Source organism: Rothia sp. HMSC065C12 (genome assembly GCF_001812085.1).
Lineage (GTDB): Bacteria > Actinomycetota > Actinomycetes > Actinomycetales > Micrococcaceae > Rothia > Rothia mucilaginosa.
In genome coordinates this window covers 80802-125588 of sequence record NZ_KV807679.1, presented here as the reverse complement: position 1 = coordinate 125588, position 44787 = coordinate 80802, and the positions used below count along the sequence as shown (strand labels likewise).

At 59.4% G+C, this 44787-nt stretch carries 40 protein-coding genes and 1 pseudogene; 25 read left to right on the top strand and 16 right to left on the bottom strand.

Annotated elements, in window-relative coordinates:
• The 3 genes from HMPREF2836_RS06540 to HMPREF2836_RS06530 form a co-directional block, all read right to left on the bottom strand.
• A partial coding sequence (locus HMPREF2836_RS06540; protein WP_246822839.1) for an alpha-amylase family glycosyl hydrolase occupies positions 1–536 on the bottom strand: 536 nt, incomplete at its 3' end.
• A 129-nt stretch (positions 537–665) separates the two neighbouring features.
• Entirely contained in the window at positions 666–2480 is a 1815-nt protein-coding gene (locus HMPREF2836_RS06535) for a glycoside hydrolase family 13 protein (RefSeq protein WP_070629910.1), read from the bottom strand.
• Between the two features lie 71 nt (positions 2481–2551).
• On the bottom strand, positions 2552–3430 hold the full coding sequence (locus tag HMPREF2836_RS06530) for an endonuclease/exonuclease/phosphatase family protein (protein WP_070629909.1): 879 nt from the start codon (positions 3428–3430) through the stop codon (positions 2552–2554).
• A 418-nt stretch (positions 3431–3848) separates the two neighbouring features.
• Between HMPREF2836_RS06530 and HMPREF2836_RS06525 the strand changes: the two genes are divergently transcribed.
• The 5 genes from HMPREF2836_RS06525 to HMPREF2836_RS06505 all read left to right on the top strand — a co-directional run bounded on the left by HMPREF2836_RS06525 (position 3849) and on the right by HMPREF2836_RS06505 (position 11487).
• On the top strand, positions 3849–5486 hold the full coding sequence (locus tag HMPREF2836_RS06525) for an alpha-glucoside-specific PTS transporter subunit IIBC (protein ID WP_070616172.1): 1638 nt from the start codon (positions 3849–3851) through the stop codon (positions 5484–5486).
• Positions 5487–5731: 245 nt separating this feature from the next.
• Complete coding sequence (locus HMPREF2836_RS06520) at positions 5732–6550, top strand: MurR/RpiR family transcriptional regulator (protein WP_049353335.1); 819 nt, start codon at positions 5732–5734, stop codon at positions 6548–6550.
• An 87-nt stretch (positions 6551–6637) separates the two neighbouring features.
• Complete coding sequence (locus HMPREF2836_RS06515; RefSeq protein ID WP_005508442.1) at positions 6638–7096, top strand: hypothetical protein; 459 nt, start codon at positions 6638–6640, stop codon at positions 7094–7096.
• A gap of 94 nt (positions 7097–7190) precedes the next feature.
• Positions 7191–11192 (top strand): DEAD/DEAH box helicase, encoded by a 4002-nt coding sequence (locus HMPREF2836_RS06510; RefSeq protein ID WP_070629908.1) that lies wholly within the window; start codon positions 7191–7193, stop codon positions 11190–11192.
• Positions 11185–11487, top strand: a complete 303-nt coding sequence (locus tag HMPREF2836_RS06505) for a hypothetical protein (protein WP_141744676.1) — start codon at positions 11185–11187, stop codon at positions 11485–11487. Before HMPREF2836_RS06510 ends, HMPREF2836_RS06505 begins: the two co-directional genes overlap by 8 nt.
• 92 nt (positions 11488–11579) lie before the next feature.
• Here HMPREF2836_RS06505 and HMPREF2836_RS06500 read toward each other — a convergent pair whose 3' ends face one another.
• Positions 11580–11765 (bottom strand): FmdB family zinc ribbon protein, encoded by a 186-nt coding sequence (locus HMPREF2836_RS06500; protein WP_005508445.1) that lies wholly within the window; start codon positions 11763–11765, stop codon positions 11580–11582.
• Positions 11766–11995: 230 nt separating this feature from the next.
• Positions 11996–12664, bottom strand: coding sequence for a 5-formyltetrahydrofolate cyclo-ligase (locus HMPREF2836_RS06495; RefSeq protein WP_239665124.1), 669 nt, complete (start codon positions 12662–12664; stop codon positions 11996–11998).
• 339 nt (positions 12665–13003) lie between these two features.
• Here HMPREF2836_RS06495 and galU point away from each other — a divergent pair, with 339 nt between their 5' ends.
• The 7 genes from galU to HMPREF2836_RS06460 all read left to right on the top strand — a co-directional run bounded on the left by galU (position 13004) and on the right by HMPREF2836_RS06460 (position 21007).
• Positions 13004–13912: a UTP--glucose-1-phosphate uridylyltransferase GalU gene (gene galU, locus HMPREF2836_RS06490; protein WP_005508447.1), complete on the top strand. Its 909-nt coding sequence runs from the start codon at positions 13004–13006 to the stop codon at positions 13910–13912.
• Between the two features lie 321 nt (positions 13913–14233).
• Entirely contained in the window at positions 14234–15853 is a 1620-nt protein-coding gene (locus HMPREF2836_RS06485; protein ID WP_070629907.1) for a hypothetical protein, read from the top strand.
• Positions 15854–16275: 422 nt separating this feature from the next.
• A complete protein-coding gene (locus HMPREF2836_RS06480; protein ID WP_049341824.1) occupies positions 16276–16776 on the top strand; it encodes a DedA family protein in 501 nt (166 codons plus the stop codon).
• 96 nt (positions 16777–16872) lie between these two features.
• The gene (locus tag HMPREF2836_RS06475) at positions 16873–18057 is read left to right on the top strand and encodes a LysR substrate-binding domain-containing protein (RefSeq protein ID WP_141752123.1); all 1185 of its coding nucleotides are present in this window, start codon (positions 16873–16875) and stop codon (positions 18055–18057) included.
• Between the two features lie 26 nt (positions 18058–18083).
• Positions 18084–18593, top strand: coding sequence for an NUDIX domain-containing protein (locus HMPREF2836_RS06470; RefSeq protein ID WP_012903109.1), 510 nt, complete (start codon positions 18084–18086; stop codon positions 18591–18593).
• On the top strand, positions 18593–19777 hold the full coding sequence (locus HMPREF2836_RS06465) for a glycine betaine ABC transporter substrate-binding protein (protein ID WP_070629906.1): 1185 nt from the start codon (positions 18593–18595) through the stop codon (positions 19775–19777). The genes HMPREF2836_RS06470 and HMPREF2836_RS06465 overlap by 1 nt, the downstream gene beginning before the upstream one ends.
• Positions 19778–19783: 6 nt before the next feature.
• Positions 19784–21007 (top strand): pyridoxal phosphate-dependent aminotransferase, encoded by a 1224-nt coding sequence (locus tag HMPREF2836_RS06460; RefSeq protein ID WP_070629905.1) that lies wholly within the window; start codon positions 19784–19786, stop codon positions 21005–21007.
• Between the two features lie 121 nt (positions 21008–21128).
• On the opposite strand, the gene HMPREF2836_RS06455 is transcribed toward HMPREF2836_RS06460, so the two are convergent.
• Together HMPREF2836_RS06455 and xseA are read right to left on the bottom strand one after the other, a co-directional pair.
• Positions 21129–21386 (bottom strand): exodeoxyribonuclease VII small subunit, encoded by a 258-nt coding sequence (locus tag HMPREF2836_RS06455; protein ID WP_049327598.1) that lies wholly within the window; start codon positions 21384–21386, stop codon positions 21129–21131.
• A 52-nt stretch (positions 21387–21438) separates the two neighbouring features.
• Positions 21439–22740 (bottom strand): exodeoxyribonuclease VII large subunit, encoded by a 1302-nt coding sequence (xseA, locus tag HMPREF2836_RS06450; protein ID WP_070629904.1) that lies wholly within the window; start codon positions 22738–22740, stop codon positions 21439–21441.
• 155 nt (positions 22741–22895) lie between these two features.
• Between xseA and HMPREF2836_RS06445 the strand changes: the two genes are divergently transcribed.
• The 9 genes and pseudogenes from HMPREF2836_RS06445 (at position 22896) to HMPREF2836_RS06405 (ending at position 33825) form a co-directional block, all read left to right on the top strand.
• Positions 22896–24104: a dehydrogenase gene (locus HMPREF2836_RS06445; protein WP_070629903.1), complete on the top strand. Its 1209-nt coding sequence runs from the start codon at positions 22896–22898 to the stop codon at positions 24102–24104.
• Between the two features lie 27 nt (positions 24105–24131).
• Positions 24132–25217, top strand: coding sequence for a 4-hydroxy-3-methylbut-2-enyl diphosphate reductase (locus tag HMPREF2836_RS06440; RefSeq protein ID WP_049349333.1), 1086 nt, complete (start codon positions 24132–24134; stop codon positions 25215–25217).
• Positions 25218–25663: 446 nt separating this feature from the next.
• Positions 25664–26617, top strand: coding sequence for an ABC transporter ATP-binding protein (locus tag HMPREF2836_RS06435; RefSeq protein WP_070629902.1), 954 nt, complete (start codon positions 25664–25666; stop codon positions 26615–26617).
• Positions 26618–26672: 55 nt separating this feature from the next.
• The gene (locus tag HMPREF2836_RS06430; RefSeq protein ID WP_070604098.1) at positions 26673–27431 is read left to right on the top strand and encodes an ABC transporter permease; all 759 of its coding nucleotides are present in this window, start codon (positions 26673–26675) and stop codon (positions 27429–27431) included.
• 162 nt (positions 27432–27593) lie between these two features.
• Complete coding sequence (locus tag HMPREF2836_RS06425; protein ID WP_070629901.1) at positions 27594–28862, top strand: sensor histidine kinase; 1269 nt, start codon at positions 27594–27596, stop codon at positions 28860–28862.
• A gap of 140 nt (positions 28863–29002) precedes the next feature.
• Positions 29003–29635, top strand: coding sequence for a response regulator transcription factor (locus tag HMPREF2836_RS06420; protein ID WP_049346956.1), 633 nt, complete (start codon positions 29003–29005; stop codon positions 29633–29635).
• 297 nt (positions 29636–29932) lie between these two features.
• Positions 29933–31018: a redox-regulated ATPase YchF gene (gene ychF / locus HMPREF2836_RS06415; protein WP_005505132.1), complete on the top strand. Its 1086-nt coding sequence runs from the start codon at positions 29933–29935 to the stop codon at positions 31016–31018.
• Between the two features lie 188 nt (positions 31019–31206).
• A pseudogene (locus tag HMPREF2836_RS06410) lies at positions 31207–32636 on the top strand (HEPN domain-containing protein).
• A 43-nt stretch (positions 32637–32679) separates the two neighbouring features.
• The gene (locus tag HMPREF2836_RS06405; protein ID WP_246822837.1) at positions 32680–33825 is read left to right on the top strand and encodes a hypothetical protein; all 1146 of its coding nucleotides are present in this window, start codon (positions 32680–32682) and stop codon (positions 33823–33825) included.
• Positions 33826–34006: 181 nt separating this feature from the next.
• On the opposite strand, the gene HMPREF2836_RS06400 is transcribed toward HMPREF2836_RS06405, so the two are convergent.
• Positions 34007–34219 carry a TOBE domain-containing protein gene (locus tag HMPREF2836_RS06400; RefSeq protein ID WP_044150246.1) on the bottom strand — a complete coding sequence of 71 codons (213 nt, stop codon included), beginning with the start codon at positions 34217–34219 and terminating at the stop codon, positions 34007–34009.
• A gap of 354 nt (positions 34220–34573) precedes the next feature.
• Between HMPREF2836_RS06400 and HMPREF2836_RS06395 the strand changes: the two genes are divergently transcribed.
• Positions 34574–34942, top strand: a complete 369-nt coding sequence (locus HMPREF2836_RS06395; RefSeq protein ID WP_070629899.1) for a zinc ribbon domain-containing protein YjdM — start codon at positions 34574–34576, stop codon at positions 34940–34942.
• A 150-nt stretch (positions 34943–35092) separates the two neighbouring features.
• On the opposite strand, the gene HMPREF2836_RS06390 is transcribed toward HMPREF2836_RS06395, so the two are convergent.
• From HMPREF2836_RS06390 to HMPREF2836_RS06375, 4 genes are all read right to left on the bottom strand, one after another.
• On the bottom strand, positions 35093–35350 hold the full coding sequence (locus HMPREF2836_RS06390; RefSeq protein ID WP_044150247.1) for a GlsB/YeaQ/YmgE family stress response membrane protein: 258 nt from the start codon (positions 35348–35350) through the stop codon (positions 35093–35095).
• 199 nt (positions 35351–35549) lie between these two features.
• Entirely contained in the window at positions 35550–35942 is a 393-nt protein-coding gene (locus HMPREF2836_RS06385; protein WP_005508469.1) for a DoxX family protein, read from the bottom strand.
• Between the two features lie 453 nt (positions 35943–36395).
• Entirely contained in the window at positions 36396–37181 is a 786-nt protein-coding gene (locus tag HMPREF2836_RS06380) for an LppP/LprE family lipoprotein (RefSeq protein ID WP_049354195.1), read from the bottom strand.
• A 204-nt stretch (positions 37182–37385) separates the two neighbouring features.
• A complete protein-coding gene (locus tag HMPREF2836_RS06375; protein ID WP_168163659.1) occupies positions 37386–38309 on the bottom strand; it encodes a hypothetical protein in 924 nt (307 codons plus the stop codon).
• 132 nt (positions 38310–38441) lie between these two features.
• Between HMPREF2836_RS06375 and tpx the strand changes: the two genes are divergently transcribed.
• Positions 38442–38942 (top strand): thiol peroxidase, encoded by a 501-nt coding sequence (tpx, locus tag HMPREF2836_RS06370; RefSeq protein ID WP_049346965.1) that lies wholly within the window; start codon positions 38442–38444, stop codon positions 38940–38942.
• 195 nt (positions 38943–39137) lie between these two features.
• Here the strand turns inward: tpx and HMPREF2836_RS06365 are convergent, their stop codons facing one another.
• From HMPREF2836_RS06365 to HMPREF2836_RS06355, 3 genes are all read right to left on the bottom strand, one after another.
• The gene (locus HMPREF2836_RS06365; protein WP_070629897.1) at positions 39138–40103 is read right to left on the bottom strand and encodes an AzlC family ABC transporter permease; all 966 of its coding nucleotides are present in this window, start codon (positions 40101–40103) and stop codon (positions 39138–39140) included.
• Positions 40104–40111: 8 nt separating this feature from the next.
• The gene (locus HMPREF2836_RS06360) at positions 40112–40447 is read right to left on the bottom strand and encodes a branched-chain amino acid transporter permease (RefSeq protein WP_049346968.1); all 336 of its coding nucleotides are present in this window, start codon (positions 40445–40447) and stop codon (positions 40112–40114) included.
• 529 nt (positions 40448–40976) lie between these two features.
• Entirely contained in the window at positions 40977–41768 is a 792-nt protein-coding gene (locus HMPREF2836_RS06355) for an AzlC family ABC transporter permease (RefSeq protein WP_070629896.1), read from the bottom strand.
• Positions 41769–41990: 222 nt separating this feature from the next.
• Between HMPREF2836_RS06355 and HMPREF2836_RS06350 the strand changes: the two genes are divergently transcribed.
• Together HMPREF2836_RS06350 and HMPREF2836_RS06345 are read left to right on the top strand one after the other, a co-directional pair.
• The gene (locus HMPREF2836_RS06350; protein WP_210394340.1) at positions 41991–42503 is read left to right on the top strand and encodes an OsmC family protein; all 513 of its coding nucleotides are present in this window, start codon (positions 41991–41993) and stop codon (positions 42501–42503) included.
• A gap of 310 nt (positions 42504–42813) precedes the next feature.
• On the top strand, positions 42814–44307 hold the full coding sequence (locus HMPREF2836_RS06345) for an amino acid permease (RefSeq protein WP_070629895.1): 1494 nt from the start codon (positions 42814–42816) through the stop codon (positions 44305–44307).
• A gap of 138 nt (positions 44308–44445) precedes the next feature.
• Here the strand turns inward: HMPREF2836_RS06345 and HMPREF2836_RS09320 are convergent.
• On the bottom strand, positions 44446–44787 hold a 342-nt coding region (locus HMPREF2836_RS09320), incomplete at its 5' end, for an LPXTG cell wall anchor domain-containing protein (RefSeq protein ID WP_168163658.1).

The following is a 44787-nucleotide window of genomic DNA, read 5'->3' as shown; positions in this document are numbered from 1 at the left end:
TGCAGGTAGAACTGGCCGGTCGCCTCGTCCCACTCCCACGCCGGGCCGCCGAACTCGGACGCCCAGTTGTTCGGAGGAATCGGGTTGCCGTCCTCGTCGAAGCCCTTCGGGTCCTTCCAAATGTAGTAGTCGCGGTAGGGGTTGTCCTTAGAGGAGCGGGACTCCTTGAACCAGGGGTGCTCATCGGAGGTGTGGTTTGCGACCAGGTCCATCAGGATCTTGATGCCGTGCTTGTGAGCGGTTTCAAGCATCTCGTCGAAGTCTTCCATGGTGCCGAAGTCACTCATAATCGCGAAGTAGTCAGAGATGTCGTAGCCGTTGTCCACGTTCGGCGAGTCGAACACGGGGGAGAGCCAGATGACGTTGATGCCCAGCTTAGCCAGGTAGGGCAGCTTCTCGGTGATGCCCTTCAGATCACCGATACCGTCGCCGTTAGCGTCGTTGAAGGAGCGGGGGTACACCTGGTACACCACGGCTTCCTTCCACCACTGGCGGCCTTCGTAGGAGGGAACCTCGTATGCCTCGGAGTTGCTCATAATTGCCTTTCTATACCGGCCATCCAGCCGAAAAGAGGAACAAATTTTGTCTGTGATTGAAGTATAGGGCGAAGAGGGACCGGAATGTCTGTATCTGGTCCCCCTTCGCACAGTATGAGTGGGGTACGACTACTTGGCGTTACCGAAGAGGTAAACCTTCGCCTCGTAGGGGCGCAACAGGGTGCCCTCGTCGGTGAACTCGCGGTTCTCATCGCGGTAGTTCGAGCTGATCAGCTTCGGGGCGTTCTCGATTGCCTTCAGCTCAGTCGGGGAGAGCGCCTGCGAGTTGGTTAGCACCACCGAATCCAGGTTGCCGCCCGCGTAGTTCAGCTGAACGGTGTCATCGGTGAAGTTCGCGACGACCAGCAGGGCGCGCTCGCCGGTTGCGGCGGCGTCCTCGTCGGAGTTCACGCGCAGGTAGGCGTAAACCTGGTCATCCTCTTCATCCAGCAGGCGGTACTCGCCGGTCAGGATGATCGGGTGCTCGCGGCGCAGGCTAATCAGGTCGCGGTAGTGGTAGAACACCGAATCCTGGTCAGCGAGCTCTGCCTCCGCGTTGATTTCGGTGTAGCGCGGGTTCAGCTTCAGCCACGGGGCGCCGGAGGTGAAGCCTGCGTTTTCGCCAGCGGTCCACTGCATGGGGGTGCGGGCATTGTCGCGACCGGAGGCGCTGATGTAGCGCAGCATGTCCTCAGCGGAGACGCGGCCCGACTCTTCAACGTACTTGCGCCAGGAGTCGTGAATCTCCAGGTCGTTGTAGTCCTTCACATCGTCGAAGAAGACGTTGGTCATGCCCAGCTCTTCACCCTGGTAGATGTAGGGGGTGCCCTGCATCAGGTGTAGCACGGTGCCGAGCATCTTGGCGCTGACGGTGCGGTACTCGGGGGAGTCGTTACCGAAGCGGGAGACGGTGCGCGGCTGGTCGTGGTTGTTCCAGTACAGGGAGTTCCAGCCGCGGCCGTGCAGGCCCTCCTGCCAGTGGGTGAGGACCTTCTTGAGGTCAACCAGGTTGAAGCGGCGGTCGGACCACTTGCCGGTCACGCCACCTTCGGAGGCGTCTACATCCATGTGCTCGAACTGGAACACCATCTGCAGCTCGTTGCGGTCGAAACCGGTGTAGAGTGCGGCGTCGTCCACGGTCACGCAGGGGGTTTCGCCCACGGTCATGACCGGGTACTTGCTCAAGACCTCGCGGTTCATCTCCTGCAGGAATTCGTGCACGCGCGGGCCGTTCGCTGCGACAGCCAGGGAGTTGTCGAGACCGCCAGCGAGGACTGCCGGGTCCTCGGGGAAGGAGAGGTCCTTAGAAATTAGGTTGATGACGTCCATGCGGAAGCCGTCCACGCCCTTGTCCAGCCAGAAGCGCATGATGTCGTAGACCTCTTCGCGGACCTTCGGGTTCTCCCAGTTCAGGTCGGGCTGCTTGACGGAGAAGTAGTGCAGGTAGAACTGGCCGGTCGCCTCGTCCCATTCCCACACGGAGGGGCTGAAGCAGGAAATCCAGTTGTTCGGCGGAATCGGCTTGCCGTCCTCGTCGAAGCCCTTGGGGTCGCGCCAGATGTAGTAGTCGCGGTAGGGATTGTCCTTGGAGGAGCGTGCCTGCTTGAACCATTCGTGCTCGTCGGAGCTATGGTTGACGACCAGGTCCATCATGAGCTTGATGCCGTGCTTGTGCGCGGTTTCGAGCAGCTCATCGAAGTCTTCCATGGTGCCGAACTCGGCCATGATGGCGCGGTAGTCGGAGATGTCGTAGCCGTTGTCATCGTTCGGGGAAGCGTAGATGGGGGAGAGCCACAGCACCTGAATACCGAGCTTGGCGAGGTACGGAATCTTCTCGGTAATGCCGGGCAGATCGCCGATGCCGTCGCCGTTGGAATCGTTGAAGGAGCGGGGGTAAATCTGATAGACCACCGGTTCCTGCCACCACTGGGTCTGGGTCGTCATTGTTCTTCCTTCCCTTGGTACGGATGAGTGTTGTGCGGGGCCGCCCTATAGGCGGCTAAAGTCTGATGCCCTTAGCGCTGGGTGGTGACGGGCGTAAGGAGGCTCTGGGGTGCCCAGCTGGAGGGGTCAATTTCCAGGAGTAGACCGCTGTGGTCGGAGATGGCTTCGGGGGAGTTGTCGCGGAAGACTACCGCGTGCGAGTTCACCGTGAGCAGTCGGTCAGCGAACACGAAGTCAATGCGCTTGGCGTCCGTGCTACCTTCCCAGCCGGCGATTTCGCGGTGGACGGTGTTTTCGCCGTCGGTGTGCTCCGCCAGTGAGCGGGTATCAACCATACCGCTGGAGGTGACCAGCGCGTAGCCTTCATCGCTCAGATGCGCGGCGGAGTTAAAGTCGCCGCCGAGCAGTACGGGTGCGGTGAGGGCACATTCTGCCAGGGCCTGTGAGAGGCGGGTGTATTCCTGCGCGAAGAGGGGCTCGCCGTCGAAGTCCCACCAGGACATGTGGGTGGTTGCGCACCAGAAGGTACCCGTCTCAGTTTCGATGAGCGCCGCCTGCGCTACACGGCGCTGCACCTGGTGGTAGCCGTACTCGGGAGACATATCGATGGGCTTGATGCCGCGAATCGGCAGGCGCGAGAGAATCGCTACGCATTCGTCGTAGCGGTCCCAACCGATGTGGGCTTCGGTGAGGGTCCACTCGTAGGTTGCGCCCATTTCGTTGAGTGCCTGCACGAGCAGCAGGGCGTAGTTGTCTTCGTGGACCGGCACGCCTGCGCCGCCACGGTAGTTGAGGGGCTCCTTCACCACGGGGGTGGAGGTGAGCTGGTTGACTTCCTGCAACGCAATGACATCCACCTGCTGTTCAATGATGAACTTTGCGAGGGTGCGGATTTTGGCAATTTGGTGGATTTCGCACCAGCTGTGCGTGTTGAGGGTGAGGAAGCGCATGTATTAAGTCCGGGGTATGTGTGAGGTTGAAGAATGATATGCACACCGCGCATTGAGGCGGCGAGTGTTTTTATGCACTCTGACCTATGGGTGCACTGTTTATGCTATCGATTCTGTGCGCTAGGTAATAGGGAAAAAGTCTCATCTGCAGCAAGTATTTTTAACCAGTGCCGGGAGATGTTTCAGGTTCTGAAAAACTCTTTCAAAACTTCTGCTTTTGGTATCTGCGGGTAGGTATGACCTGGCATTATTGTTTTGTCTAAAACACATTCGGCATTTAGCGCACGCAGGATATGTGGCACCCGTCTCATATACTTTCGTTTGGAGGTATAAAGATACGGTGTGACCATCGCAGGCTGGCAATGATCGCCAACCCCTGCGTCCGCTCACTCGACAACCCGAAAGGGCGTATAGCCTCATGATGGAAAAAGTACAGAGGTTCGGCTCTGCCATGCTGGCACCCGTTCTTCTCTTCGCATTCGCTGGCCTCGCGGTCGGTATTGCGATCATTGCACAGAACGGCGAACTGATTCCCCTCGCTGCTGATAAGGAAAGCGCGTGGAACCACTTCTGGTCTGTTTGGGAGTCCGGCGCATGGACCGTCTTCAACCAGATGGAACTGCTCTTCGTGATCGGTCTGCCCATTGCACTGGCAAAGACCGCTAACGCACGTGCAGTGATGGAAGCTGCAATGGTCTACCTGACCTTCAACTACTTCGTCGGCACCATGCTCAAGGTATGGGGCAAGGGCGGCACCGGTTTCTTCGACCTGGACTACACCACCGACATCTCTGAGAGCGCGGCAGGTACCGGTCTGAAGATGATCGCCGGTATCAAGACCATGGACACCGGTATCTTCGGTGCCATCATCATCTCCGCAATCGTGGTGTGGGCACACAACCGCTGGTTCGACAAGAAGCTGCCCGACTTCCTCGGTATCTTCCAGGGTTCCCAGTACGTCTACGGCGTCTGCTTCTTCCTGATGATGCCCGTGGCATTCCTGTTCTCCTGGCTGTGGCCCTACGCTCAGCACGGCATCTCCTCCCTGCAGGGCTTCTTCATCGCATCCGGCGCACTCGGCGTGTGGGTTTACACCTTCCTCGAGCGCTTCCTGATTCCGACCGGTCTGCACCACTTCATCTACTCCCCGTTCGTCTTCGGTAACGTTGTTACCCCGAACGGTATCGCTAAGGACTGGCCGAGCCACCTGACCGAGTTCGCAAAGAGCGACAAGCCCCTGAAGGAACTGTTCCCCGGCGGCGGCTTCGCACTGCACGGTAACTCCAAGGTCTTCGCACCCATCGGTATCGCAGCGGCGTTCTACACCACTGCTCGTCCCGAGAAGCGCAAGGAAGTTCTCGCTCTGCTGATCCCCGTCAGCCTCACCGCAATCCTGATCGGTATCACCGAGCCCCTCGAGTTCACCTTCCTGTTCCTGGCACCCCCGCTGTTCCTGGTTCACGCAATCCTGGCAGCAACCATGGCTGCAATCATGTACCAGCTGGGTCTGGTTGGTTACATGGGTGGCGGTCTGCTCGACTTCCTCTTCCAGAACTGGATCCCGCTGTGGGCAAACCACTCCGGCACCTACCTCATGCAGATCGGTGTGGGCCTGTGCTTCACCGTTATCTACTTCCTGGTCTTCCGCTTCATGATTCTGAAGTTCGACTTCAAGACCCCCGGTCGTGAAGAAGACGGCGGCGAGACCAAGCTCTACAGCAAGGCAGAGTACAAGGCTGCTAAGGCTGCTGAGAAGGACGGCGGCGCAGCAGCTCCCGCAGCTGACGGCGACCTCTACGCACCCCGCGCAGCAGGCTTCCTCGAACTGCTCGGTGGCGCAGAGAACATCACCACCGTGAACAACTGCGCAACCCGCCTGCGTGTCTCCGTTGCTGATGAGTCCCTCGTCAGCACCTCGGATGCAGACTTCAAGAATGCAGGTGCTCTGGGCCTCGTCCGCAAGGGCAAGGCATTCCAGGTCATCGTCGGCATGGACGTTCCCCAGGTTCGCGAGCGTTTCGAGACCATGGTGAACGAAGCTAAGACCCTCTCCTAAGAGACTTCAGCTTTCAGCCACCTGACGGCATAACGCCTCATAAGGTATAGACTTCGCCGGCGGTATCGGATAACACCGATGCCGCCGGCGAAGCTGTACCCGGACACGTACCAGGCGCATACCCAGCTCAAATCTGCTGGCATACACACTCAAAGTGAGAGATGACCGTCCTCACCCACCCTGGCCGATGACTCTAGAGCGTGTACTATTTATATATTGCTCACCATCGGATTCAGGAGCTTTGAGTGGATTTACAAGACGTCGTGAATGCGAACCAGCACCGATTCAGTGAAACTGAACGGGAAATTTTGGCATTCATGCTAGAAAACGAAGAGTTCGTTGCAGAGTCAACGATCAACTCTCTGGCACATAAAACCTATACTTCGACCAGCTCAATTATCCGCCTGACGAAGAAGCTGAACTTCTCCGGATTTGCCGAGTTGAAGTACTTCATTAAGTCCTCTCTGAACCGCAGCGAACCTTTCAACCCGCGGTTCATTGAGAGCGGTCGCGAAGATATTCAGCGCACCTACGACTACCTCGAGCACATGGAACTGAGCGGACTGCTCAAGCGCATCCATGAGGCTCGCACCGTGTACTGCTTCGGTACCGGCTACGCGCAGCGCAACGCCGTGCAGGAATTTACCAAGTCCATGCAGGTGTGCGGTAAGTTCTGCCAGGTCATCCCGGCGCGCAATGAGTTCGAAAGCGCCATGAACAATATGACCCAGGACGATGTGGTCATTATTGTGTCCTTTTCAGGTCAGACCGAGAACATGCGCGAACACATTAAGATGCTGGCGCTGCGCCGCATCCCCATGATTGCGGTGACCGCCATTGGTGTGAACTACATGTCTTCACACGCCGAGTACTCCCTGCACTACCAGACCACCCCCACCCAGATCAGCACCCAGCGCAAGCCCTACTACTCCTTCGTTGCGCTGTCGGTACTGCTGGACTACATCGTGCGCCGCTATATTGAACACGTTGAACATGAGCGCCGCGAGTCCCTGCAGGACCAGGTGGATGACGCTCTCAACAATGGGGGCGAAATCGACGCCTGACAAGGCAATACTGTGCCCACCTGCCCCTTCACTCACTCCTCCTGAATCCGACCGAATCCACCTGAGATCACCTGAAAGAGACACCCAGTGACCGCAATTTTCGCGCTCATCGAAAACACCGAGAAGATGCGTAAGTACCTGTTCTGGTACCTCATGATCATCCCCGCGCTGCTGCTGCTGTGGATTGCTCTGGGCGCAGCGAACTCCCAGATGGACTTCCAAGCAGCCCTGAAGATTCCCTTCTTCACCGTGGCATTCCTGAACGCATGCCTCAGCCTGCTACTGGGCGGCACCCTCAAATTCGCGGGCGCAGAGAACGAACGCACCGAACGAGCCTACGCCCTGTACCTGACCATTCTGCTGGTCATCATCGGTAACCTGCCCGGCGCAATCCTGAGCTTCTTCCTCTTCCGCTCCCTGCGCTTCGGCAACCTGGAAGGCGAACTGGCACCCAAGTACCGTTGGGCGCTTCTGCCTGCCCTGGTCTTCTACGTATTGGTGACTGTAGTGCTACTCGCCGCGAACATCGCAATGTGGTCGAAGTAAGCACACCGGCATACTAAGCACGCAGGCGCGCACTGACACCGCCCCGTATGGGGCACACCGGGCAGAGGACCCCGGAAGAACCACCATCTTCGGTGTGTACGCGCAAACGTACACCGCACTGACCCACAAGGACACTCACAACGTGAACCAGATTCCCGAGCCTACCGACGCGCAGCACGCACCCGGCACCCCGGCTGATACTGCTCAGCCCGCCGCAGCCGCCGCGACCTCAGCAGAGGAAACCCACGAAGTAGCCGACGAAATCAACATCGCCGAGCTGCCCGCACACCTGAACCCCGCCCACGAAGATTTCGATCCCTCGGCGGGGCTTGAACGCTGGGCAGAACAGATGGACGTCTACACCGGACCGGACGCGATGCTCGACTTCAACCAGGTCGACTACGTGCACATTGACCTGTCCGAAGCAAACCCCTCCGGTCTGGCTCAGCTACTCGCCGGACGCAAGACCCGCCTCTCCACGATTCTGCGCGACAAGTCGCAGCTTGAGGCGGGTATGCGCTCCGCCCGCACCCTGCGCACCAAAATTTACGAACTCGCCACCGACCACGGCCTGGACTCCGGCTACTTCGTGGCGGGTACTGCCTCCTGGCTGTCGCACGACACCCGCGAGGATGCCGCCGCCTACGAGAAGCGCTTCATCGCACCGATTCTCATGGCGCCGCTGAGCATCACCCCGCACCCGAAGGATGACGACTTCGAGCTGCGCCTCGCCGGTTCCGCACGCCTGAACCCGGCGATGGTCCGCCAGATCAAGCAGGAGTACGGCATCGACCTGGGCACTATGGACGTGGCGCAGCTGGCGAACTCCATGTCCCGTCTGGACCCCGAGCCGGTTATCGAGCGTATGCGCGCATCTGCCGGTCGTATTCCGGGCATGACCATTGAGTCGAAGTATTTCATCTCCACCTTTGCTGACCTGAAGGAAAGCCTGGGCGAGCTGCCGCACACCGCCATCACCCCGCTGGTTCGTGACCTGGCGGCACTGAAGGTTCCCGGCGTGAAGCCGCGCGAGCTCAACGCCCACAACCTGCAGCAGCCCCTGGACCAGCGCGACCCGGCAGAAGAAATGCTCTTGCTGGACGCTGACGCGAACGCCCAGGAGATTATCGACACCGCGGTCAGCGGTTTCTCCTTCACTATCACTGCGGCACCCGGCACCGAGCCGTTGCGCACCGCCGTGAACATTGCATCCGCGCTGATGGGTCGCGGTAAGTCCGTGCTCGTGGTGGGTGAGAAGCGCTCTACCCTGGCCGAGTTCTCGGCGCTGCTCAAGCGCACCGGCATTGAGAGCCTGCGCTACGACCTGCTCGCCGAGCACGACTCCGAGGCTCAGCGCGCCGAGTTCATTCGCGCCATTGTGCGCAATGAGGGTGCGGAAGAGCCGAACTCTGAGGACCTGAACGAAGAGCTCGTCGCGACCCGCGCCGCGCTGCTCGACCACACCCGCGCCCTGCTGAACAAGGATGCGAACTGGCAGATTTCCGTCTACTCGGCGTTACAGCGTCTGGCTGAGCTGACCGCCTCCGAGGACGGCCCGGCAACCCGCGTGCGTTTTGACCGACCCATGCTTGATGCGCTCATGGAGCGCGAGCAGGTGCGTGCCGAGCTGGTGCGCCTAGGCGAGATTGATGGTTTTGCGGCGGCTTCGCGTACCTCCCCGTGGTACCGCGCCCGCCTAGTCAATGACGAGGAAGCCGCCGAGGCGTACGCCCTGGTCATTACCCTCAAGTCCTCCCTGCTGAACCTGCGCGAGGCAATGAACCGCACCAGCGCCATGCTGGGTCTGCGCACGGGTCGTACCATCGCCGAGTGGGAGTCGCAGCTGGCGATTCTGATGCGCATCCGTGAGACGCTCAAGCGTTTCCGCGCAGACGTCTACGACCGTCCAGTGACCGACCTGATTGCGGCGACTGCATCCGGTTCGTGGCGTCGTGAGAACGGCATCGAGATGAGCAGTATGCAGCGTTCCCGCCTGCGCCGCGCGGCAAAGGAGTACATCCTGCCCGGCGTGAATATTGGTGACCTGCACGAGCAGCTGAAGATTGTTCAGGCCGAGCGTGCCGAGTGGATTCGCCACATTGAGGCGCCCCGCACCCCGCAGATTCCTGAGAACCTGGATCAGCTGGCTGCCGCCCTGAACTCCCTGGTGTCTGAACTGGCGGGCCTAGGCATTGTCCTGGCTGACACCGTTGAGGGCACCGACTTTGTACGCACCGACCTGGATGCCCTGGACGCGCGCCTGGACGCCCTCATGGCGGACCGCGTGCTGCTCATGACCCTGCCGGAGCGTGACGCCCTGACCCAGAAGCTGCGTGAGCGCGGCCTGTCGGAGCTGCTCGATGACCTGTACGCGCGTCAGGTTCCGACCGAGGTTGTTTCCGCTGAACTGGAGCTTGCCTGGTGGCAGTCTGCCCTGGAGTTCTTGCTGCAGCATCACGAGGGTAAACTGCTGGACGGCGACCGCCTGCGCGATATGGAGTCCCGTTTCCGCCGTGCCGACTACGCCCACATGACTAGCGCCCCGGCGCGTCTGCTGGCGAAGGTTGCTCGCGTGTGGACTGAGCGTATTGAGTCTGAGCATGATCAGGCAGCGTACCTGAAGAGCCAGCTGCGCGGCTACGAGTTCGTGCTCGAGGAGCTGCTGACTCACGCCCCGGTGATGGCACGTACCCTGCTGCCGCTGTGGACTGCGAGCCCCTTCGCCCTGGCGCGTAAGGTTCCCGCCTCCATGCGTTTTGATACGGTGCTGCTGCTGGACTCCGAATCGACCCCGCTGGCGGCGAACCTGCCCGCGATTACTCGCGCCGACCAGGTGATTGCCCTGGGCGACCCGCATTCGGGTTACCCCTCGCCGTTCATCGTGTCCGCCCCGACTTTTGGGGCGCCGGAACCGGCCGGTGAGCAGCTGGACAGCACCTTCGACGTGCTCGCTACCGTACTGCCCAACCGCACCCTGGCGATGCTGCACCGTAGCATGGACCCGGTGATTCTGGACTACCTGAACCGTGAGTTCTACGGTTCGCAACTGCATGCGGCTCCGGTGAGCCGCGCCTCCGCCCAGCCCGCCGGTTCGCTGACCGTTGAGTACATTGATACTCGCGGTAAAGTGAGCGATAACGCGAACCTGGATTCGCCCGGTGTTGAAGTGGAGCGCGTGACGAACCTGGTGCTTGAGCACGCCTACCGTACCCCGGATCGTTCGCTGGCGGTGGTGACGGCTAGCCCGAAGCACGCTCAGCGTGTGGCTGAGTCGGTGCGTCACGCCCTGAGCCTGTACCCGCAGCTGGCGCCGTTCTTCGCCGCCGGTGAGGAGTCTTTCCGCGTGGTCGACCTGACCCGCGCCGAGACCCTTGAACGCGATACCGTGATTTTCTCCCTGGGTGTGGGTCGTGCCCGCCTGGGTCAGGCGTCCTACGATTTGGGTCAGCTGTCTGCTGAGCATGGCCGCCAGGGCTTTGTGGTGGCGTTGACTCGTGCACGCCGTGCCCTGCGCATTGTCTCGTGCATTGACCCCTCCGAGCTGGACCCGCAGAAGCTGCATCATGGCGCGGTGGATTTCTACCACCTGCTGCGTGAACACGCGGAACGTCAGGCGCGTGAAGAGGTGGAAGCGAAGGCACAGCGCGTGCCGGAGACCCTGCCGCGTAACGCGTTCTTGGCCGCCGACGACGCGGACACCCCGGATTTGGGCGACTGGCTGCTGAACGATTTGGTGGCGCGTCTGCAGGCTCGCGGTGTGCGTGTGACCCGCGGTGAGGGCGATATCGCTCTGATTGCGCACGCCCCGGAGAAGCTGGCGGCTGAGCCGGTTCCCGCGCTGGGTGTGGCTCCCGTGGTCTCTTCGAACCCGAGTGTTCCGGCGGCTATGCCGCTGGTGGCCTGCTCCGATGGTGAGCCGAATTATGCGCGTGCTTCGGTGCGTGAGCGTACCCGCCTGCTGCCGGAGCGTCTGAGCCGCACGGGCTGGAACTACATTACGCTGGGCACCCTGGAGGTTTTCGCCGATCCGGACGCTGTGGTGGCGCGCGTGCTGCACTACCTGGATATGGATGAGGGCGCTGAGGTTCGTGGCTAGTTATTCGTCGACGCCGAAGCCTCGCCGCGGTCACCGTCGTGTGAGCGGCGGCGGCTCGGTGAGCGGGGCTGAGCCTCTGCTGGTGGGTGTGACGACGCCTCCGGTTGTGGCTTCGGGTACTTCCTCTGCCGCGGGGGCTTCCCCGAAGAAAGCTGATGCCCAGAAGCAGAACCCCCAGAAGGCGAGTTCTCAGAAGGCGGCTGCTTCTGCGCAGCCGCTGACCCCGGAGGAGCGTGAGCGTCTGGAATGGATGCGTCAGCAGCGTCCTCCGCACTGGGGTAACAATATCGTGTAGCGTCTTCCTGAGGGAGAGCACTTCTTAAAACGCCGAGGGGCGGGGCAACGTGTGTTGCCCCGCCCCTCTTTTGGGCTGGTGTGGGACCCCGTTTAGGAGTTGCCCTTGTCGGTGCTGTAGAAGCCGGAACCTTTGAAGGTCACTCCGACGGTGTTGTAGCGCTTGCGCAGGGTTTCTTCGCCGCACTGCGGGCAGATGCGCAGTGCATCGTCGCTAAAGGACTGGCGCTGTTCAAAGACGTGGTTGCAATTCTTGCACTGGTAAACGTAGACCGGCATTTTGTCCTTCTGTATCCGTTTTCGCTGGGATGGTTTATTAACGTGGTTTGAGTGTACCGCTTTTGAAAGGTTGGGAGCTATTTGCATTTTCTTCTCAAATAGCTATTTCTGTTTCTTTTCGTCTTTTTCGTGAGTGATTTTGTTGGTGTGTTCCTGCATATCTTTGCGTTTTTGCATAAAGATTTGGGTGTCAATCAAGAGCGAATCGGGCGTGGGTGAGCCGGGTGCTTTTAGCCCTGCTGGTGAGCGAGGAAAATGCCCCGCTCGGTGAGAATCACCGGTAGAATAGCGTCCCACTGGTCGTAGGGAATGGTTTCGTAGATTTCGTCGCTGAAGACAATGCCGATGCTCCGGCCGGTGAGCTGCTGGTCGCTGAGCAGGGGGATAATCCGGTCGTAGTAGCCGCCTCCCTGACCGAGGCGGTGCCCGCCTGCATCAAAAGCAAGGGCGGGGATGAGACGCAGGTCGGCGTCAATGAATGCTTGCGTGTCTTGTTCTTCGCCTTCGGGTTCGGGGATGCCCATGGGGCTGAGCGGATGCTCAACGGTGGGGTCCCAGTGCACCCAGGCGAGTTTGCGACCGGGGCGTACGACGGGCACGAGGATGCGGTGTCCCTGCTCATGGAGAGCGTTTAGTGCTTGGACAATGGGCGGCTCAGATTTGGTGGGCAGATACGCCGCAATGGTACCGGGGGAGTGGACCCGCTGCGCAACCGCCTCGAGAATGTGGTGGGTGAAAAGGTCAGTCAGATGTTGCTGTCCGTGTTCGCCGCGGTGGCTGCGTGCGGTGAGGCGGCGCGGGCGGATTTGGGAGCGGAGAATGTCTTTGTCTAGGGAGATATCGTCTGCGCTGGCACCGGCGTCGGAGTTGCTGGTGGCGGGGGTTGTGTTGAGGTGCATGGTGTGTCCCATCGTCGTTGCGGGTCTTGTGTGAAGGGTTGGGGAGTGGCGCGTCCCGTAGGAAGTAAGGTGCGTTCACTCTATGCTGAGAGGTATCCGTGCGCAGGGTAAAACTGCCCTGGTGGGTGGTGAAAATTGACCTATATCTGCGGGGACGTGGATTCCACTTTTTAGTATAGGGTTTGAGAAAAATAGTGCTGAGTTCTGTGGGGTGCATTTTCTTTGCACACCGAAGAATGGGCCGCTGTGGATATGTAGTTAGTCACGTTGAAGATTTTTTCATGTCATAGTGTCTATAAATCGCCTTAAGTACTTTACAACTTAGGGTATTCTTGTGGCATGGCTACTGAAATTAAGTCTGTTACTAAGGCAGTTATTCCTGCTGCTGGTCTGGGCACCCGATTCCTGCCCGCAACGAAGGCAACCCCCAAGGAAATGCTCCCCGTCGTTGATCGCCCCGCGATTCAGTACGTGGTGGAGGAAGCAATCCGTGCCGGTCTGAACGACGTTCTGATGATTACCGGCCGTAACAAGCGCGCTCTCGAGGATCACTTCGACCGCGTTCCCGTTCTGGAGCAGCAGCTCGCTGAGCAGGGTAAGGACGCCCTACTCGCATCCGTGGTAGCTACCAATGAGATGGGTGGCGACCTGCACTACGTGCGTCAGGGCGACCCCAAGGGTCTGGGCCACGCTGTTCTGCGCGCAAAGCGCCACGTTGGTGACGAAGCATTCGCTGTTCTGCTCGGCGATGACCTGATTGACGAGAAGGAAGACCTGCTCGCTCGCATGGTGGAGGTCCAGGAGCGCACCGGCGGTTCCGTCGTTGCTCTGATGGAGGTTCCCCGCGAGGCTATTTCCGCTTACGGTGCAGCTGCTATTGAGGCTGTTGAAGGCGAGGACGGTTTCGTCAAGATCACCGGTCTGGTTGAGAAGCCCGCTGCTGATGAGGCTCCCTCGAACTACGCTGTGATTGGCCGTTACGTTCTGAGCCCGAAGGTCTTCGAGGTTCTGGAGAACACCGCTCCGGGCCGCGGCGGCGAGATTCAGCTGACCGACGCTCTGCAGACTCTGGCTCAGGGTGAGGGCGAAGGCGAAGGTGTCTACGGTGTGGTCTTCTCCGGCCGCCGTTTCGACACCGGTGACAAGCTGTCCTACCTGAAGGCAAACGTTATTCTTGCTGCTGAGCGCCCCGAGTTCGGTGACGACCTGCGCGCATGGCTGAAGGACTTTGTTGCAGAGAACTGCTAATTACTCTGCACCCGCTCTCTAAAGAGGGCAACCGATAAATACCAACCACGCTGAGGAAGGCGTTCTTTCCGGTGGGGCGTTTTAGCCCCAAGGGAGGGCGCCTTCCTTTGCGTCGTATGTGTCTATTATGTGCTTGGGGTGCTACTGGGCGAGGGCCCAGGGTGTGCCTTGTGCAGGGACGCGACGACGTTGTAGTGTGCATATTCCTTCAGGGGTATATGTGCATATCCAGCCCGATTCTTGCCGCTTATGGAAAGCATTGGGAATATAAGGGTATGATTAAAGTCTAGGGATAAAGGGACGATAGAGGGCGACCTGAATATGACGCTTTTGAACACCTCCGGCGTGTTGGTAATTCTGACCGTGATTTTGCTGCTGTGGTTTGTGCCCAGGAGCCTGCGTCGCGCGCCCGCTGGCCCTGTCATGGAGCCTGAACGTCCCCTGATTAGTGCTGAGCGTACCGCGGAGGATATTCTCGCCTCCGCCGGTGTGTTGCTGAACGAGTCGGAGGCATACCAGTCCTCCGATCACGCGGTGGCACCGGGTACTTCTCTGCCGTCTTCTGCTCTTCCGCAGGCTTCTTCCCGTTCCTCCCACACGGTGGAGGAATCCGCCCAGCCTGTGCCCGATACGGCTTCTATTTCGCAGATTCGCGAATCTTCCCCGACTGCCCCTTACACGGATGAGATTCCGGTGGTGGAGGAGTCGAAGCCCTCGCCTCTGTCCTACTTTGATACTTCGAGCCCGAGCGGTATTGCCCTGCTGGTTGCTGCCGGTCTGGGTGTTCTTGCCCTGGTTACCGGTCTTCTGGCGCTCTTTGGTGTGCTGGCGTGGGGCTGGGCTGTTCTCTTGCTGATTCTTGCCGGCGGTGCATGGGCTGTGAGCCGTTTTGGTCTGCTGGAGTCTGTTGCTAACCAGGTCAAGGCGAGCCGCGATGCACGCCAAGCTAAGGCAGAAGATGATGAGGATGACGAAGCTGAGGACGAAGCCTACGAAGAGTCCGATGAACATGAAGAAGCCGGCGATGATGCTTCTGAGCCTGTAGAGGACTCGGCGGCTGAGGGTGTGGAGCCTGAAGTTGCTGAAGAGCCTGCACATCATGCTCGCCCCGCCACCCGTGAGGCTACTACCCGCAAGTCTATACACGGTGTGAACCGCGAGGCGGCACGCTCGAGCCGCGCGCACATCGCGGTGGAGTCCTCCGATGAGGCTCCCGAGGCGGCTCCTCGTGCGGAAGCGCCTGCTGCGGCACCTGCTCATTCTTCTCGTGCCGTACCTGCCCGTTCTGCCCGCCCGGCGGAGGCGCCCGTCGCACACCGTCAGGAGCGTCGCCAGCAGCGTCCGAGTCGATTCCAACCGATTCGCCGCGGTAGCGTGCTCTTTGATCAGGAGAGCGACTCCGCTGGTTCCTCTGTTGCGCCGCGCGCTACGGCACAGCAACAGGTAGCGCAGGCTCCGGTTGCTCCGAGCCAGCCTGTCCAGCCTCAGCCCGCTCAGGCACCCGTACAGGCTTCCGCCAAGCCGGTAGCAGCTCAGCCTGCACCAGCCACCCAGGCACCTGCACAACCGGTAGCAGCTCCTGCTCAGCAGTCGGCAATTCATCCGGCTCAGCCGGTGGCTCGCCAGGCTCTGCGCGACGGCTCGCCCGTCCGTCAGGCACCTGCGGCACCTGCTACTCAGGCTCCCGCTCAGCCGATTCCCGAAGAGATTCCTCTGCCGGATGTCCTGGATGATTCCGAATTCGACGCGCTGGATATCGCCTCGCTGAACGATTCGGCTCTTTCGACCGGTGCTACTGCGACCGGCGGTGTTCGTTCGACGAACCGTCACCCCGGTGCCGGCTCCTCCTTTGAGGCGGTTAGCAACACCTGGAACCCGGTTCAGCTGCCTAAGCCGCTGAGTGCACTGCACCGCCAGGACAAGAACCAGGGTAAGAAGTAGACTTTGCTCCAGACACGCATAAAACCCCGACAGTTCACACTGTCGGGGTTTTTGTATGCCTGGGGATGATTGGGAAGAAGTTAAAAAGAAAAGGAACCCCGTCCATGGGGTTCCTTTTCTAGCATCACACACAGGAAGAAAGTCTTCTAGACCGATTAGGAAGGCCTTCCCACAAGGCCTGCCCTATTCGGTAATAAAAATATATCCTAATTCCCGTGCGGGTGACAAGCTGAAAATAGCGACACCCTGTCAATAAACTAAGGTTGCCCTAAGTAAAATCCGCGCCATTGCAGGCGACAAGGGGCAATAACCCCCGGCTGAAAAAATTTAAAAAAATTTTCTGACCCCTCCAAAAGTCGAATAAGAAGCCTCAAAGAACCTTCAATCAGGTTAATATCGCCCACTCATGAGAGAATAGCCGGGTGAAAGATTGGTTTGACGCACTCCCGATTGAGGTTGCCCTAGCTTTCATGTGGGTGGTCGGAATCGTCCGCACCAGCATCGTGTACGCTCTTGGCGCGCTTGCTGCTGAAGGCGGTGCCCGCCTCGACCGCATCCGCAAAGCCATGGACAGCCCGCTCTACCGTAAAGCGCGCCGCTTGATTAATCGGTGGGGCGTTATTGCTGTGCCCCTCTGCTTTCTCACCGTGGGTCTGCAAACCGCGGTCATCATCACGACCGGCTTCACGAAAATGCCTCTGCGTCGCTGGGTTCCCGCGATGCTGGTTGGAACCTTCATGTGGGCGTGTATTTACACCACCATCGGCTTCGCAATTCTTGCGGCCCTCGGCCTGGAGCCGTGGATGTTCCCGCTCGCCCTTGCCATTGTTATCACGGTGCTGGTCATTGTGACTCAGCTGCGCGAACGCCGCATTAACCGCGAAACCGTTGAGAACACTGCGGATAACATCGCCGAGAACTAGTCCTACCTTCAGCGGGGGATAGGTGCACTATCTCGCCGGGTTGAGGCCACTCACCTGCCCTCAATGCCCCCGCCCAAGATGTGCTAGCGTGGAGGGATGAGTTCATCCGCATCCTCCACCGCAGGCACCCCCGAAGAGCAGCCCGTCAACGACTCTGCCCTCACCGCAATCGACCCCGAGCAGAGCGCGCCCGAAAACGCTACCGACCAGGTAGAAAGCGAAGCGCCCACCGAGGCCCCCGCCCGCGTGTACCTGCATCCCGAGCAGCTGGCGATGATCCAGTCCCCGGAGGCTCTGCCCATCCCCGTGCTGCAGCGCTCTGTGCTGCGCATTAGCTACGTGCCCGCGATTATGCCCGGCAAGTGGTTCAACCGCTGGCACGAGCGTTACGGCGACCGCGTGCAGCTGGCGGAGGTGCCCGTGCGTGAGGCGCGCGGCCTGGACTCCCTGCATCAGGACCTGTGCCTGATTGACCCTGCCCTCAACTCCGCGGAAGAAACTGCCTCCGAGGCGCCCGCTGAGGATAGCGCCGAGGCTACCGAACACGCCCCTATCGAGCGTAAGGACGTACCCGATAACCCCTTCGCGCACATGAGTATTGTGCGCCCCGACCGTGAACCGGCAAGCACCGACGGCGAGAAGTACCACAGCATCCGCCTCTACGAGGAGCTGCCCGTGGTCATTCTGCCGGTGGACCATGTACTCACCGTGCTTGATGAGGTGCCTGTGGAGGAGCTTGCCGAAGAGTTCCTGCTACAGCCCGCCTCCGATATCCCCGCCTATGAAGAAGTCTCCCGCGCATGGCGTGAGAACGCCGGGCGCATCGTGCCCGAAGGTCTGACCGATAAGGAAACCATCGAGCTGGTTGCCGCCGGTGTGGGCCTGTACATTGTGCCCATGTCCATTGCGCGTTTCTACCACCGCAAGGACCTCACCTACCGCCCCGTTGCCGGTCTGGACACCTACCCGGTGCACCTGGTCTGGCCGCGCGCCCCCAAGGGCGAGCCGCGCAGTGAAGAGCTCGAAGCGCTCCTGCAGGACTTCATCGGTATTGTGCGCGGCCGCACCGCAACCAGCGACCGCGGTAGTGAAACCCGACAGGCACGCGCCGAACGTGTCGCCGCCGAAAAGGCAAAGGCGAAAGCGAAGGCACGAGCCGCCAACGCCCGACGCGAAGCACGCGATAAAAAGCGCGCCAACGCCAAGAAAAACGGTAACGCGCGCCAGCACGCTCGACAGTCCGCCAAAGCCGCCAGCGCACGCCGCGGCAAGAAACGCTAACGAACGATAGACGGTAAAATCAAACCATGGCATTAGCAATGGAAACCCGACCCGCAGCCTACGCAGTGATCATTGAGCAGGGCAAGCTGCTCATGACCCGCTGGGTGCCCGAAGACCGCGCGCTCAGCCCCCTCTGGTCCCTGCCCGGCGGCGGCATGGAACCCGGTGAACAGGCGGATGAGACCGCGCTGAGGGAAACCCTCGAAGAGACCGGCTACAGCGTCGCCATTGAAGATATTCTGGGTGTGCACGCCGGACACTTCCCCGTGCGTTCCACCCAGAAAGACCCGCAAGCGCTACCCTTCTGCGCCCTGCGGGTGGTTTTCCGCGCCCACATTGTCACCGGCGAACTGCGCCACGAGGTCAACGGATCCTCCGACACAGCACGCTGGGTACCCATCGCTGAGCTAGACACCATCCGCTACGGCACCCTCATCGACGAGGTCGCCTCCATGATGGGCTACTCCAACGCCGCCAGCTGGGCACGCGAATACCGCGAATTTCTTGCCGATGAAAACGCACGGAAGCTTCCCTAATGAACCGACTGACCCTCACCCGCCGTGCGGCGCTCACCTCCCTGGCGCTCATGCCGCTGCTCGCCGCTTGCGGGAATAATGACGCTACCCCCCAGGTGGACCCTTCCGCATCCAGCTACGGTACTCTGCGTATCGGCTACGGTGCTCTGCGTGAGATGCGCGCCGTAGCGCACGTGTACGCGCGCGCCCTGCGACAGATTGGCTACTCCGTTGAACTTGTCGACACCGACAACAGCCGTGCTACCGCCCTGCGCGGGCTCATGGTTCCTTCGGCTAATTCCGCCACCCCTACCGCTACTCTGCCCGACGACGAGGCAACCGGTAGCACCACTGCCGCGGCCCTTGAATCGTTGGACCTTGTCATCGACTACAGTGGAGACCTGCTGCTCTACCTGACCGACGACGGCAAAATCAGCCCCGCCGCCGCACAGAACGAACGTATTGCCGCCTCCGTGAGTGCCTCCGCTCAAGCCGCAGGCGTGACCCTGCCCCCGGCGGCCACCCCCACCACGGAGGAGAGCACCGCCTCCGCACATGCTACGGACGGTACCGCAAGCCCCTCGGCAAGCTCCACCCGATCCGCTGACCCCATCAACCTGCGCGCCATGAGCACCACCGACATGACTAACGCCATCTCGCGCATCCTGCCCGAAGAGCTCATGCTTCTCAACGGTGCTAGCGCCACCAACAAGGATGTGCTGGTCACTACCCGCGCCGTGAGCGCCCGCCACAAGCTCAACTCCCTCGCGAACCTGCGTGAGGTGCAGTCTTCCCTGGCGTTCTCCATCCCGACCGGGTACTCCAGCGGCACCTACGGCGTGGATTCTTTGCGTAGCCTCTACCGTTACCGTGTGCACGACCCGAAGATTCAGGACGACCCCGCCGAGCGCGTCAACGCCCTCACCGCAGACACCGTGCAGGTGACCCTGCTGCACAGCAGCGACTCCGCGATTGAAGAGAATCGCCTGGTCACCCTGGAAGACCCCTCGACGGCGCTTTTGCAGCAGCAACTGGTGCCCATTATTCGCCGTACCCTGCCAGATAGCGCCCGGACGGCAATTAACCGCGTATCATCTACATTAGACACGGGTAACCTCTCGTTCCTGTTGCGTCTGACTAGCGGTTCCAACCCCATCGCAGATGATGACGCAGCACAATTCATTTTGGATCACCCTAGAAAGTAAAGCATCATGACGAAGTACCGTCAGTCCTCAAAGTTGAGCAACGTCCTGTACGACATCCGCGGCCCCATTCTGGACGAGGCCAATCGCATGGAAGCGATGGGCCACCGCATCCTGAAGCTGAACATTGGTAACCCCGCGCCCTTCGGCTTTGAGGCGCCGGATGCCATCATGATGGATATCATTCGTCACCTGCCCGAAACTCAGGGCTACTCTGACTCCCGCGGCCTCTACTCGGCACGTACCGCCATTGTGCACCACTACCAGAACCGCGGCATCATGAACCTCGACACCGAATCTATCTACTTGGGTAACGGTGTGTCTGAGCTGATCCCGATGACCCTGCAGGCACTGTGCGAGACCGGCGACGAAATCCTGGTCCCCATGCCCGACTACCCGCTGTGGACCGCAGCCACCGCGCTGGTCGGCGGCAAGCCCGTGCACTACCTCTGCGATGAGGAAAACAACTGGCACCCGGACATCGAAGACATTAAGTCGAAGATTACCGAGCGTACCAAGGGCATCGTGGTTATTAACCCGAACAACCCCACCGGTGCCGTCTACCCGCGTTCCGTGCTTAAGCAGATTGTGGATGTGGCACGCGAACACGGTCTGGTCGTGTTCTCTGATGAGATTTACGAAAAGATTACCTACGATGGCGCAGAGGCCATCAACATGGCGACCCTCACCGGCGACGACGTGCTCTGCCTGACCTTCTCCGGCCTGTCCAAGGCGTACCGCGTCTGCGGTTACCGTGCGGGTTGGGTCGCTATCACCGGCCCGAAGAAGGACGCTTCCAGCTACCTGGAAGGCATTCACCTGCTCGCCTCCATGCGCCTGTGCGCCAACGTTCCGGCACAGCACGCCATCCAGACCGCGCTCGGCGGCTACCAGTCCATTAACGAGCTGATTGTTCCCGGCGGCCGCCTGTACGAGCAGCGCACCCTGGCGCACAAGATGCTCAACGAGATTGACGGCATCAGCTGCACCAGCGCGGACGGTGCGCTCTATCTGTTCCCGAAGATTGATGTTGAGCGCTTCGACATTACCGACGATGAACAGTTCGCCCTGGACCTGCTCAAGAGCCAGAAGATTCTCTTCAGCCACGGCCGCGCGTTCAATTGGAAGGACCCGGATCACTTCCGCCTGGTGTTCCTGCCCGATACGCAGACCCTCACCAGCGCCCTGGAGCGCCTGGGTAACTTCATGGCTGACTACAAGCAGAAGCACTAGCCTTCCCGCCTCTGCTACATATAGACAGAAATAGCCTGCCCCGCAGTTCTGATGAGCTGCAGGGCAGGCTATTTTTGTTTGACGGCTGGCGGATGTGCCAGAGCGGGTGCTGGAAGCGGCTTTAGTTTGCCAGGTTCTCCTGACCAGCCTGTGCACCGCGTGCCGCGTTCAGGCGCTCCTGCGCGCCCTGCAGCCACGCCTCGCAGCGGGCGGCAAGCGCCTCGCCACGCTCCCACAGGGCGATGGAGGTCTCCAGGTCGCTGGCGCCGGACTCCAGCTGGCGTACGACCTGCTCCAGTTCGGCGCGTGCCTGCTCGTAACCGAGGGTTTCGACGGGTGCGCCCAGCTCGGCGCTGTTGAAGCTAATGTTCTCGCTCATTGAGGAACCTTTCAGAGGTAAAAACTAGGGATAAAACTAGGGGTATCGAGGTTTAGGAGATGTTCGAGGGATCCGTAGAAGTCACAGTTGCCTGCGCCGAACCGGTCGCCGCGCGTACCATAATCTGCTCGCCCTCGCTCAGCGCCGAAGCGTCACGCACAATAGCGCCCGCGGCATCCTGAACGATGGAGTAGCCTCGGTTGAGCGTCTGCGCAGGCGAGAGCGAACGCACCCGCGCCAACGTATGCGACAGAGTCGCCGACTCACGCTCCAGGCGGTGCTGCACCGAACGGTGAGCGCGCTCGCGTAGCTGGCTCAGCTCCTCCACACGCATGAGCAGGGAGGACTCCGGGTGGGTGAGCACCGGGCGGCTACACAGCTGCGCAATGTAGTTCATCTGCATGCCCACGTAGCCGAGTACCGCGCGGTCCAGGCGGGCGCGGGCCTCGGTGATGCGGGCGGTTTCCTCCGAAATATCGGGCACGATGCGCTTACCCGCATCGGTGGGGGTGGAGGCGCGCAGATCGGCAACCGCATCGAGGATGGGGGAGTCCGCCTCGTGACCGATAGCGGAGACCACCGGGGTGGTGGCCGCCGCGACGGCGCGGATAAGCGCCTCCTCGGAGAAAGGCAGCAGGTCTTCGAAGGAGCCGCCGCCTCGGGCGATGACGATGACGTCCACCTCCGGGTGGGCGTCCAGCTCGGCGAGAGCCGCAATGACCTCAGCCGCCGCACCCTCACCCTGAACGCGGGTATTGCGCACCTCGAAGACCACGCCGGGCCAGCGCAGGGAGGCGTTGCGGATAACGTCCTTCTCCGCGTCAGAATCGCGACCGGTAATCAGACCCACGCGATTCGGCAGCATGGGTAGCGGCTTCTTACGCGCGTCAGAGAACAGCCCCTCAGCGGCGAGAGCTTCACGTAGACGCTGCAGCTGCTCGTGCAGGTTACCGGTGCCGACCGCGTACACTTCCTTGCCGATGAGGGAGAGCTTGCCGTTCTTCCACAGGCTCGGCTTGGCGCGGGTGACGATGCGAGCGCCTACGGTCACATCAGCCGCCAGGCCGCTACCGGCACGCCCGAAGAGTGCGAGGGTGAAGGAGAAGTCTTCGTTGAGGTCTTTGAGCTCCATGAAGACGTTGCCGCCGCGGCCGTTGAGGGAGGCGACCTGCGCCTCCACCCAGAGCTCGGGAACCTTGTCTACGTAGTTTTTGAGGTTCTGCGCGAGCAGGGCGAGGGGCCAGGGGTTGGTGGCGGTGGTTTCCTGAGACTTCCCGGGAAGCTGCCGCTCGTGCACGGGTGGCACCACCAGTGCGGGTGCCGGCTGCACTGCGGAGGGGTTGTAGAAGTTCATGCCTTCTATTGTCCCTGATTGGTCGGCTATGTGCCTGCGCACAGGTCAGGCTGGCGACTCGGGTAGCTTGCACGTAGTGCAGGCAGAACTTAGCTTCTGGCGCATTCTGCGGGTCTGAATCGGCTTTGAACACTGTGAGCGGGTACCCTAGGCTCATGCGCTCACCCGATCAGTCAGCACATCAGAACAACGCCCTCAACACCGCCGCAGCTTCGTCAGCGGCGGGTACTGGCGCGCAAAACTACCCGGCGGACGCGACCCGAGTCGTCGATACTCGGATTACCCGCACGGACGGCTACTATACGGCGGATGAAGACACCACTCTGCTACAGCCCACGCGCACGCTCGGCCACGCCGCAGCCCCCACCAAAGCTGAACTGCAGGCCGCCCCGGAGCCTCCCTTCGCGGCGGGTTTGCGGAGGTTCCTGACCGTTGTGCTGTGCGCCCTGGCCCTGGTGACCGCTCTGGGTGCAACCACGGGTGCCTGGGTGAACTCTAAGCTCATGTCAGAGCGCGGTTTCTCGCAGATTTCCTCCAACCTGGCGGAAGATTCGCAGCTTGCCTCGCGCATCGCGGACGGTGCGGTTGAAGATCTCATGAACTCCGAAGCTATGACAACCTTCCTCGACGGCACCAAACAAAGCGGCTTATACTCCATTCTTGTAAAGCCGACACAAGACGGCATACGTTCCTTGCTCAACCGATCCGCGGCTGAGCTGTCAAAAACTGAAGAATATCGAAGCCTCTGGAAGGAAATAGCCGAGGAAACTCGCCGCTACAACCTCGAACACCAGGACGGCCCCGCCGTCATTGTGCTCACCCCCTTCTACCGTGCGCTGGATGCGAAGGTCGGCTCTATCGGCTCCTTCGATCCGGACCTGACGAAGCTCGGCCCTGAAACCCTCAACATTGACCGGGTAAAGGACGGCAACAACCAGCAGGAGCAGCAGGAATGGTACCTGCACGCCGGCATTAACCGTGCCGCCGCGCTGGGCAAATCCACCGTGCCGCTGACCATCATCTCGGTGCTGAGCCTGCTGCTGGCTACGTTGCTGGCACCCAGGCACCGCATCCTGGTACCGGTGGTCACGGCTCTGCTCTACGCCCTGCTGGGATGGGGCGCGGCAGCCTGGTTTGGCGGCCAAAGCCCTGAAACCTTGGGAATTACCAGCCACAGCACCGCCGGAACGGCGCTGATTACCGGGGCATGGAACCAGCTTGCACCGTCACTGACCGGGCACTTGCAGGCGGCGGCAAGCTACGGGCTGGTCATGGCGATCCTCGCCCTGCTGCTCGGTATTCTGATTCGCCTCATCGCCCTGGGACGTAGCCCTGCGAGCGGTGCCACAGTCATCACACACTAAAAGTCCGAACAACGTAGGATAGTAACCATGTCCACTGAAACTATTGCCCTGGGCCTGCCGCCCGTACCCCGCGAGCGCCGCAGCCGCGCCGACGTTGAAGCCGCCGCACCCGTCACCGGTGAGAAGAAAGTCCTGCTCGCCACCCCGCGCGGTTACTGCGCGGGCGTTGACCGTGCCGTGATTGCTGTTGAGAAGGCGCTGGAGCACTACGGCGCGCCCGTCTACGTGCGCAAGCAGATTGTGCACAACCGCCACGTGGTGGAGACCCTGGAGAAGCAGGGCGCTATCTTCGTTGATGAAGTGGACGAAGTTCCCGAAGGTTCCGTGACCGTGTTCTCGGCGCACGGCGTGTCCCCGGCGGTGGTTTCCGCAGCCGGCGACCGCTCCCTGAACACCATTGACGCGACCTGCCCGCTGGTGAACAAGGTGCACCGCGAGGCTGTGCGCTTCGCCAAGCAGGACTACGACATCCTGCTCATCGGTCACACCGGCCACGAAGAGGTCGAAGGTACCGCCGGTGAGGCGCCCGAGCACATCCAGATCGTGAACTCGCCCGAGGAAGTGGATCAGGTAACGGTCCGCGACCCCGAGAAGGTTGTGTGGATTTCTCAGACCACCTTGTCCGTGGACGAGACCCTGGAAACCGTGGCGCGTCTGCGTGAGCGTTTCCCGTCCCTGCAGGATCCGCCCTCGGACGACATCTGCTACGCAACCTCCAACCGCCAGGGCGCTATCAAGGAAATCGCTCCGCGCGCAGACCTGGTCATCGTGGTGGGTTCGGCGAACTCCTCGAACTCCGTGCGCCTGAAGGAAGTAGCCCTCGAATACGGCGCTAAGCGTGCCGAGCGTGTGGACTTCGCACATCAGGTCGACGAATCCTGGTTCGAAGGTGTGGCAACCGTGGGCCTGACCTCCGGCGCGTCCGTACCCGAGGTTCTGGTTCAGGAGGTGCTGGCTCTGCTCGCCGAGTACGGCTACAGCACCATCGAAGAGGTCGAGACCGCGAAGGAAGATATTCTCTTCTCCCTGCCGAAGGAACTGCGTTCCGCTCTGAAGAACGACGAGAACGTAGGCCGCCAGCTCGGTGGCCGCGGCGCTAAGCCCACTCGCTAAGCCTTTTAGCTGATGACCCCGTGTCCTTTTCCCCGTGTGGGGAGAAGACGCGGGGTCTTTCGTGTCTGAGGATGCACAGGTAGGGGGAGAAGCGCAGCTCTGCGGTCACGCTACGCGGGGGGGTGCCCCCTCTGCGGCGCTGGGGCGCCTTGAGGACGGAGCCCCCGCTTCGCGTAACCGGTTGCCTCCGCAGCTTCGCGGTCTCGCTACGCGGGGTCTTTCGTGCCCGAGGATGCACGGGATGCATGGCTTGGGATAGCGGTACGCGCCGGGTTCCGCTCGCGGGGGGGTGCCCCCTCTGCGGCGCTGGGGCGCCTTGAGGACGGAGCCCCCGCTTCGCGTAACCGGCCGCAACGCTCGCATATCCTCAACTCATGACATTTGTCATGTGCAGGTCATGACACTCTGTACCGCAGCGGCGCGAAAACCGGCGGTGTAATAGAAACATGAACACCGCAGCACTTCAGAACAGCAAGAACAACACCGCAGAAACCGTTATTTCTGCCCGCTCCCTCCGCCAGGTTTTCTCCACCCGTGCGGCAGGCACCGTGGTCGCCGTCGACTCGATTGACCTGACCGTCAAGCGCGGCGAAATCATCGCCCTGCTCGGCCCCAACGGCGCAGGTAAGACCACCCTCATCGACATGATTCTTGGTCTGACCCAGCCCAGCGGCGGCGAGTTGAGCGTCTTTGGCCGTAACGCTTCCGAGGCGGCACGCGCCGGTCTGCTCGGTGCGGTTCAGCAGACCGGTGGCCTGCTCAAGGACCTGACGATTCGCGCCACGGTCGAGATGATTGCGGCGCTGTACCCCAAGCCCATTGACGTGGATGAGGTACTCGCCGGCGCCGACCTGACCGATATCGCTAAGCGTAAGGTCGGCAAGTGCTCGGGCGGTCAGCAGCAGCGTCTGCGTTACGCCCTGGCGACCATGCACTCGCCGGAACTGCTGATTCTGGACGAGCCGACCGCTGGCATGGACGTGAATGCACGCCGCACCTTCTGGGAGCGTATGGAAGCCATCGCAGAACGTGGAACGACCATTCTTTTTGCGACGCACTACCTGGAAGAAGCACAGAACTTCGCCCAGCGCATCGTGCTCATGGAATCCGGCTCCATCATCGCTGACGGCTCCGCCGACGAGATTCGCGCCCTGACCGGCCACCGCCACCTTTCCTTCCTCGCACCCGCACCCATCACCGACCTGGATGTGCCGGTCGAGGTGACCGAAGAGTCCGGCGGGTACCGCCACCGCATCTCCGTGCTGGAGATTGAGCAGGTACTGCGCACTCTGCTGAACAACTACAGCATCAGCGACCTGGAGGTCACCAAGCCCTCCCTGGACGAGTCCTTCACCCTGCTGACCGAGCAGGCCGCCGCCTCCAAGGCATCCGACGCCTAAACACTAGACCGCCTCAACACCACACGCCGCCGCTACACACCTCAAGGAAAACATCATGCTCCGCTACGCACTCTACGACATCCGCGCTTCTATCCTCTCGACCGACCGTTTCTTCTTCGGCGTGGCACTGCCCATCGTCTTCTTCCTGCTCTTTGGCGCGATGCAGGACTACTCCTCCCAGCCGATGGGTGACGGCAACGTAGCAGCGTACGTCATGATTGGCATGGCGCTGTACGGCGCCGTGCAGAACACCGTGGCGATTAGCGGTAGCACCGTCACCGAGCTCTCCAGCGGCTGGAACCGCCAGCTGGCGCTGACCCCGCTGACCACCGGCAAGTACCTGGGCGCGAAGGCTCTGACCGCCCTGGTGATTTCTGCGGTGCCGGTGATTGCGGTGAACATTGTGGGCATGTTCACCGGTGTTGAGATCCCTGTGAACCAGCAGCTTGCCGCCGGCGCGCTGACCGTGCTGTGCGGTCTGGTGTTCGCCTTCTACGGCATCATGATGGGTCTGCTGATTCGTAACGAGAACGCCGTGTCCATTGCGAACGGTCTGCTGGTGATTATGAGCTTCTTCGGTACCGTGTTCTCCCCGCTGAGCACCGACCTGCTGAAGTACGCCCGCTTCACCCCGCTGTACGGTGCCGCCGAGATTGCCCGCTACCCTTTCGCCGCAGGTCAGACCATTATTCTGGGTGGTGAGGACTGGTTCGTGACCGAGCCGCTCTGGTACGCAGTGGTGAGCCTGGTTGTGTGGGCGGCTATCTTCCTGGGTGTTTCTGCCCTGCTGATGCGCCGCGCAACCCGCCGCTAAATGCTTCTTCCCGCCGCAGTCTCAAGGGTTCCGAGTATCAGGGCTCCCGAGGCTGCGGCGGAAGCCGTATCCACTCACACTGCATCTACTAACACTGCCGCTACTGACACCGCCGCACCGGTGGTATCTGCACCCGCGGCACCCGCACGTTAGGCTAGAACCATGACCGAAACCCACACCCACACCCATTCCTACGAGAACGAACACCCCCACACGGAGAACGAGGCGGCACCCTCCGCCGCGAAGCGCACCCTGGGCAAGCACCGCTTCCGCTTCCTCTACCGTGAACGCCGCGGCAACGTGAACTGGCTGGCGCTGGGCTTTAGCGCCCCGTGGCTGGTGTTTCTGCTCATGCCGCTGGACAGCTTCCTCACCACCCCGGAGTTGGGGCCGGTGCGCTGGGCCGGTGTGGCACTGGTGGCACTGTTTGCGGTGGTGAACTGCTCGGCGTACGCGGTGCCGTGGCTAGTGCCGGTCGCCTCCACGGTGCGTCGAAGCGTCATCTGGACGCTACTGATGGCGCTGCCTGTGGCTGGCCTGACGGCGCTGCGGCTGGAATCGGCGTATATGGTGTTCTTGTCGTTCAGCATGTACTTTGTGGCGTTCTGGATTTTTGGCACAATCGCCCCGTACCGCCTGCGCTTGGGTGTAGCGGCGACGATTGCCCTGGCCTGCTGGCTAATTTTTATGGCGAGCATCGGCTTTGATGTCACCGCGCGCGGTGGTATGGCCCTCTTTATCGGTGCGCCGATGGTGGGCATGCTGGGCTTCTCCTACCTGATTGAGCTGGGCGAACGCGCGGACGTGGCGCGTGCCTCCCTGGCGCTCTCCGAGGAACGTGAAGAGATTGCCCGCGACGTGCACGACGTGCTCGGACACTCCCTGACCGTCATCACCCTCAAAGCGGAGCTGGCGCAGCGCCTGCTGGAGATTGACCCCGCCCGCGCCGGCGCCGAGATGGAGGCTATCGCGCAGCTGTCCCGCGCATCCCTGGCGGAGGTGCGTTCGACCGTAACGCGCCTGCGTGTGCCCGACTTCTCGGGTGAGATTGAGGGTGCGGGCCGTGCCCTGCAGACCGCCGGTATTCGCGCCGAACTGCCGGAGGCTCAGAACGCGCTCGCAGTGGCTGGCGTGAACGCGAAGCTGTTCTCCTGGGTTCTGCGTGAGGCGGTCACGAACATGGTGCGCCACTCGGGTGCGAACGCGGCGCGGGTGCGTCTGAGCGCAACCGGTCTGGACATCCTCGATAACGGCGTGGGCGTGGGCGATGCCCGCGGTAACGGCCTGACAGGTATGGCTCAGCGTGTGGCGGCGTCCGGCGGTAGCGTGGTGATTGAGGCGGCGCCCGCGCAGTGGCTGGCGGAGAACCCTGCCGGTGGGGTGGGCACGCGCATCCGTGTGAGCATGGACGGCGACACCTCACTGCTGTAGATAGAGCGCTGTAGATTGTGGAACTTGGCGCCGCGCCCTGGACGGGGGAGCTACCCGCCCCTGTATGGTGGTGGTAGACAACCTCACGCGGTTGTTCCGCCCGCCGTTATCACCCCGTCTTCGCCCCTTGGGAGGCTCCCATGATTCGTGTTCTGCTCGCTGACGATCAGCAGCTCATCCGTGAGGCTCTTGCCGCCCTGCTGGGTCTGGAGGTTGACCTGGAGATTGTGGGTCAGGTCGGTAGTGGTGATGAGGTGTTGGGTGCTGTCGCCCTGCTGAAGCCGGACGTGGTGCTGCTGGATGTGCAGATGCCCGGTACTTTGCTGGCTGATGGTATTGAGGCGGCTGCGGCGTTGCGTGATGCGGGTGCTTTGAGTGAGTCGGGTGAGCCGGTGCGTACGCTGATTGTGACGACGTTTGGCCGCCCGGGCTATGTGCGCCGCGCCCTGGAGGCTGGTGCGAGTGGTTTCGTGGTGAAGGATACGGGTGCTCGCCAGTTGGCGGAGGCGATTCGTCGTGTGCATGCGGGTTTGCGTGTGGTGGATCCGTCGTTGGCGGCGGATTCTTTGGTGACGGGTGCTTCTCCGTTGACGGAGCGTGAGGCGCAGGTGCTGCGTGAGGCGGCGTCGGGTGGTACGGCTCAGCAGATTGCGTCGGCGTTGTTTTTGTCGGCGGGTACGGTGCGTAATTATTTATCTGCGGCGATGGCGAAGACGGGTGCGTCGACGCGTCAGGACGCGGTGCGTATCGCCACGGAGAACGGCTGGCTCTAACTCGCTGCTTCTCAATAATTCGGGCGGGGGAGCGATGGTGCTTCCTCGCCTCAGTTTTTTCGCCTTCACTTTCTCCTAATCGGTGCCTATCCCTGCACTCGGGGCGGCTCCTGCGCGAACACGGTAGAATGGTAGTGTCTATGCCCGCAGGCGCCCCGCACCCGTTTCTTCCCGAGACTGGCGGTGTCGCGCCTGGAAGCGGGCACCATTTTCGCCCTGTGCCCGCCCGCACCCGCCGCATCACGTACGCGGCGCATCCTGAGTGTTTGGCGGGGTACATGATTCGAAGGAAAACTTGTGGCTCTAACTATCGGCATTGTTGGCCTGCCTAACGTGGGCAAGTCCACCCTGTTCAACGCTCTGACCGGCAACACTGTGCTGGCGGCTAACTACCCGTTCGCGACCATTGACCCGAACGTGGGCGTGGTGAACCTGCCGGATGCGCGTCTGAACCGTCTGGCTGAGATTTTTGGTTCGGAGCGTATTCTGCCTGCGACTGTTTCGTTCGTTGATATTGCGGGTATTGTGAAGGGCGCTTCTGAGGGTGAGGGCCTGGGTAACAAGTTCCTCGCGAACATTCGTGAGGCGCACGCTATCGCCCAGGTGGTGCGTGCGTTTGATGACCCGGACGTCATTCACGTGGACGGCAAGGTTGACCCCGCCTCCGATATGGAGACCATTAACACTGAGCTGATTCTGGCTGACCTGCAGACTCTAGAGAACGCTATTCCGCGTCTGGAGAAGGCTGTGAAGATTAAGAAGGGTGACGCCGCTCAGCTGGAGACCTACAAGGCTGCGCAGAAGATCCTGGAGGATGGTGACACCATCATTTCTCGTGCGAAGGATGCAAAGCTGGAGCTGGCTCACCTGAAGGAGCTGAACCTGCTGACTGCTAAGCCGTTCATTTACGTGTTCAACGCGGATGAGGGCATTCTGGCGTCTGAGGAGAAGCAGCAGGAGCTGCGTGACATGGTGGCGCCGGCTGAGGCTGTGTTCTTGGATGCGAAGCTGGAGGCTGATCTGGTGGAGCTGTCTGAGGAGGAGGCTCGCGAGATGCTGGAGATGAACGGTCAGGATGAGTCCGGCCTGGACCAGCTGGCTCGTGTGGGCTTCTCGACCCTGGGTCTGCAGACTTATCTGACTGCGGGCCCGAAGGAGGCTCGCGCCTGGACTATTTATAAGGGTGATACTGCGCCGCAGGCTGCTGGTGTGATTCACTCTGATTTTGAGCGTGGCTTCATTAAGGCTGAGGTTGTGTCTTTCAAGGATCTGGATGAGGCTGGCTCCATGGCGGAGGCGAAGGCTCGCGGTAAGGTCCGTATGGAGGGCAAGGACTACATCATGCAGGACGGCGACGTAGTCGAGTTCCGCTTCAACGTCTAAGTCTGACGGGTCGATAGGACGTTGAGAATCCGGTGACGGAGGGATGACGAAAATCATCTCACTGTCACCGGATTTTTTGTACCCTTAGGTTGTAATGTAAACCGTTAATTGAATTTTATGTAGGGAGTGCAAAAATATCACCTAGATGAAATTCTGTTTTAGCTTGATTCTTTTATTTGGAGGATAGAATGAACGAATCTCCATTTCCTTTTGCTGAAAAGGGCGAATGGGTTGGTCATTGGTGGCTTCCCGAAAATCCTGATAACAAGGTTGCAGGAACCCTTGTTTGCGATGGGAAAGGGGGCATGAATCTTAAATTGGATAATAATTTTGATGAATATAATCCTGCGGATGTCGGGGAGGTGCGTGAAGATGAATATGGGAATATAAGTCGAACCGTCAGGAGCAAAGATTTACTAATTTCATATGATGTGATTTATGGTGTCGCTGACGGAGTAGATATTACGATTATGGATGCAAGAGATATGAGTCCCATATGGTTTTGGAGGAGAGCTGGCGTAAGTTATGTGAGTGATTGCAAGATTAATGCGGAGAAGTTGGTTCTAGGGCGGCATGTAGAAAGTAAGGATAATAAAGTATTTGAAGGTCTTAGGATTTCTGTTGATAATTTAGGTTTTTGGCATTCGCTGGAGGAAGAGAAAAAGGAAATTGAATTTGGGGGCAGGCGTATTGAGTTCTGTAATGTGAATAAAGATGAAGTCCCTGATGGGGAAAACTTGTTTTGTCGAGTTCTTGTAGATGGTGGTATCTCGCTGGAAGAGGCACTTGAAGAATCTCGTGTTATCCAGAATTTTGTTTCCTTTGTTGCGAACCAAGATTCCGGTATTGTTTGGCTTCAGCTTGAGGCTACTGGGGATTTTTCAAATTCTGATAATAAATGTGTGAATGTTATTGACTCTGAGATGAATATTGGAGAAGGGTATGGAATGGGCGGTATCTTTAGTGATGCTCAACTTGTCTCCATGGCATTTCCTTTCGCAGAGTCTCTTGCGAAATGGTTTGAGCTAGTAGCTTGTGCCAGGGCTGCGGTGAATATGGTGATGGCTATACAGCTTGAAGATATGACTTTCATTGAGAATGATCTCTTGGCAGTGACTGGGGCGGCTGAAGTATTGCATCGTAACCTTAATATTAGATCTCATATGTATGATGCCGCAGAGTTTAAAAAGATGAAAAAAGAGATAATGAATGTAGTTCCTGATTGGTATAAAGAAACTGCAATGTCAAATCTGCGTAATGACCCGAGCCTTCGAGTTAGACTTATGGATCTTGCAGGATTAGTACATGAGGATAATATTTCATATCTTGTGCCTGATGTTGAATACTGGGCAAAAAAACGGTAAAAGCTCGGAATGATCTTACCCATAAAGGAGTTGCTCCTAAGCAAAGTGCTGAAGAGCTGCTTGCCATCGTTGATGTCACAAAAGCAATTATCAGGTTGGCTATTATGGAGCGCCTTGGTGTTTCGAAGGAGTATCAAAACGAGATTGTAAAAAATTATCGTCAATACATTAATGCAGCTCGTCGTGCAGGGGAATGGCTCACCCCTCCACCGGAAGAAATAACTGAGGAAAAGCAAAACAATACTGATGCATGATGACGAACTGATGGAGCTCCACTTCAATGTCTAGGAGGTAAAAATGATAATCGAATGGTGGCATTCCCTTTTAAGTAAGTGGTCGTGGGATGACCCGATGCTTCTTTTGGGCTTTGCATCCTTTGTGGCCACTGCAATCATCCCCATTGTGTTATGGAGGATGGGAGCTAAGCAGGCAAAACGTGATAGCGAACAAGCAAAACGTGATAGCGAATTGCAAGCCAAAATCCTCGCTAATCTAACGTCGGTTTCTCAGCTCCAGCGGCGCGATGCGCTACTGGGGATTGTTCCCCAAGCCTCAGACCCCACATATCTGGCGCTACTGTGGAAAGAGATTCGTGAGTATGAGGGGGCGGATTGGGATTTCCTCCTCAATCATCTCCGCGCCAATCCTGCCCTTGCGCTTCCGGGAACGTCCACCGGTGTGAAAGTGCAAGATAACCTGACTGATGCTGCTGTGAGTAATTATGTTGACGGGCTTGAACGTCGTTATGCAGAAAGTGATGGGTACCCGCCCTATCCCGGATTGCTCAAATTCATTGCGGAAGTAAAAAGACAGGAAGCAAAGATTGAAGTCTCACGTATCGTTGAACTTGTTACGGGACCGACTGCAGAAAAGCAACGTCCAGGTCACTCCTTCTACCGGGATCTGGTTAATGCTCTTCCCCAGGCGGCGAGTCCTCTTCTTGACGCGGTTGAGAGGATTGATTCTCGGGCTCCCGGTGGTCTTAAGCTGAATGTTCTGACAGGTGCCCTTCTCGCGGTCAAAGACTTGGAAATGGGGCGCGGAGGTCCGAGGCTGGAAGCGGATGAGATGGATGGGCTGAAAAGAGACATTGCGGATGCTCTCGCTTATCTGCTGCATCGAGATGTCCTGCGCTCGTTTGACCGGTGGGAAATTAAGGGCTCGACCGACAGCGTCACTGCTACAGCTGCCTGGCTCATCAGAGCGGTTGGATGGGTTGCCGATACTGATAGTCATCTAGCGATGCGGATGATTCAAAACCTAGCTCCCGCAATTGAATCAGTACCTGAATCGGAAGGAAACTGGGGAACTGACGATGTCGATGTCCGTCAGGGGTTTGAATGGATCAGTGAAAAGCGTCCTGATTTGTGGGAAATCTATGGGGAGAGGCTGGAAGCGGCTGTCGCGGAAGTCGGGCAGCGGAAGGGGTGGCTCTCCTCGTAGGGTACTGCTTACCCTGAAACATTGATATACGCCGTGACGTGGTGGAGTTCCGCTTCAACGTCTAAGCGATAAAAACATAAAAGCGGAGCCCCGCACTGTACACACAGTGCGGGGCTCCGCCCTATTAACCCTCGCGCGCCACAACAGGCAGCCGTAGGGTGTTAAGTCTTATCGACCGGGATTAGTGGTCAGCACCAACCATAACGTTGGAAGCCTTGATGACTGCGTAAGCGGTCTCGCCAACCTTCAGGCCCAGTTCCTTAATGGACTCGTTGGTGATGGACGCGGAGATAATAACCTCGGGAGCGATCTCAATCTTAACGATGCCGTTGGTTGCACCCTCGGTGATCTCAACAACCTTGCCAGCGAACTGGTTACGTGCAGAAAGCTTCATGAAGCCGTGCCTTTCACTCAATAAACGTACAAATGCTCTAGATACTTTACACGCCTTATCTTCTGCATAATGAGCAAAAACCCGAATTTTCGTAAATATTACGCACAAACCAGGCAAATTTTATTTTCGGTTTCACCCACGCCCCGCACCCACCCCAAAAGACCGGCAAAAACCAGCCCCGCACATGCGGTTCACACCCGCCAAATGGTATAGTCAGCACGAACGCGAGAACCCTCGCACCCTCCACCGTCGCACCCCTTGCCTGGCTGACGCGCGCCCACACGCCGCAGCACCACCGCAGTAACACCGCGGAAACAGGGGAGCGGCGCATCCGCACAGATCGAAGAAGGAACCATGAGCGAAAACCTCAACGACATCGAAGCACCCGCCTGCCCCGAATGCAGCGAAAACTACACCTACGAAATGGGCGAACTCTGGGCATGCCCCATGTGCGGCCACGAATGGGAACGCACCGCAGCAGGCGAAACCGAAGAAGCGGCAGGCTCCAAGGTTCTCGACTCCGTTGGTAACGAGCTCGTCGACGGCGACACCGTCACCATCGTCAAGGGCCTGAAGGTCAAGGGCGGCGCAGACATCAAGGCAGGCACCAAGGTGCGCGGCATCCGCCTGCTCGAATCCCCCGTCAACGGCCACGACATTGAGGCGAAGGTCCCCGGCGCAGGCCAGATGTACCTGAAGTCCTCCGTGGTGAAGAAGGCATAAGCCAAGGCGATATAAGCCAAGAATACACAAAACGCCTCCTGCGAGGCGCAGAAAAGGCGGCACCTCCCGCACTAGCTCACGCTAGGGGAGGTGCCGCCTTATGCTTTATAAAAATTGCTTAGGTTTTAAAAGAAATTAGCAAATATCTCTTTACTTTTTACCGGTCAAGCCCATGTACAGGGAAATGGTCAGCATTGCAGCAATAATTGAGATAATCCAGCGGATCCAGTCAATGCCGCTAGTGTCTGCAACACCCAGCTGGGTCGCTGCCCAGGTACCGATAGCTGCGCCGACAGCACCGCAGATAATGGTCCAAAGAATCGAAATGTTCTGGCGGCCTCGCATAAAGAAGCGTGCAAGTGCACCAATAATTGCGCCGGTAATAATGGTGCCAATAAAAGTACCCATTGTAATCTCCTTGGGTTTATATATCTGCCACTGTGGCAGATAGTATGTTGTTTTCAATTATACGTAAATATGATATAAGAAGAGCTTATATGAGCTTTTATTAAGCTAAAAGCACCTTAGTGTTTTATCTCTAAAACGCTAAGGTGCTTTTCTCGTCAATGAGATGAGTGTCGAATGTATCGAATGGTGAATGTATTGACTACTTCGACTTACGCCAAATCTTCAGAGCGCTACAAATCAGCGGCAGCTGCAGGGGCAGGCGACCATACGCAATAGCCTTACGCTGAGTGGACTGGTTACGCGCATCCAGAGCCATCTGAATGTTCGCGGGGAACACCGCAACAAACAGCAGAGCCGCAAGCAGACCACCGGCGCGGCGGGTCTTATCATTAGCCAGCAGGGCAGCGGTGCCCAGCTCAGCTACACCCGAACCGTGAGTGTACGCGTGGGCAGGACCCGGCAGGTACTTCGGCACAATCGAGTCGAAGGGATCCGGGATGATGAAGTGCAGCGCACCCATCACAGCGAGGGCGCGAGCCATACGAGTAGCCGAGCGCTCAGCGCTGTACTCTTTCTTCTTAAAAATACTCATGCTCCCATTATGCGCCCGTCAGAGGCTTATTCTCTGCCTCAACGATGCGCTGAACCGCTGCGTGTTTGACTGTCTAAAATGCGGACTAGGCACGTCAAACAGAAAACATTGTTCAAAAGCAGGTAAGATAGGGAGCAACGGCACCACGTGCGGATGACGCCCCGCCTGCCCTCACCTTTAGGTGAGTCGCCAGACGGAGCAAAACACCGGGTGCCTACCGGAACAATCAAAGGAGTTATACCGTGAAGAAGATTCTGTGCATCGCTATCCTGGCAGGCGCCGCATACTTCGGTTACAAGAAGTTCGTTGCCTAAATAGCTAGCCCTCGGGCACTCTACATATCCTTAAGCAACGAAAACCCGCCGTCTCACATATGCACCATATGCGAGACGGCGGGTTTCTCGTATGCCCAACCTCCTGGGCATCAAACACGTAGCCTATAAGGTGAACCGGCTATTCGCTCGGCGGAACCTCACCGGTCATCACAACCTTGTTCTGTGAAGAGCTCCAGCTGAATTCAGCAGTCGTGCGACCGCTCGCGCTGGCGGAGCTCTCATCGCCCTTCACGTAGCGGTAGGTCACGCTAATCGAGCTGTCCGAGGTACGGGTAATCATCGGAGAGAACGAGTACGGCTCATAGGTTGCGGTACCAATGAACTTGCCGCGGTGGAACAGCAGAATGTGGTGCGCCATCGAGGAGATGCAGCAATCAGACGGGGAAGAACCCGGAATCGCGTCAATCCACGACAGCTCAGCACAGGGGTCGTAACCCTCGTAGCTTGCCGAAACGTTCGTCCACTGATCCCACTTGCTCTTATTCTTCAACTCGCGCAGAGCCTTAGACACCACGGTCGATGCAGAATCAGACGCGCAGGTGGAATCCTTCTTCGACTCAGACTTGGAACCCGACTTTGACTCAGGCTCAGAGGTCTTCGACTCGGATGCGGTCGGCTCAGCATGAACCGTAATCGTCACCACCGACGGCACCGGAGCAGGCGACGAAGCACTCGGGGTAGCGCTCGCGGATGCGCTCGGGCTCGCCGACGGGGTCGGGAACAGTGCCTGAGTGGAGGTCGCGCTCGCGGAGGCAGAAGCGCTGCCAGAAGAAGACACCACGGTACCCGAAACGGCAGAATCAGTGCTTGCCGAGCAGGAAGTGACAACGAGAGCTAGAGCGGCGCCCAATGCAGGTAGAGCCAAAGCGGTACGGCCGGTGAAACGGCGGCGATTAGAAGACATGGATACTCCTGAAGATGCGCGGCAGCGCGCATCGGTGCTGGTCAAGAAGTGAATAGTGAACTCGTCCAGTATAGGGAAAAAGAGGCGGGCACGTGGTGCGCGCGGTCAGTGCCGTTTGTTACCAGCGTCGTTCGTTACCGTGACATGGGCGAGCAGCTGCCCGGCGGCAAACCCCCGGCCCAAACACCCAGCACCAAAAACCGGCTAGCAGACCTTATCGTCCGTCAGATAGTGCACCAGCCAGGCGCGCCTCGCGGTCGCAATACGCGCCGTAATCCGTGGAAAAACCCACAGACTAATCGCGCCCTGGACCCACAAAATCAGCGAAAACAGTAGCGGCCGGAACGCAACATCGCGCGGATCCACTCCGGGGTTGAGAAGGTGCGCGAGCGCATCCGATAGGAAAATCGACGGGAACATCAGCGACATCAGCACCGTACCCAGCACCCAGCCCGGCCCGAAACAGAGCAGAACCCAGCGGGCACTCATCCGCAGGTTCTTGCGGTGCGCCCAGCGGAACTGCCAGCCGCGCAGACGGTACGGATACATCACGCCCAGAATCGAGCCCAGGGACACCACAATAGCCGGCACCACAAAGAACGATAGGGACATCATGAGGGTGGGGGTCAGGTGCTTGTCCTGACTGTGCAGAATCAGCGCCAGCAGGGTACCGGAAATACCCGTGATTAGACCGATCGCAATAGCCTTCGTGCGCACGAACAGGTGCAGGGCATGCGGGTCGCTACTGCGCAACGCACGCAGCGCATGCTCCTCATCGTGGCCCATCAGGTTCGTTGAGGTGACGTCCGCAACCATCCAGCCGACCATCACCAGCGCAAAACCAGCCGGGCCCTTAAACTCGCTAAACAGCCACGAACGCCAGGCTTCCGGGAGCAGGTACCACCAGATTGCCGCCAGCAGGGCGTTACACATGAGCGTCTGCGTTTCCACCGGGAGGGGACGCGTGAACATGCGGCGCAGCTCAGCGCGCACACTCGGACGGTACGTATTCTGCGGATCAACGAGGGCGTGACCCTCCACCCGCTGACGGCGCAGGTCCTGACGGAGTGCCCTGAAATTCGTCACGGGATGCGCCAGCGGCGCAAGGCGGGAAGATACGTGCCTCAAAATGCTCACCTGCCCATTGTAGAGGTGCCGCTGAGGCGAAGCGGCACCGCAGAAAATCAGCTATGCGGAAACTCTGCCCGCTAGTGCCTGTGTCCCCTTGCACACCCGCCGCATCCAAGGGACAATGAAGGCATGGCTGAAGTAACTCTACAGAACGAACTCGTAATCCACACCAACGGCGACCTGCCCGCAGTCGGCGCAAAGCTGCCCGAATTCTCGGTTCTCGCGGCTGATCTCTCCGAGATTTCCTCCGCAGACTTCGCAGGTAAGAACCTGGTGCTGAACATCTTCCCCTCCGTCGACACCAGTGTTTGCGCAACCAGCGTCCGCACTTTCAACAAGCAGGCTGCAGGCCTGGAGAACACCGTCGTGCTGTGCGTCTCCAACGACCTGCCCTTCGCAATCGGCCGCTTCTGCGCAGCCGAGGGCATTGAAAACGTCGTCACCTCCTCCGCTTTCCGCTCCTCCTTCGGTGAGGACTTCGGCGTGAAGCTCGTGGACGGCCCCCTGGCTGGTCTGCTGGCACGCTCCGTGGTCGTCGTGAACCCCGCCGGTGAGGTTGTCTACACCGAGCTGGTTCCCGAAACCACCAACGAGCCCAACTACGAAGCAGCCCTGGCAGCTATCAAGTAAGCTAAGCTTGGTACGGGAGCTGGATACAATCCCGGCACCCGCACATACTTCCGTCAGGGTTACCTGGCGGTACACAGCACAGCAGATACTGAACGTCTACAGCGCATGGGTTCACCCACACATGCGGCTGGCGACAGCATAACGCCCCGCCCACCCGGTATTTCGGGTGGGCGGGGCGCTTTACTATATCCAGACTTAGTGTTCGGAGGCGCCGGGATGACCGGGAGCGTCGGCTTCGACAGGCTCCTCATCGGCGACCAGCATATGCTCCGGCAGGGTGCCGCGGCGCTTAGCCACCACAAAACGAGAGATAAGTAGCAGCATATACACCACCATCGAAATCAGTAGCATCGACTGCGGCGCCAACACCAAACCAACCACTGCAGATACACCTGCAATAGCTGCGGTGGTACGGTCCTTTGAGCTCTGATAAGCATCGATGGCGAGCACCGCAAAGAGTGCCGTCATCACAAAATCCACGCCCTTGAGCTCACTCAAGAAACTTGCACCCAGCACGTAGCCGAGCGTAGCGCTCGCTAGGACGCTCAGGTGCAGACCCGCATGAATCCACAGGATGCGGGAACCACGCAGCTTATGGCGGTCCGGGCCCGTATTCAGTGCATACGCCTCATCGATGAGGGTGTACACGGTGTAGAACTTCGCCAAACCACCACGCACACGCTCAATCGGGTACGACAGACCGTACATGAGGTGGCGGGAATTAATGAGCAGAGTCATCACGGCGATAGAGAACAGTGACGCATGATTCGACATCATGTCAATCAGCACGAACTCTACCGAACCGGCAAACACCAGTACCGGCAGCAGGGGAGCCACCCAGAACGGCAGATGGTAGCTGTGGACAAGCACACCCAAACCAATACCGACAAAGAACAAACCCAGCATAATCACACCGGCAACGCGCATCGCCTCTGCGAAGCCGCTCTCTCGCGGTTGCTGAGAGCCTTGTGCATCGGGGGAGGTAGGCGCCTCCACCACGGGAATCATGCCGGTTAGCGGAAGGGCAGAAGCAATGACCTGTTCCACCTGCTCGGGAGAAGCCTGATGGGGCGCGGGTTGGCTCGCCTGCTGAGGTGCGGGCTGAGAAGAAGCAGCGGAGGAAACAGCAGTGGAAGAAACAGAGTTCTTAGAGATGCTCATCATGACCCCTAGAAAACCCAGTTAGCCAGAACAACACAGGTGACGGTACCCGCAACCATGCTCAGCACCATATTCTTACGCCACAGGTGCGCACCCACGGTCACCACCAGGCCCGCCAGGTACGGTGCCGCTGTTTCAACGGAAGCATAATCAATCTTTGCCACCGCATAGATGGCAAGCAGCGCAACCGCGCCGAGCGGAATCCAGTGGCTGAGCGCATCCAAAAGTTCGGAGCCAGCCAGAGCCTTCTTCAGGCCGAAGGGAAGCAAACGAAGCAGGAACGTAATACCTGCAGCCACAAGAATTGCGGCAAGAATATAGCCGGTGGTCACTTCACTGTTCATGAAGATTTTCTCTTTCTGCACATACTCAGCGAAAGACCCCGAAAGAGTGCCCCGAAAAGAGCGGAAGAGCCCTGAAAGAGGCGCGCGGGTGAAGCTACGAAAGCATCCGCGAAAAAGGGTAGGGAGAGCCCAACCGAAGAAGGGGCTGGGGGGCTAAGTAGTGCGGTAGGTACGTGAGTTGATGAAAGCCGCGAAACATGGAGGCGGAGGGTCGTTCCTCCTGCACGAGTTTTCTGCGTGGATAGTTCTGTGCAGATAGTTCTGGGCGGGTAGTTGCGCGCGTCAGTAGTTCTCGTGTGTGACCTCGGGTGATGCCGCTCCCGGTGCGGTGTTACTCCGGGGCGGCACAGCGTTCTGCGTCGCTAGTTTCCTTAGCGGTGTCTTTCATCTGAGTCATGGGGTACCTTCACCTCTGGGAGCCTCCGCGCAGGTTCGCGCGGGAGGCATCTTAGTAATCCTAGAAATAGAAAGAGGGGAGAGCGGTGCTCTTCATCTATCCTAGCGGGTTTTGAGCACATATGTAACGTTCTTACCGTTGTGTGGAAGCGGGAGCATCAGCGGCAGCGGCGGTTTCAGCCTCAGCCGCTACCTCATGCACAGCACGATGCGGCAGGGTGCCGCGGCGCTTCGCTACCGGGAAGCGCACCAACAGTAGCACCACATACGAACCCAACGCCATCACCAGGAAAGAGGACGGCGCAAAAATTAGGGCTACCGCGGCAGAAATTGCCACAAATAATGCTGCCACACGATCCGGGTTAGCGCGGTAACCGTCCATGGCAAGCACCGTGAAGAGTGCCGTCATCACAAAATCCACGCCCTTTAAATCGCTCAAGAAGCTTGCACCGAGCACATACCCGAGGATTACGCTTAGAATCCATGAGACGTAAATCAGCGCGTTTACCCACAGGATGCGTGCACCGGAACGGTTATCGCGGTCAGGGCCGGAGTTGAGAGCAAACGCCTCATCGCAAAGAGTGTGAATCGTCAGAGCCTTAGCCCAGAAACCCTTCACATTGTGCAACGGGTATGAAAGACCGTACACCAGATGGCGCGCATTCACCAGGAACACCGTCAACGCAATCGACGCTAGGGGCGCGCCACCGCTGACCATACCCACCATCAAAAACTCCACCGAACCGGCAAAAACTAGGGCAGATAGCAGCGGCGCAGTCCAGATCGGCAGGCCGTGCGCGTTGAGGATAATACCCAAACCCAAACCCAGCACCGCGATACCGAGCATCACCACGGAAGAATCCGCCATAGCCAGACGGATATCATTCTGCGTACTCGTACGCTCAGTGCCGGGGGTCTGTGCCATCAAAGAGTTCCTTGTATGCGTTGTGCTTTTCAAAAAATTTGCTGTGTGCGCGAGCGGCTTCGAAGCTCCACCGCGGTTTTCCAGTGTATAGGAGCGCTTAGAAGGCCGTCGAGAAAAAGAGTCCGGGAATAAAATATGAGAAACACGCTTATAGTGAATGACACTATACAACGCGGCGCTGAATAACCTAGCGACCGTACAGGCAACCCGAAAGGAACCTCAATGGCTGAGCAGAACAACATCGCGCAGAACAACACCTCGCAGACCGCAGAAGAGCAGAAGAAGGTGTACTCGCGCCAGCAGGAACGCCGCGAACTCGAAAACTACCGCCAGACCAAGATCGAGCGCATCGACCGTCTGCGCTACCGTGCCTACGGTGCCAACGGCGCAACCCTCGACTTCGGTGTGGGCGAGGGCCTGCTGACCCCCGTCGAGCTGCTGCTCGCCGCGATTGCCGGCTGCTCCTCCGTGGACGTGGACGCGGGCACCTCCCGCCGCTCCACCCCCGAGGTGTTCGAGGTGCTCGCCTCGGCGCTGAAGCAGACCGAAGACGGCGCGGTGCGCCTCGACGACGTTGAGGTGGACTTTGATGTGCGATTCCCCGAGGACGAGCAGGGCGCCACTGCGCAGAAGATGGTGGACCGCCTGATTCAGCTCAGCGAGCAGAAGGACTGCACCGTCTCCCGCACCGTGGAGCACCCCACGAAGGTTTCGTTCCACAACCTGGCGAACTAGAAAGGCTAGACGGACTAAACGCCCGGAGAGATAGCCTGACTTGAGGCCCTCCCGTGCCGCTCGTGATGGAGCGGCTCGGGAGGGTTTTTCTGTGTTTTTGTGGGTTTGGGGTGGAAAAGAGCCCGGAAAGCGGGTAGGATTGACCCTCAGATTAGAAAAACTTACGGTACGTAAGAATTCCTTATGATTGAAGAATTTCTTGACCGCAGGCCAAACCTTCGGCGGCACCACCCGCAGCAGGACTAGACTGGACACCAGACTAGACCGCTAGCAAACGCACGAAGCAATAGCCTCAGAAAGAAGACCTGACATGGCACAGCCTACAGAGACTTCCGGCGCTGCATCGGAAGCCACCCCCGCAGAGGGTGAACTGAAGCGAGGCCTCTCCGCCCGCCACATGCAGATGATTGCAATCGGCGGCGCAATCGGCACCGGCCTCTTCGTCGCCTCCGGTAAGACCATCTCCACCGCAGGCCCCGGCGGCGCAATCCTCGCCTACGCCCTCATCGGCATCATGGTGCTCTTCCTCATGCAGTCCCTCGGCGAGATGGCTGCGCATCTGCCCGTCCCCGGCGCATTCCAGACCTACGCGGCACGCTACGTGTCCCCGTCCTTCGGCTTCGCCATGGGTTGGAACTACTGGTTCAACTGGGCGATTACCGTTGCCGCCGAACTCGTCGCTGTCGGCGAGGTGATGAGGTACTGGTTCCCGGACATCCCATCCTGGGTGTGGGCGGCAGGATTCCTCGTGCTGCTGACCGGCATCAACGCCCTCTCGGCACGCTCCTACGGTGAGAGTGAGTTCTGGCTCGCCACCATCAAGGTCGTCACCGTGGTCGTCTTCCTCATTGCAGGTATCGCTATGATCTTCGGCATCCTGGGCGGTAGCTCCCCTGGCTTCTCTAACTGGACCGTCGGTGAGGCACCCTTCGTCGGCGGCGCACCCGCCGTACTCGCTATCTTCATGGTGGCAGGCTTCTCCTTCCAGGGCACCGAAATGATCGGTGTGGCAGCTGGCGAATCTGAGAATCCCCGCCGCGACGTGCCCCGCGCGCTGACCAGCGTGTTCTGGCGCATCATGCTCTTCTATATTGGTGCGATGGTCGTCATCGGCTTCCTGATTCCTTACTCCGACCCGAACCTGCTCACCGCAGCGGACGGCAACATCAACATCTCCCCGTTCACCCTCATCTTCGAGCGTGCAGGCATCGCCTTCGCGGCAGCCATCATGAACGCCGTGATCCTCTCCGCAGTGCTCTCTGCAGGTAACTCGGGCCTGTACGTTTCGGCTCGTATGCTCTTCGCGCTCGCCCAGGAGGGTAAGGCACCGAAGATGTTCACCCGCATCAACTCCGGCGGCGTGCCTATGAACGCGCTGCTGGCAACCGCAGCTATCGGCGCGGTCGGCTTCATCGCTGCACTGCTCTCGCCGGATGGGGCGTACCTGTGGCTGGTGAATGTGTCCGGTCTGGCTGGCTTCATCACCTGGGTGGGTATCGCCGTAGCTCACTACCGTTTCCGCCGCGCGTACCTGAAGCAGGGCAACAGCCTGAAGGACCTGCCCTACGTGGCGCCGTTCTTCCCCGTGGGCCCGATTATCGCCTTCCTCATGTGCCTGGTCGTCATTGGCGGCCAGAACTACGAGGCGTTCCTGAGCGGTGACTGGGCTGGCGTGCTCAGCTCCTACATTGGTCTGCCCGTGATTATCGCGGTCTGGCTGGTGCACCGCGTGGTCACTCGTGACCGCCTGATTCCGCTGGAGCAGATTGACGTGAGCGGTATCGAGGTTAAGGCTTCGAAGTAACGCGAACGATTGCGCCAGCTGGCTGAATTAGCTGATACATGAAGAGCCGCCGGTTCCCCTGACTGAGGGGAGCCGGCGGCTCTTTGCTATGCGCGGTTTACACCGGGCGGGTGGGCTAGACTGTGCGCCCTGCAGCTCTTAGGAGTGGCGGCGCGAGCGCAGAACGCTCAACCCCAGACCCGCGCAGATAGCAGCAACGCCAATGCCAACAATCACTCCAACGCTGGATGCGCCGGTGTTCGCCAGGGTAGCCTTCTTGGGGCTGCTCTCCTTAGCGAGGCTGTCCTGTGCCAGGGAATCCTTTGCCGAGCGGGTGGCGGTCACCGGAGCCTCCTGAGAGGGCTTGCTCTGAGCAGGCTTATTCTTGGGATGCGCCACGGTTGCGTCCTCCAGCTTGTCAGCGTTGGGGGTCTTATCGGCAACCGGTGCCTCCGGAGCGACCGTTGCCTCCGGCAGCGCAGGAACCGTCGGCGCGTCGGT

Coding starts and splice junctions, on each gene's coding strand:
- HMPREF2836_RS06535 (WP_070629910.1), bottom strand. CDS start 2,480: ATGACGACCCAGACCCAGTGGTGGCAGGAACCGGTGGTCTATCAGATT.
- HMPREF2836_RS06530 (WP_070629909.1), bottom strand. CDS start 3,430: ATGCGCTTCCTCACCCTCAACACGCACAGCTGGTGCGAAATCCACCAA.
- HMPREF2836_RS06525 (WP_070616172.1), top strand. CDS start 3,849: ATGATGGAAAAAGTACAGAGGTTCGGCTCTGCCATGCTGGCACCCGTT.
- HMPREF2836_RS06500 (WP_005508445.1), bottom strand. CDS start 11,765: ATGCCGGTCTACGTTTACCAGTGCAAGAATTGCAACCACGTCTTTGAA.
- HMPREF2836_RS06495 (WP_239665124.1), bottom strand. CDS start 12,664: ATGCACCTCAACACAACCCCCGCCACCAGCAACTCCGACGCCGGTGCC.
- galU (WP_005508447.1), top strand. CDS start 13,004: ATGGCTACTGAAATTAAGTCTGTTACTAAGGCAGTTATTCCTGCTGCT.
- HMPREF2836_RS06485 (WP_070629907.1), top strand. CDS start 14,234: ATGACGCTTTTGAACACCTCCGGCGTGTTGGTAATTCTGACCGTGATT.
- HMPREF2836_RS06475 (WP_141752123.1), top strand. CDS start 16,873: ATGAGTTCATCCGCATCCTCCACCGCAGGCACCCCCGAAGAGCAGCCC.
- HMPREF2836_RS06470 (WP_012903109.1), top strand. CDS start 18,084: ATGGCATTAGCAATGGAAACCCGACCCGCAGCCTACGCAGTGATCATT.
- HMPREF2836_RS06465 (WP_070629906.1), top strand. CDS start 18,593: ATGAACCGACTGACCCTCACCCGCCGTGCGGCGCTCACCTCCCTGGCG.
- HMPREF2836_RS06460 (WP_070629905.1), top strand. CDS start 19,784: ATGACGAAGTACCGTCAGTCCTCAAAGTTGAGCAACGTCCTGTACGAC.
- HMPREF2836_RS06455 (WP_049327598.1), bottom strand. CDS start 21,386: ATGAGCGAGAACATTAGCTTCAACAGCGCCGAGCTGGGCGCACCCGTC.
- xseA (WP_070629904.1), bottom strand. CDS start 22,740: ATGAACTTCTACAACCCCTCCGCAGTGCAGCCGGCACCCGCACTGGTG.
- HMPREF2836_RS06445 (WP_070629903.1), top strand. CDS start 22,896: ATGCGCTCACCCGATCAGTCAGCACATCAGAACAACGCCCTCAACACC.
- HMPREF2836_RS06440 (WP_049349333.1), top strand. CDS start 24,132: ATGTCCACTGAAACTATTGCCCTGGGCCTGCCGCCCGTACCCCGCGAG.
- HMPREF2836_RS06435 (WP_070629902.1), top strand. CDS start 25,664: ATGAACACCGCAGCACTTCAGAACAGCAAGAACAACACCGCAGAAACC.
- HMPREF2836_RS06430 (WP_070604098.1), top strand. CDS start 26,673: ATGCTCCGCTACGCACTCTACGACATCCGCGCTTCTATCCTCTCGACC.
- HMPREF2836_RS06425 (WP_070629901.1), top strand. CDS start 27,594: ATGACCGAAACCCACACCCACACCCATTCCTACGAGAACGAACACCCC.
- HMPREF2836_RS06420 (WP_049346956.1), top strand. CDS start 29,003: ATGATTCGTGTTCTGCTCGCTGACGATCAGCAGCTCATCCGTGAGGCT.
- HMPREF2836_RS06405 (WP_246822837.1), top strand. CDS start 32,680: ATGATAATCGAATGGTGGCATTCCCTTTTAAGTAAGTGGTCGTGGGAT.
- HMPREF2836_RS06400 (WP_044150246.1), bottom strand. CDS start 34,219: ATGAAGCTTTCTGCACGTAACCAGTTCGCTGGCAAGGTTGTTGAGATC.
- HMPREF2836_RS06395 (WP_070629899.1), top strand. CDS start 34,574: ATGAGCGAAAACCTCAACGACATCGAAGCACCCGCCTGCCCCGAATGC.
- HMPREF2836_RS06390 (WP_044150247.1), bottom strand. CDS start 35,350: ATGGGTACTTTTATTGGCACCATTATTACCGGCGCAATTATTGGTGCA.
- HMPREF2836_RS06385 (WP_005508469.1), bottom strand. CDS start 35,942: ATGAGTATTTTTAAGAAGAAAGAGTACAGCGCTGAGCGCTCGGCTACT.
- HMPREF2836_RS06380 (WP_049354195.1), bottom strand. CDS start 37,181: ATGTCTTCTAATCGCCGCCGTTTCACCGGCCGTACCGCTTTGGCTCTA.
- tpx (WP_049346965.1), top strand. CDS start 38,442: ATGGCTGAAGTAACTCTACAGAACGAACTCGTAATCCACACCAACGGC.
- HMPREF2836_RS06365 (WP_070629897.1), bottom strand. CDS start 40,103: ATGAGCATCTCTAAGAACTCTGTTTCTTCCACTGCTGTTTCCTCCGCT.
- HMPREF2836_RS06360 (WP_049346968.1), bottom strand. CDS start 40,447: ATGAACAGTGAAGTGACCACCGGCTATATTCTTGCCGCAATTCTTGTG.
- HMPREF2836_RS06355 (WP_070629896.1), bottom strand. CDS start 41,768: ATGGCACAGACCCCCGGCACTGAGCGTACGAGTACGCAGAATGATATC.
- HMPREF2836_RS06350 (WP_210394340.1), top strand. CDS start 41,991: ATGGCTGAGCAGAACAACATCGCGCAGAACAACACCTCGCAGACCGCA.
- HMPREF2836_RS06345 (WP_070629895.1), top strand. CDS start 42,814: ATGGCACAGCCTACAGAGACTTCCGGCGCTGCATCGGAAGCCACCCCC.